Origin of the sequence: Rubritalea tangerina (assembly GCF_042683245.1) — a bacterium.
In the GTDB taxonomy this organism is placed as follows: Bacteria; Verrucomicrobiota; Verrucomicrobiia; order Verrucomicrobiales; family Akkermansiaceae; genus Rubritalea; species Rubritalea tangerina.
Genome location: NZ_JBHUJB010000079.1, coordinates 1 through 57,671, shown reverse-complemented (window position 1 = coordinate 57,671; position 57,671 = coordinate 1). Strand labels below are relative to the sequence as shown.

The window sequence follows — 57,671 nt, the reverse complement described above, 5'->3', positions numbered from 1 at the left end:
AGACTATTGACCATGGGGATGCCGTGTTCGGTTCTATTTTCTTCATGGCCCCCGAGCAGTTCGAGCGGACCCCTCTAGACCGTCGTACTGACATGTATGCCCTTGGTTGCATGTACTACTACTCTCTTGCGGGCACCTACCCTTTCAATGGGGACAGTGCTCCCCAAGTCATGGCAGGTCACCTCCAGAACTCTGTCCAACCACTTCATGAACTACGCCCTGACCTCCCGCATTGGGTATGTGACTGGGTCATGTGGCATATTGCTAGAAACATGGACGACCGCCCAGAGTCCGCGCGAGTCGCCTTAGAAAAGTTTCTCACTGACGAAACTGCTGCAGCCCAACACGGTGGTACCCTACCAGTTCGCACAGGACCTCAACTGGTGATTCCAACCACTTCCCCTCAACCTAATCGCCCTGCTGCAGCTCCTTCTACTACAGTCAACACCCAAACTGCACCTCAGACAATTACTCCTCCTGGTGGCCAGACTCCTGTCACAGCATCTCAGACCATCCGACCAGCATCAGTCATCACTGGTGGAACTGCGATCCAGCCTGCTAGACCAGCTGTCGCCTCCAACCCCACCATTACTCCCGCAAGTGGACCAACAGCTGTCACAGGAGTAACAGCCCCTCAAAACACCACTCCAGACGGTGTAACAGAAGCAGCTCCTGAGGGCGAAGGCCCAACTCTTGCACCAGATCTAGCAGCAGCCAAAAAAGGTCTCAGCAGTAAGCAAAAGCTTATGATCTCTGCTGGCCTAGGTGTTGCCATTATCGTACTAGGTGGAGTCCTTATCGGAAAAAGCTCTACTGGCAGCGAAAACAAGAAGTTCAATGAACTCGTTGAGCAAGTCGCGGATTTAACAGCTCGCGATATTCCAACTACGGAAGATGATATGAAGCTTCTCTTGGATGCACTTGCCGATGACACGCTCACCAACCGTAACGCAGTTTTCCAACGCATGGTTATTGCCAAGGCTGAAGGTGGCTACTCCATTGATAAAATGGTCCTTAGTTACGCGACAGCCCCGGATACCGGCGAAGAAGATCGTAAAAACCTTGCCATCGTTATTGGTAAGAGAGGCGACCAGGGTGCCATCAAGGGCATGCTCAAATGGGCGACAAAGAACCCTAACGATCCAGCAGCTCAAATTGCAATCGACGCCGCGAATAAAACGATCGAAGAAGAAAACTTCACAAGCTTTATACAGATACTTGGAGCTACCAGAAACAATGGTGTCCGTAGTTCCGCTGAAAAAGCTCTGGCCAATGTGATTTCTAAGAGCCGCCGAAAGAGCTCCCTAGCAGAACAACTTGTTGGAGCTTTCGATGCTAGCGTTGATGAAAAGTACCGCTTGGCCATGATTCGCCTTCTCGGTAACACGGGTACTGACCAAGCACGAAAAACGATTTCTGAAAGCTTGGCCTCCTCCAACACCAACGAGCGTATTGCCGCAGCCACTGCATTCGGAGCTTGGCCTACCGATGAGCCATTCGACGACCTACTCAATGCCTTTGAGAATGAAGATACCGTTGCTGCAAAAAATGCTATCTTCAAAAGCGCTATCAATTTGCTCAGTGCAAAACGTAAACACGATCAAGACGAACTCGGAAACCGCTGGCTCACACTTGCTGGCTACTCGACAACCAACTCTCAAAAGAGTAAAATCATCACAGAAGCCGTAAATGCGCGTGCCGACTGGTCGCCTAACGTTCTCAAATTCTTCACGAGTCAAGATCATGACGACCGCATCCAAAGCCTCGCAGAAAAAGGCTTGGATAAACTCAATGGTTAAAAATTTAGTTAACTAACCTTAAGTTTCTAAATTTTTCCATTGTCATCCATCAAAAACTAAGATCTATATAACAGCAACATGAGAAAAATCCTACTTTCCGCAACAGCAATTCTCCTAACCGCGACCTGCACTTACGCAGACATTCAGGCGCCTCCAGGATCCACCTACACATCTAGCCGCAAGCTTGGGCGTGGTCTCTCTAACATCCTATTCGGCATCACCGAAATCCCAGAACAAATCGTTCGCAAAAACGAAGACTACGGCCGCAAAGCTGGTTACACATATGGTCTTGTAGATGGTACGAGCCGCGCATTCCGTCGTATTGGCTATGGCTTCTATGAAGTATTTACCTTCCGTTGCCCAACATTCCACGGCACCTTCAAGCAGCCATACATGCGTTGTGGTGAAGATAACCGTATCGAAATGAACGTACATGACGGCCTCTCTGAGTTCCCACCAGAACTCGGCTTCGAGACCTACTACAAGTACTCCCGTACTCAGAAGTTCTAATTTAGCTTCACAGACTTTATCAAAAAACGCTCATCATTCATTTGATGGGCGTTTTTTCTTTGTAGAATGAGGAATATCTTGGCTCCTCTTTCCTCATAGATGAAATCCTAGTCTTAGTACCTAGCATAAAAATTATCTGATATGGTGACAAATTACCTGTCTGTTTATTTCTAGCTAGACGTGGGATCTATATCACTGCAAATTGCATCTAACCGCCGATGAGATTCGGCCCTTATTCAAAAACAACAAACTCAGATACTCTATGAAGTCTATCATGGTTTCCGCCCTCCTCGGAGGTGCAGCACTGTCACTCCTTAGCTCCTGCGGTCAAAAACAGGAAACAGAAACAACTACAACAAGTAAAAGCGACGCAGTTCTTCGTTTTTCAGCAATTCCTGACGAAGACACTACTGCACAGCAAGCGCGCTTCCAGCCAGTTGCCGACTACTTATCTAAAAAACTCGGCATCAAAGTTGAATTTGTTGCTTCACCTAACTACGGAGCTTCAGTTCAAAAATTTGAAGGTGGCGATATTCAACTCGCATGGTTTGGTGGCGTGACTGGAGTACAAGCCCGCCAAAAAGTCGAAGGTGCTCAGGCACTCGTCTCTGGTGAAGCTGACCTCAAATTTAAGTCATACTTCATCGCTAACACTTCCACGGGATTAACCAGATCTGAGTCATTCCCTGAAGCTATTAAAGACCTCAAATTTACATACGGTTCACAGAACTCTACATCAGGTTGCATCATGCCTACTCATTTCCTCATGGAAGCGTCAGGCAAGACACCCCAGGACTTCTTCTCTAAAGAATTTGGTTTCTCTGGTTCCCACGACAAAACTGCTGAGCTCGTCAATGCTGGCACCTTTGAAGCTGGCGCCCTCAACTTCAAGACCTACGAAAAGGGAATTGCTAGCGGTAAACTCGATAAAGAAAAGTGCATCGTGATTTGGGAGACACCAACTTATGCTGATTACAACATGACGGCTCACCCAATTCTCGAAGAACAATTCGGCGCAGGCTTCCTCAAGAAACTCCAGACAGCTCTCGTAGAATGTGATGACCCTGCAGCTCTCGGTGCTCTCAAGCGTGACAAACTTGTCGCCGTAGACAACGCCACATTTGACGGCATCGCTTCCGTCATGGCCAAGGTAAACTTCAAGAAGTAATTGCTTTAACCAACACCAAGGGCTAATTTGGCTCTTGGTGTTTTTTTATGCTCATGCTCAACCTCTATGATGCAAATCTCAGCTTTGGCAGCACGCATGTCCTGCGTGATCTCAGCCTTGAAATTGCTAGAGGCGAAAAGGTCGCACTCATTGGCCCATCTGGCTCGGGAAAAAGCTCTCTACTTAAAACCATAGCCAGTGAGTACCTATTGGATTCAGGCTCACTCTCTATTCAGCAACAGTCCATCTCGTCACTCTCAAACAAAGCCCTTAAAGAGTTACGCTGCAGCATTGCCTACATCCCTCAAGATCTCGCCTTAGTAGAGAACCTTAAAGTTCACCAAAATGTTCTCCTCGGTAAAGTCGGCAGCCAGAAGCTCCTCCAAACACTTCTCTATCTCTCATTCGCTCCAAAAGCTGAACTACAAAGCGTGCTTGATATTCTCAGTGAGGTCGGCATCCCAGAGAAGATCTTTCACCGCACCGACTCATTGTCCGGCGGACAACAACAACGCGTCGCAATCGCCCGCGCGCTCTACCAAAAAGCGTCACTCATTCTAGCTGATGAGCCAGTATCAGCGGTTGACCCATCCCGCGCTCATTCCTTACTCGAATGCCTCACCAGCCTAGCTGAAAAAAATAAGGTCACCTTGCTCTGTAGCCTCCACAACCTTGACTACGCGAAAACTTTCTTCCCTCGCATCATTGGTATGAGAGAGGGAAATATTATCTTCGATGGAAAATCTGAAGATTTCAGTGAAAAGGACTTCGCACAACTTTACTCACTAGATCATGGCTAAACCTCCTCTGGCCAACGCCCCACTGCTATCGTGGCGGAGATTTAGCTTACTCAGTGCACTCGTACTATTTGTCTATTGCGTCCATAGACTCGGTCTAGATTTTGTCCAATTACCCCCCAGCGCCGATCCCTTAGAAGCGGCAAAGATTTTCTTCTCGGCAGCTCTTGAGCCTGCACTGACCGACCAGAACCCAAGCCTACCAGAAGGCTCAGATCCATTTATTCAAAGAATCTTTGAAGGAATACTCACCACACTTCGCTACGCATTCATTGCCATGTCGATGGCCGTTCCGTTAGGTCTCGTTCTTGGCTTCTTCTCCTCAAAGGCTTGGTGGCCCTTGAAAAGACAATCCAGCGCTTCTCATAGCACCCCCCTTTATCGTGGATTTCTCTCACTCGTACGTCTTTGTGTGAGATTTCTCATCACCTTCATGCGCTCAATCCATGAACTCATTTGGGTGCTCCTCTTTTTGGCCTTCTTGGGTGACTCCCCATTCACTGCTTGTGTCGCACTGGCCCTCCCCTTCACTGGAACTCTAGCCAAAGTCTTTTCAGAGATTATCGATGAAGCTTCAGACGCAAACAGCAAACATATCCTGTTAGCTGGAGGTTCAAACCTTCAGGCGTTCTTTTGCGCCCGCTTACCTCAAGCCCTGCCAGATATTGTGACCTACACAATGTACCGGTTAGAATGTGCGATTCGCTCATCAGCGGTTCTTGGCTTTATCGGCATCGAAACCATAGGCCTCAGTATCCATCAAAGTTATGAGAATACTTACTATAATGAAGTTTGGACAGAGCTCTATCTTCTCATTGGAACCATTGTCATCTTTGACATTCTAGGCTCGCATGTAAGAAAGCGTATTCATCATGCGCCACTGAGCAAACTCTCACCGGCAAACTACACACTCAACGAACTGCGACGCACACGTCCTCGCTGGCTTAGTCTCCCCATCGTATTCGGAGCGCTTTTGATAGGCGTCATTACAGCCTGGAGCTGCGGAGAGCCGCTAGATCAATACCACTCCCACCTGAGCAGACTTGAACGGACTCAAAAATTCCTCAAACAACTCGTACCTGAACCTGTTAGAGACTCAGGTCAATGGTCCGACGCTAGTCCATGGCTTCATGAACTCTGGCAAAATAGCGGATCTTCAGCCTTGAGTAACACTCTCATTATGGCGACAGCCGCACTCCTTCTCGCAGCCATCATGGGTTACTCGCTCGTTCCTTGGGCCAGTAGAAATATTGCCAATATTGCATCCTTTGGGATTCCACCTGTACGAAAAAATAAAGTCATGACTTTTGCCTGGTCGCTTCTTGGCATCGTCATGCGCAGCATCTTCTTAGTTTCACGCTCGCTACCTGAGTACATCCTCGCCTTCTTACTCATTGGCATCCTAGGCGCCCATGCTTGGCCATTGATTTTTGCCCTCGCTATCCACAACTTCGGAATCCTCGGGAGACTTTGGAGTGAAGTCAGTGAAAACCATGATGAAAAGCCAGCTCAGCAAATGGTTGTAAGAGGCGCGTCTCGACTTCAAGCTTACCTTTTCGGAATTCTACCTACTGGCTTCAACCGCCAACTACTTTTTATATTCTATCGCTGGGAAACCTGTGTCAGAGAATCGACGATTCTCGGCATGTTGAGCCTTAGCTCACTCGGCTACTATATCAGCCAAGAAGCTGCCTTTCTCCGCTACGATAGTATGCTCTTCTTTATCTTGCTCGGAACCATCGTGATTTTCTTAAGTGATGTGATCTCCGTCATACTCCGAGCTAAGCTCAAATCTTCATAAAAAAAGCGCTACCATTACGGCAGCGCTGGAAATTCCTTTAAGGGTGAGTAAACCCTCGTTACATGGTCATGCCCCCATCACAGGCAACAACTTGTCCAGTGATGTAACGAGCTTCTGGGCTCGCCAAGAAAAGGGTCAAATTAGCGATGTCTTCAGTCTCACCAAACTCCTTCAATGGGATATTAGTCAAAATGCTTTCACGCACCTTCTCATCAAGCTCACTAGTCATATCTGTCGTGATGAAACCTGGAGCAATCGCATTACAGCATACTTTTCTGCCAGCAAGTTCCTTAGCGAGAGACTTCGTGAAGCCTATCAGGCCAGCTTTTGAGGCAGCGTAGTTTGCTTGGCCTGCATTGCCGATAAGTCCAATCACTGATGCGAGGTTGATGATACGCGGGTCTTGCGCCTTCATCAAGGTACGCTGGAATGCTTTCACCGTATTGAAGGCTCCCTTGAGGTTCGTGTCCAATACTGTGTCCCAATCAGAATCCTTCATGCGCATCAACAAGCCATCTCGCGTGACACCTGCATTATTTACAAGGATGTTAATCCCACCAAAATCCGCTAAAATCTGCTTACCAGCTTCCTGAACTGATTCGAAATCAGCCACATCCAGAGCATAGGCCTTTGCCGACTCAGGAAATTCTGCATTGATCGCCTCAGCCGCCCCTTGACAGCTTCCTTCACTACGGCTGATCACTGCGACTTTTGCTCCTTCTGCAGCAAACGCACGAGCGATCGCTTTACCGATGCCTCGTCCAGCACCGGTCACTACTACTACTTTATCTTGAAAGCGTGCCATGCACTTCTTTCCCATGGATAGACCACTCTGCCAAGTAGAATAAACACTAGTTTACTGCTAGCTTTCCTGCCTCTTTCTCAAGCAAATCGACCTTTTCAGTCAGAATACTAAAAGGGCTTTCCTCGAGATCTAAATTCTCCTCAACGTTTTCATGAATCTCAAGTCGTTGCAGTAATTCCTCGTATTGCACAACCTCGAACGACCCATCTTGATGTTCAAAAATACAACTTAATGTCTCAACCCAGTCGCCACTGTTGAGATAATGAATCTCACCTACCATTTTGTCAGCTGGAGTGTGAATATGCCCACAAATAATCCCATGGCATTTTCTCTGCCTTGCTAGCCCCTGCAGCTTCTCCTCATAATTATCTACGAAACTCACTGCCGACTTCACCTTTGCTTTCACTGCCTTGCTAAGTGAAAAGTATTCCTTCCCTCTCCATTTGCGATAAAAGTTATAGAATCGGTTCACTCGCAGTAAAAAGTCATACCCGACAGCTCCCACTCCCGCTATCCATTTATGATTCGTCGACACACTATCAAAACCATCGCCGTGCACAACCAGGTACCTCCGACCATTCTGCGTGGTGTGTACACAATCTTTAACAATCTGCATCCCTCCTATATCGAATGGTAAAATCCGTTCTAAAAAGTCGTCATGGTTGCCTCTCAAATAGATCAGCTCAGTGGCTTCCTTCTCCATTTTCTTGAGCAGCACCCTCAAAACCTTCGTGTGGGCTTTCTTCCATTTTGCCCCCCTCTTTAGCGCCCACCCATCAATGATATCACCATTAAGATAAATTCTATCACATTTCACGGACTTCAACACCTCGACCACCTCACGCGCCTTGCTGTCTGCAGAACCAAGATGAATATCCGAGAGAAATAAACTACGCAGCTCAATTTTTCGTCTCTTCTGAACCCTTCGCTGAGTAACAGGTTTCAGTTGAATCATCTCCTCTAGATGTTTTTCAAAGGCTGCAGTCACACTCTGCCAATCCTGAGACTTTAATGATTGGCGAGCCTCAAATCGTAACTCTGGATGTGTGATGTACTCCAAGGACAACAATGCCTTTTCCAGATACGCTTCTTCGTCACCAATTTCACAGCTCAAGCCATTATACCTATCTTTCACATGTATGGCCGAGGCCGCATAAGCATAACTGACTGAAACGAGTCCGCTCGCCATCCCCTCTAACAAAACGTTGCCAAAGGTCTCAGTCTCCGATGGGAATAACAAAATGTCAGCACTCGCGTAATGCTGTGCTAACTCCTCCCCCTTACGCACTCCTACAAAGTGAACATTATCGTACTGCCTTGCTAATTCCTCCTTCACTGGACCATCACCCACTACAACAAGCTGAAGAGATGGTGCTTTCTTGCGCATTGCTGCTACCACTGTCATCGCAAAAGCTAGGTTCTTCTCCGCAGCCACTCGCCCAACGAGAATGATGACTGGATCTTGCTCTGCTGCCCCCCAGCTAGCTCTCAGCTCCTCAGAGCGCTTCGACGGACAAAACAAGTTAGTATCAACTCCCCTACCAAGTAAGCGAACATTCGAAAAGCCTTCCTCCTCTAGCATACTAACAGCATCATGAGACGGAGCCATCGTCATATCGGCCTTGGAATGTACGTGCTTCAGATACCCCATTGCAGGCTTCTCCATGTTACCTAACTTATATTTGTTAAGATACTGGTGAAAGTTTGTATGAAATCCAGCGGCTACTGGGATGCTCATTTCCCGTGCTGCCTTGATTGCTGAGACACCAAGTGGGCTCTCGGTTGCTACATAGATTGCGTCAGGACGTTTTCTCTTCCAGCGTTTCCTCAACTTAATTGGGCTGGGCAGGCCAACTCGCACCTCCTTATAACCAGGTAAACTTACTGACTGCTTGGTCGTCTGGCCATCTGATGATTTTTCACCTGTATGAATGACATGCACATAATGGCCACGGTCTTTTAAGCATTGGGTAAGCCGGCCCAGAGTCATTGCCACACCATTGACATCGGGAGGAAAGGTATCAGTTACAAATTCTATACGCATGAGTGCTGATGCAATTTCCTTTTTTATAGAGACTTAGAATCACACACAAAGTGCTCGCTCGTTACTTTTTTGACACCTTTCTGAAGTCCTCAACTCTCTGAGCTCGTTGTCATCAACTTCACTATGCACTTGCAGCACCTTCCCTCATCCTAGTATTCTACATGATAGGCTCATTAGAAATTTGGAATAGTTCTCAGCTCCCGACCCTCCCAGTAAAAACCCTATCCATACAAGCATATGAAAAAAAGCACCCTGATTGTGGCCTTTTCTTGTCTTCCCGCCGCCCTCTACGCTCAAGACTACACCAGCTACAATACACTTGTTCAAAAATACGCATCCCCCAATGGCGTGCAGTATAAAACCTGGAAAGCGAATGCCCGTGACACCGCCGCCCTCAAAAATATTCTCACAGAATGGGCCAGAATTGATGCCAATAAACTTAACAAAAAACAAAAAGCTGCATTTCGTATCAACCTCTACAATGCCGCGATGTTAGATATCGTCCTTGACCGTTATCCACTTAAGTCGGTGACAAAAATTGGTGTCCCATTCTCAGTTTTCAAACGCAAAAGCATCAAGACTCCACAGGGTAACATTAGTCTAGACACTCTTGAGAAAAAACAATTGCTGATAGATTTTCCTGACCCCCGCATCCATTTTGCGGTCAACTGCGCTAGTATATCATGCCCACCACTCAGAAATGAGGCATATACCGCTGAAAAATTAGAAAACCAACTAGCTGATCAGGCACAACTATTTGTGGCTTCTCCTCACGCTGTACAAATCAAAGGGAACTCAGCATATTATTCTCAACTCTTCGATTGGTATAAAAACGACTTCGCAGAATCAAATCCTGCAAAAATTATTAATAAATACGCGTCAAAAAAAATTCCAACCAACCTAAAGATCAGGTGGATCAAGTACGACTGGAACCTTAACGAAGCGTCATAAGCCAATTACCAATGAATCTAATCAAACGATACTATCATTGGCTACATGGCCAGTGGCCTGCTCGTCTTGTCGAGAAGCTCCCCGTGGTTGGAGAACAAGGTAAAACCAATATTCCAGGCATTCGTATTGTTGGTGACTTATCTGGTGTCCCCTTACTGAAGTTCTCCTCCGAAACTGGCTCTCAAGCAATCCATGCCATACTCGCAGAACCAAACTTTCAGCAACAAAGAGACCAACTCAGTAATACATCGACCTATGACGTAGCCATTATTGGTGGTGGAGTCAGCGGTTTCTCAGCTGCAATGGAAGCCCATAAAGCCGGCTTAAAGTATATCCTGCTAGAAACTAGTGACAGCTTTTCAACCATTAAGAACTTCCCCAAAGCTAAACCGATCTTCACTTACCCCACTGAGATGCGCCCATCCGGAGGAATTCAATACGATGATCCCAAAACACATGTTAAGGAAGGGCTGATTGAAAGCCTCATTGAACAGGTAAGCTCACTGGGCATTGAGACAACCCATGGCCATATCGAAAAGATCGAGAAAGCAAAGGATTCCTTCCTCCTACGGGACACCTCGGGTAGCCAGCAATCTTGGCATGCCTTGCGCGTCATCGTCGCCATAGGCCGTTCAGGTGACTTCAGGAAAATGAATATTCCCGGCGAGCAACTTGATAAGGTAAGTAACCGCCTGCATGACCCAAAAGCATTCACTAACAAGAATGTTCTCGTTGTTGGCGGTGGTGATTCCGCAGCTGAAGCCGCTATCGCACTCGCTGAATCAGGTGCCTCAGTGAGCCTCAGCTACAGGAAAGCTGAACTTACAAGGCCTAAGCCAGAAAACACCGAGAAATTGCATGCACTAGCAGCTCAAGGTAAAGTCTCCCTCTACCTGCCTTCTCACCCTATCAGCATTGATGAAACATCCGTAACCATTGACCATAATGGTTCGGAACAATCATTACCTAACGATAATGTTTTCGCCCTCATCGGCAGAAATCCACCACTCACATTTTTTAGAAAGAGTGGACTAGAAATCGCTGGTGAACGCACCACCAAATGGTGGATTACCATCATTCTATCACTCCTCTTCTGTACTTGGCTCTATCACTGGAAAAAAGGCATTCTTCCTGGTTGGGATCCAGCAAGTCTTGTAAACTGGATCTCAGGGCTAAACTCAAGCCTCCAGTCTGCAGCAAGCGACACTAGCAGCTTTCTATACACCCTAAAAACGTCAGCTAGCTCGAGGTCTTTCTACTACAGTCTAGCATACTGCCTCTGTGTAAGCATATTCGGATTCAGACGAATCAAGAGACGCAATACTCCCTATGTGACCCGCCAGACCATCACACTGGCCCTTATTCAATGGATTCCTCTCTTCCTTCTCCCAGAACTTATCCTCCCGTGGATGGGCCGAATCGGTGCATTTGATTCAGGTCTTGGACTTTGGTTTGCTAACACCTTCTTGCCTGGAGAGAGCTACTGGAGAGCTTATGGTTTCATCCTAGCCTGGCCATTAGCTGTCTTCAACTGGTTTACGGATGCTCCAATATGGGGCTGGCTCATTCTTGGGGCGATTCAAACTTTCATCCTTATCCCAATCATAGTGAGACGTTGGGGTAAGGGTGCATATTGTGGTTGGATCTGCTCATGTGGAGCATTGGCCGAAACCATGGGTGATCAGCAAAGGCATAAAATGCCGCATGGTCCTCTAGCTACAAAACTCAATATGATCGGCCAAGTCTTCTTGCTCTTTGCAAGCGTCGTCATGCTATTGCGGATCATTGGATGGATTCTGCCAGATGGAAATTTCTTTGCCTCTGGATTCAAATTTCTTGCGGATGGCGCCCCCCTTCCTGGAAAAGATGGACTTCCCCTTCTAAGCTACAACTACTTTGTCGATCTCATTTTTGCTGGGATCTTAGGTGTTGCTTTCTATTTCCACTATTCTGGTCGCGTTTGGTGCCGCTTCGCGTGCCCTCTTGCCGCTCTCATGCACATCTACGCACGCTTCTCTCAATTCCGAATTTTTGCCGACAAAGACAAATGTATTTCCTGCAATGTCTGTACCTCAGTTTGCCACCAAGGCATCGATATCATGAACTTTGCCAATAAAGGTAAAGCCATGGAGGATCCCGAATGTGTACGTTGCTCAGCCTGCGTCCAACAATGCCCAACTGGCGTCCTCAGTTTCGGAAGAATCAACGAAAAGGGAATTCCGTTCCTAGACTCGCTTCCCGCCTCTCCAGTTCAAATCAAGGAACTTGACGAGAAACGTAAGAAAAATTCATAGAAAATTCGACCTACTGAAAACCAAACTATGGCCATCACGCTCCACTTTTTTCTTATTCTCTACTTACTATGTAGCTTGATCCTCGTCCTCTACGGCTTCCACCACTACTTCATGCTCGCTCTCTTCTTTCGAGCTCAGAAAAAAATTAAACAGCACAACCAAGCCGTTGAGAATCTAACTCTCTCATCTGATTCGCTGCCAGAAGTTCTCACTCAGATTCCACTCTATAACGAATTTAACGTCGCAGAACGAGTGATTCGAGCTGTCGCTGCCATAGACTACCCAAAAAATAAGCACTTCATTCAGGTACTCGATGACTCAACTGATGAGACTTCACAGCTCGTAGCTCACATTGTTGAGGAGCTAAAAAAGCAAGACTATCAGATAGAACACATCAGACGACCTAACAGAGAGGGTTATAAGGCTGGTGCACTTGCCTACGGACTAGAACGTAACAACTCCCTCTTTGTGGCTATTTTTGATTCCGACTTTGTCCCACCTGCTGACTTCTACACCCGCACCCTCCCACACTTTGCAGCTGATAAAGGAATTGGACTCGTCCAAGCCCGCTGGGGATTTCTCAATGAAAATGCGTCAGCATTCACCAAAGCCCAAAGCGTTGGCATTGACGGTCACTTCGTCATCGAGCAAGTCGCTCGCTCATATAACGACTACTTTTTGAATTTCAATGGAACCGCTGGAGTCTGGAAACGTAGCGCTATCAATGACGCAGGGGGGTGGAATGCAGACACCCTCACTGAAGACCTAGACCTATCTTATCGAGCCCAGCTCAAAAACTGGGAAATCCATTACCTACCAGACCTTGTAGTTCCAGCTGAAATCCCGCCCAGCTATGCAGCATTCAGGTCACAACAATTTCGATGGGCAAAAGGCTCCATCCAAACTGCGGTCAAGATGCTGCCACGTGTATGGGAAGCTGAGATTCCATTACGTCAAAAGGTAGAAGCCACATTTCATCTTACCCACTATTGTTTGCACCTCTGTATGCTCCTGCAGGCGATCCTGGGCCTACCTCTGGCTTTGAGTGCGTCAAACCCATTTGGAGATTTCGTAATTAGCTGGTACATCATTCCACTAGCTCTTGCTATGTTAGGACCTAGCCTTCTCTACCTCACAGCAGAAATCTGGGTTCATCAAAAACGTTTCTGGCTCTTCTTCACACGACTCCCAATGCTCCTTCTTATTGGCTTTGGTATATGTTTCTCAAATGCTAGAGCGTGCCTTGAAGGACTTATTGGTGTTAGCTCCCCATTTGTCAGGACCGCTAAAACTGGTGATGGCACCATTAAATACACACATAAAAACAAGTATATGCCAGTCATTGAACTGAGCTTAGCTATCTACGCATTCACGACAGCAATAAGCTATTCCGTCAATGGACTCCCCGGTGCTGCCCCCTTCTTTTTCCTCTACGCCGCAGGATTTCTCTTACTAAGCACCAAGAGCATGCAAGAGATGAATCAAAGTGCAAAAGCATGAAGCTTCCTCGCAACATCGCTTGGTGTTTTTCTATCAGCCTATTGCTGATAGCTGCATGTGTATATGGCCAAGTAACCACAAACTTTGACTCAACGGGTACTGCGAGAATGCTTCTCGCTGCACTAATGGGCTTCCTAGGCTTAGCTTCTGTGTTCCTCTTTCCTAACACACTCTCTCCTAGAAGCCGTCTCGCATGCATACTGATTCCAGCCATTGCCGTCAGGCTATTAGTGTTCCCATCTGCTCCATCTGATGACATCCACCGATATCTTTGGGAAGGAAAACTCCTTCAGCTAAACGCCGACCCCTATGAAGTACTAGCTAATGACCCAATAAGGGCTCCATACAAAGATGAGCATTGGCAGCTCATGAACCATAAAGACCAACCGACTGCTTATCCCCCAGTCGCCCTGTGGACATTTAGCATGATCAACCAATTCGGCTACAGCACGTGGGCCTACAAACTTTTCTTTACGGTTCTGGATCTGGCTCTCATTGCCTGCATTTTGGCTCTCCTCTACGCCATGGGCCGACCTCTGAAGTGGATTGGGTTCTATGCCCTCTCACCTATCAGCTTTCTATCTTACTCGGCGGAAGCTCACTTTGACATACTCATGGTGGCAGCATTTATCCTAGCACTGCTAGCCTACACAAAGAAATGGTGGATCACAGCTGGCATTGCTTTGGCGATGGCGTTCCACTTCAAGCTAGTCATTGCTATCCTATTTCCAATCTTACTCTGGCGTAGCCCATTTCGCATGTGGATCGCTCTTGCCATTGCAGGGCTTATTCCCATTGCTCTGTTAGCCCCCCAATTTACATCAGCAATAGCAGCGACGATACACTTCGGCTCTGTTGGTAGTTTCAATGGTCCAATCTACCAACTATTACAATACGTACTGCCTGACACCCTCATCGATCAGCCGCAACGTCTTATCATCAACTCTCTCACAGCGATTCTGTTCCTAATGTGCTGGAGCTATTTCATGTGGCAATTTTACAAACAAAAACTCTCTGTACTGGATACAGCTGTAGCTGTATTAGGAAGTTTCCTGCTACTGTCTCCAATCATTCACTTCTGGTACTTGTGTTGGATATTGCCATTGGTGGCATTGAAACCTTCAGCACATTGGCTATCACTAAGCATTAGTTTTGCTCTCTACTTTCTGGTTTGGCAGCAGCTTGAGCAAATGGGATCTTGGCAACTTCCCATCGCAGCAAGGTGGCTCTTCTGGCTTCCTTTCTTTATTCTAACCCTGTGGCATCTCATCGGCACCAAGGGCTACGCACACTCGCGTGTCGCAGCACCACAAACGAATTCCCCACCCACATTCGGTCTCGTCATTCCAACCAAGAACCCCGGTCTCGCTCTATCTCGCGCCCTAGAAAGTATCTCCAAGCAAAGCATACCCATACATGAAGTGATTCTATCAGACGCCCAATCAGATTCACTCGCCACTCAAGGTCTCGAGAACTGTAACATTATCCAATCCCCGGCTTCACGTGGTCTGCAAATTAAAAATGGTGTCGAAGCTGCGCGGTCAGAATGGATTATTATTCTCCACGCCGATGCACAACTCCCACACAATGCTCTCAAGGTGCTACGCCGGGCCATCGAACATTCACCCAACCTTGTAGGTGGCTGCCTCGGCCAACGCTTCGACACAACTAGCTGGAAACTTCTCTTTATAGAACTCCTCAATGAGTCACGTGCCCTCCTGGCTTCCACTAGCTTCGGCGACCAAGCACAGTTTCTTCATCGCCAAACTGCACTCTCCAACGGCTGCCTATCAGATCAATCACTCATGGAAGATATCGAACTCAGCGACAGACTCAAACCCTTAGGTGACATTCTCTACCTCGGTTCTGAAGTCAGAGTCTCAGCAGACAAATGGAGAAGACATCCATTCTGGAAGCGTTTTACTCTCATTCTCAAATACTTTGTCCGCTACCGGCTGAGGCTATGGCATGATGCCAATAAAAGAAAGCAACTCGCTGAACAACTCGTACTCGAATACTACAGCGCCACGCACAAATAAATAGCCATGTAAGTCTCCCTACATGGCCAGCTACTTATAAAGTTTCACTCACTATCACTATCGGCGCCTGCGTAATAACAAACTCAGCCCACCAAGTCCTAACAATGAAATGCTAGAAGGCTCTGGAATAGCAGTAAATGCAGCATAAAGGTTAGAAATCTCAGCATTGCTTAACGCCGTGTCGTAAGAAGCCACACCATGCATATCACCTGTGGCCACGTCAGTGGTACCATTCGACCTAGCACCTAACATTCCAAGTCCACCATCCATTCGCCAGTTGGTTTTACCTGTATCAGTTTCGACATACGCACCGTCTAAGAACAAATCAATCGTACCACTATTATTACGGCGAAAAACCACATGCACATCTTGGTTGAATACAGAATCCGCATTGAATGAATAATCAGCAAAACCTTCCCATGTTATTCCAAACTTGCCTGTGTTGTTCCATTGCTCGAGCTTGAATTGATTTTTTTCATTTCCGGGTGACCATCCAGTCACTGTCGCAATCGATAATGATGGGCCCGAATCAGCAAAGTTGATGATAAATTCCACTGTCGATCCATCAACGGGCTTACCGCCTAATGCGTCCAATTCACCAAAGTCATAAGCAATACCTGATGTGCCATCGAAGGTGAAGCCAGCACCACCGTTATTACTGACTGTGACATTGCCAGAAGTAGCTGCTGCTGCAACCATCCAGTCGGTGATCGCTGCTTGACTTGCCCCTATGAGGGCTCCGCTAAGAAGTACGAGTAATGAAGGGAATTTATGCGTCATAGTATGATGGGTAGTTAATCTCAGAAAATACCAAGATTTATCACACTAGATCGCCCCCCTACTCGAGGTCAAACACTAAACGCACATTGCCCCGCAGGAGAACCAACTCCTGCGAGGTGACAAAACAATACAAACAACCGAAATTATTTGCGACGGCGTAAAATCAACGCCACGCCTCCGAGCCCAAGAAGCGCGGAAACTGAAGGTTCAGGAATTGCTACAAGTTGCACATCCACTCCTGATCCGTTCACAGAGAGAGCATAGTTACTTGTTGTCGTATCAATCGCCCCAGAGATACCAAATTGACCATTCGTGATCAGTGTCTCGACATCTGTGACAGACACATTGTCCAAGAACATCACAGCAGTGGAATCGGTGTCAAAATTGACAAATGCGTTCGCTGTCGTCGTGAATGCTCCATTCACATTAAGTTGGGCACCGTCAAACAGGTTCACAAATCCACTGTTCCCTGCGTAGGTACGTAGATCGAGGTTGTTCACATTCAAGGTTGAAGCCGTAAGGTTAATCACACTGTTGTTATTCACAGAGCTTGTGCCATTCATGCTCAAGACTGACCCATTAGAGATGTTCACAGTCTGGTTATCATCAACTTCCCAAGCATTGGCATTCACAAAACCACCGTCAACTGTATGCGTAGCCGCATTGCCACCCACACCTCTCAGACGTAAGTTGTTAGTGCCTTGAAGAGTACTACCATTAGTGACAGAAAAGGAGCCACCTCCTTGGAAGTTAAGCCAAAAACCAGCAGTTTGACCATAGTCTCCTCCATTGAGGATAAGCTGGCTACCACCACTGATGGTCAAGTCGCCTCCTGTACCATTGTGAATGGCACTGCCGGAGCTAACTCTGGCATTATCTGTTCCGTCGAGTACTGGAGCCACTCCACCCGTCCAATTACCGGCGTCTGTGAATGTTCCAGACACCCCAGACCAGTCGATCGTCGCCGCACTTCCCCAAAGGGAACTCAGCAGCGCCACAGCAATTACTGATGTTGTCTTTTTCATACTATTATTTTCCATATGTGTTGGGTTTCTTATCTATTTTCCCGAGCTCATAACCCTACTGAACTCTGAGATTGATGACGCATCTCCCCTACTTCTGGGCACAGTGGTGCCAGAGATGTAAGTTATCATCTTGAAATGGGGTGCCTCATTGCCCTCCAATGAGGCACCTAAGAGATGCGCTCCAAGTGAGCGACTAGCGGCGACGACGAAGCACCAGAGCGATGCCTCCTAGTCCAAGTAGTGCCACTGAAGAAGGTTCTGGCACTGCAACAATCTGAATGCCATTGACGGCAGCAAGTGTGCCACCATTTGTAGCATCGTCGAGACCTTCGATTCCTACAACCAAAGTGTCCAATGATACATTTCGAAAGCGTACGTAGTTACCTGAGCTCAAATTGTTTTCAGCTTCGCCCTGAGTAGCCCAACCGCTCTCAGTATAATCACCAACCATGCTCTCGTTTGTGAGGTAAAGTGTTTCACCATTCACATCAAACTTAGTGACACCTGTATTAGAAAAGCCACGTGCACTGTAAATGATCACATCATAGACTGCCCCTACACCTGCATTCAAACCAGTAAATGTGTAGTTATAGGCACCACTAGCATCGGCAAAGTTAGTCATAAAATTATTACCGATAGTCCCGCTAAAGCCAGAAGCTGAAGAATACCAGCCACCTTGTGCCGCTGACTGTGTAATTCCAACACCTGATGAGGCACCTGTATCATCTAATAGATTAGCAATATCTGTACCTGACTTACCCGTACCGTCTCTGCCTAGGGTATTCCAATATCCAGCTAGTTCAGCACCTGCTGTATTGCCTGCTACAGCAACACCGCCTCCAGGTCCACCATCTGTCATATTAATGCTAATCGTTGCAGCTTGCAGACTAGTGCAAGCTCCAATGCATAACATCGTTAAGGTTGTTTTTTTCATAGTTCGATATGTTAGTATATGGTTTGTCGTGTCTTTAATCCCACGAAGCTTCGTGGCATCAAAATGGCTTCACTCTAGGGAGCGGAAAGGGCATTGTGTTTGAAGAGTGCGCGTGCCTCTCGGTCAGTAATGGCCCCCTCAATAATGAATAATTCGTCGAGAGAAATATCGAGGTAAGGCCCCTCCTCGTAATCACGTCCAGCGGCACCTGATAATGTTGCCCCCAACACCATCGGCGACTTCTCCTTCGTATCAATGTGCACCTGCCCCAATGGGTCTCTATCAATGGGACTGTGGAAAGCCGGCTTGATGTTCGCAACTTGACCATCAACAAAAAGCTTCATCCTCGGCATCTTCTCAGAGTTGCTCTCCCCTGCGTAAACCACCACGATATGGTGCCATTGGTTATCATCGAGCACCAATCCAGGTGCGAAGTACCAAAATCCACCGAAACTCAGATTAAGCATCGGGTATCGCCCAGCAGATGGATCCATGTGTATCGTCCACTTGTTATTCTCTGTGCTATCAGCCGAGCCAGAAGATTGACGCCCCCAGCCAAGAATCATTTTCTGATTGGTTACATCGACTTGCCTCCGCATTGCTGGCAACTTCATCCAAAACGCCACCGTTCTGGGGGCATCTCCTAAAATACCTTCCCAATTCGTCTCCAAGAAGCAGCCGCCATCTAACTGCAATGCACGACCGTGAACTCCTGAACGTAAGTTCGGCTCACGGCGAGAACCTGCAGACGGACCATTCAGCCTATACTCAAGTGCATCCATTCCCACAATTTGATTAGTCTCAACAAGCTCCTCCGCATCATCAAAGGACCAATGCATGTGAGGTAATGAGTCCGGCAATTGCGTGATAAACCGTTCCGGTGCAAGTGCCACATCTTCTAGAGCACCAGAGAACCGTACTCTTTTTGCTTGGCTTTCCTTGAGTGTCACCTGTTGTTCTTCTCCACTTAATGAAGTCACAGCAACCGCACCTTCAAAAACATGCACCTCATCATTATCTCTAGGATGAGCTTGAACCCCAAAGCGTGTACCGAGATCCACAACCTCAAATTCGCGCGTCTTTACAGTGAATCCCACTGCCTGCTTCGGCACATCAAACCAAGCAATCCCAGATTCCATGAAAAGTCTGTCCGAATCCTGTAAGGTAACATCCGCTGGAGCAGTTAAAATAGATCGCACACCTGATGCAAACTGAAGCTCGATGGTTCCTTGGCTTATCTGAAGTCTTGAAAATTGCCTCAGCTCCAAGGATTCAGTGTCCACCTCTCCACCTTCATGAGTCAGGGTATAGAGCGTGCCTGGCGCCGCAGCAAACTGAGTTGGTCCCTCACTATCCCAGCGGATGGCATACATCTTCAACACAATCAATGTACAGAGAATGACCGCTGCGGCCGACATCGCAGCAACCTTGAGTGCTTTGACGCGCTGACGCTTCAGTCGTGACTCAGCCAAACCTTGAATCGGCGCCGCAGGACTCACACCCGAGGATGATCGTGAAAGCCGATACTCCAAACCTTGGTGCATCACCATGTAAGAATAATAAATGCGCCGCGCTTCAGGATTTGCTAACAACTCATCATCCAGATGCTGAAATTCTTCCTCGCTGATTGATCCGTCAATCAATGCCTGGATTCTCTCCTCTAATGGCTTCATGACTCAGCCCTCCCCTCGTTTTGCATTCCACCAAACCCATGCTGAAGCCCCTTCTCAATACACTTGCGCAGCGTCGCACGTACCCTGTGCAGGGTCACATATAAAGAGGACTCACTACGACCGACCGACGCAGCATACCGCGCCAAACCATCAGCACTCATATAACGCTGATTTACTAGCTCACGGTGGCTCTGGCGTAACTTGCCCATACATTGCTCGAGCAAGTGCAAACGCGTGCTCGTATCAGGAATGGCCTCCGCAGTCTCCGTGCCCATCACCTCGATCAACTCATCGCTAAAAACTAACCAATTGCCCCGCTTATGTTTTTTCAAATGCGCGAGGATCTCAAAACGCGCAATCGTGAACGCCCAAGCCCGAAAATTTGTCCCAGGTGTGAATTCACTTTGCTTCGTCCAAATCGTTAAATTTGTTTTCTGCAACACGTCTGCCACGTCCGGACTACCAGGCATTTGGGTAATAATATAGGCCCACAGATCAGCCTGGTGCTCAGTCAATAGACTCACCAGTGGCGCTGCTTGGGGGATGGAGGATTCATTAGACATTAGGCCATTGTACTTAAACACAGCACAAACTCACAAAGCTTAACAAAAAAAGTTTCCCCCTCACCTTTTTCACCAAAAACCCACTCCCATGTGCCCTCCAAACTGAACGCTTTCAGAGCACAGACCCGCCATTCTAATACGTCGACATCAACACGAATTAGGCAGATTCTTCAGTCTCACATGCACAACTCCCCCCACCTATAATCTCATATCATGCTCACACTTGCTGTCTGCGGCTGCGGATCTCGCGCCAGAACATACTCAAAAATTGCCACTCTCATGGCCGACCGCTACCAGGTGGTAGCTGGTGCCGACCCTGTTGCCGAACGTGTCGACGCGCTGCGTAACATCTCTGAAAACCCTGACTTCCGTGGCTTTGATTCTGCCGAGGCTCTGCTTGCTCAACCAAAACTTGCGGACCTCATGGTCATTGGCACCCAAGATAATTACCACTTCGAACCTGCAAAAATTGCTTTAGAGAAAGGCTACCACCTGCTCCTCGAAAAACCCGCCGCGCAAAATGTCGACGAAGTCATCGCTCTCGCCAGACTCGCAAAAAAATATGACCGTAAAATCGTCCTCTGTTTTGTCCTTCGCTACACCCCATTCTACAAAAAAATCCACCAACTGATCCAAGAAGGAGCACTCGGAGATGTCATTTCACTCAATGCCAGTGAAGGTGTAGAACCCTTCCACCAAGCACACTCGTTCGTTCGTGGACATTGGAGTAAATCCGAAGACTCCACCCCCATGATCATTGCCAAATGTAGCCACGACCTCGACATCATTTCCTGGTTAGTCAATTCACCCTGCAAGTCGGTCAATTCCTTTGGTGGCCTCCAACACTTCAACAGCGAGAACGCTCCAGAGGGCGCGGCCTTACGCTGCGGCGATGGGTGCCCGCATGCTCAAACTTGCACCTACTCCACTGAGAGATACTTCACAGACCGCGAGCGTTGGTTACAGATGATTTACCCAGATCCCGAAAACATCGTAGAGTCCGAAGTCCGTGAGTGGTTCAAGACCGCTCCTTGGGGCCGCTGTGTCTACCACTGTGATAACGACGTCGTGGACCACCAAATCGTAAATATGGAATTCGACAATGGCACCACCGCATCCCTCACCATGACCGCCTTTGATTCAGGACGCCACCTCCAACTTTTTGGCACCAAAGCCTCACTGCGTGGCGGTGACACTGTCAAAGCAGAACACGAGTGCGATATCGTACTGCGCCATCACAAATCAGGTGACATCGAAAAAATCACGCTCGATCCACCAGAAGCAGCTGAAGGCTACCAAGGCCACGGTGGCGGTGACTACGGCCTCATGGACCAACTCGATCACATCATTCACGGCTCCGCCGACCAATCTTCACTCATCGAATTTGCGATTGAAGGACACCTCATCGGCTTCAGAGCTGAGGAGTCCAGACTCCAACAAGGAAAAACTCTCGCAGTCCATTAAAGAGCGCTTTCCCCCTACTCTCATGTGCCCGTCATTCACACGCACTCGCACCGGTGTGTGGGCGGGCGACATACCTCCGCCCACCCAACAGCAAAGCTGAAACACCAGCTCTGCTTCCTGCCTAATACCATTGATCGAAACGGAATGGACGAATGATCGGAATGAGCTTGCAGAATATCAAGGCGGAGTGAAGGCGTCCCGCACGCGCGGGACAACTGAATGACAACGATGATATTAGGCAAGATAATCCGATACACTCTGAAATCGCGCAGCGCAAAATCACAAGACTTTACCAAACTCCATTCGTCTATTCCGAGTCGAGAGATGGTATAAGGTGCTGCCCTAGGTGTAGACAGTCACAGGACCAACACCCGTGATTCCCTGCACACTGCGGAGCTTACGCACCGCTTTTTTCACAAGTTCTACCGCCTCGTCCGTCTCCTCTCGACTGGTTAGTATCGAGAAGGAAATGCGCAGGCTGCTCTTGGCACGCTTGGCATCGATCCCCATCGCTGTCTGAACGTGTGACGGCTTCTGCTTGCCAGTCATACATGCCGACCCCGCAGAACACGCCATCCCGTATTCATCCAGCAAAATAAGCAAGCCTGCAGCCTCACAGCCATCAAAGGCCAGATGCGAAGTATTCTTCGTGCGAAATTCAATGGAGCCATTCACATGCACCCCCTCGACTTCCTCCAGCAGCCGCTTCTCAAAATGATCACGTAATGCTCCCACACCTGAATGCCCATCCGTCTCAAGCCGTTCTTGCATCATCGCAGCCGCCTTACCCAAACCGATGATCGAAGCCACATTCTCAGTCCCACTACGACGGCCAGCCTCTTGCCCACCACCAAAAAGAAGCGGCTCAAATCTAACTCCCTTGCGAATATACATCGCCCCCACCCCTTTGGGTGCATGAAACTTATGCCCAGAGAGAGAGAGAAAATCGACCTCTGAAGCATGCACATCCACCGGTGCTTTCCCCACCGCTTGTATGGCATCAGTATGGAATGGCACTCCCTCCTCCCGCGCCAGGCGCGCCGCTTCTTCAATAGGCTGAATCACACCCGTCTCATTGTTCGCCCACATCAAGGTCGCAAATCCAACATCAGCTCTGGCCATGGCATCCGCCCAAGCCGCCAAGTCTAAACGCCCAGATGCGTCCACGCCCACCCGCTCAATCACATACCCCTGCTTCTCCAAATGTTCACAAACCCGCAAAATCGAACTGTGCTCAATCTGACTCGTGACCACCCGCTTACCCACACCCACCGCTTTCGCCAATGAAAACAAAACCGCATTGTTCGACTCCGTGCCACAACCTGTAAAAAAGACCTCGTCAACATCCGCGCCTATCAACTGGGCCACCCGCTCACGCGCCAGCTCAATAGCACGCTTCACCGCCTTGCCCGCACGATACCCACTCGATGGATTATAACATTGCTCACTTAAGTACGGCATCATCTCCGCCAATACCTCCGGGTGCACCTGCGTTGTCGCATTCGAATCAAGGTAGATCATAACCACATCCTATGCAGCGATCTGAAAGAATGCTACCGCGAATTACCTCTATTCTGGCCTATATTTTCCTTAAAGTTTGATTGGATGATCGGGAAATCCACGCTTATCTTGCCGCCAAGCAACACGATAGCCATATGATCACATTGACTCAATCCGCCATTAAGGAACTCAAAAACCTCCTCAGCAAAAAAAATGCAGCTCCCGGAACGGGCCTTAGACTCTCCGTCCAACGCGGTGGATGCGCTGGCATGCAATACGTCATGGAGGTAGACGCAGCCCACGATGGCGACGAGACTGTTGAACAAGATGGCGCCGTCGTCCACGTCTCGCCCGATTCATTTGAATACCTCAAGGGCTGCCACTTGATCTACGAGTACTCACTCTCAGACTCAGGATTTAAGGTCCAAAACCCCAATGCCTCGCGTTCCTGTGGCTGCGGCACCTCCTTCGAAGCCAAAGGTGAAGAGGGAACCTACGACCCTGCAAACGATTGTAAATAATCGCGACCACCATTCGTATCTGTCGCCGTGACGCGTAAAAAAGAAGATGACTCGCTAGTCGCACGTATTCTCAGAAAGAAACCACCACACTTTTGGTGGTTTCTTGTGAATACTGCAGCTTTTTGCCTAGCCGTCTGGAGTTGGGTCTTCTTCCTCGAAGTTTTTGGGAACCCGCACCTCCCCCAAAACTATGCCTTGCTTGAAAAGCTTGGCCGCCACCAAGAAACCAAGGCCTTCGATCCGCTCACTGCCCCCAGTGGAGCCGCCCACGGACCACGCACCCTCTACAAAAAATATTACAACCTCAACACCGAGGACTTCAGCCTGCTCAATCAAGAACTCAAGCGCGTCTACGTAGGGAACTATAAGGACACCACCTACAACACCTACATTCAGGGCCAATACCGCGTCCTTAATACTAGGACACTCAACCAAGACGATTTTATTACCTCAGGCATCGCAATCCAAGCCCAAGCTTTGGTCCAACCCGACGCATTTCATCCCCCCACTCCCTACCTCGTTCTCGTAGAATGGATCCTCCCAAATGCTCCGGCTAGTGCCGCGGACGCCTACCAGTTAGGTGATGTGATTGAGTTCAATAAGAACCCACATTTCCCCTCCATCATCCACGCGCTGCGTGTGCCTCGCCCCGGTGACGAACCCCTTATTGCTCTTACCTGCGTCCCCCTCGCCTACGAAGACAAAATCAAAGCTCCGCGCAGCAAGCCATTTTCTATCACCCCACCTGAAAGGCTGAACCTCAAAGGCACTTTCCCCATTTTTACTCAAAACCAATAACTGCTAGTCCTCCGTGACTATGCACCTACCTACACAACGATGAAACTCATCTCATGGAACGTCAATGGCATCCGCGCTGTCCTCAAAAAAGGCTTCGCTGAATGGTTCGCAGATATCCAACCCGATATCCTCTGCCTCCAAGAAACTAAAGCAAGAGCCGAGCAAGTCGAGCTACCACTCGAATTCGCAGGCTACCACCAATTCTGGAATGCTGCTGAAAAAGCTGGCTATTCAGGCACACTCATCCTCAGCAAAGATAAACCCATCTCTGTCACTAATGGCATTGGCATCGAGGAACACGATACCGAAGGGCGAGTAATCACAGCGGAATATCCGGACTTCTACCTCGTCACAGTTTACACACCCAATGCACAGAACGAACTCAAGCGCCTCGACTACCGCATGCAATGGGATAAAGACTTCCTAGCTTACTGCAAAGACCTCGAATCCACCAAACCAGTCATCTTCTGCGGGGACCTCAATGTCGCGCACCAGGAAATCGACCTCGCACGCCCCAAAGCCAACCGCAAAAGTGCCGGCTTCAGTGACCAAGAACGCGCTGGCTTTGATAACATCGTCGAAGCCGGATTCATCGATACCTTTCGCCACTTCCACCCCGACACCGAAGGTGCCTATTCCTGGTGGAGTTACCGGGCTGGCGCACGCGGCAAGAATGTTGGCTGGAGAATCGATTACTTCTGCACCTCCGCATCCCTCACTCCGCAACTCGCATCAGCAGAAATTCTCTCTGACGTCCTTGGCTCAGACCATTGCCCCGTCACTCTCACCCTGAAGTGACGCCCGCATAGCGTACGCACCTATGCCTGCGCACGCTGCCTCACAGCTTCATAAAGGCAAACTCCAGTGGCCACAGACACATTGAGACAATCAACCTTGCCCGCCATTGGAATACCTATCAATAAATCACAATTCTCTTCAGTAAGTCGACGCAAGCCCGGCCCTTCTGCCCCCATGACAATACCAACCGGGCCTTTGAGGTCCATATCGTAGAGCGTTTGATCGGATTTATCGGAGGTGCCTATCAGCCAAACCCCATGATCTTGCTGAAGTTTCTTCATCGTGCGCGCAAGGTTAGTCACGCGCACAAATGGGACATTTTCGGCCGCGCCCACTGCCACCCTCTGCGCTGTCTCAGTTAAGCCAACGGACTTATCCTTCGGTGCAATCACCAAATCCACTCCCGCTCCATCCGCGGTGCGCAAAATTGCTCCTAAATTGTGTGGGTCCTGAACACAGTCTAAGACCAAGACAAATGGCACTGCGCTTCTTTCTAAGATCCCATCAATTGCATCCTCTCCTTTGACGAGTCCTCCGCCGCCCTTACCTCGCACGTGCTTGTTATCGCGTGCCTCTACTGGCCCTCTTCTCTCCTTTGCTCGTTTGCGCATGCCCCTCCTTACCCCATGCTTCTGATGCGGGCAAGCTCGACTATGCATTGCGCAAGCGCGAGATTGCGCTACCCTCTCGCCATGGCCATCCCTGTCTTTATTAAACTCCTTCCTAAACTTCTCCCAGCTGCAAAGCTCGCCTACGAACACCGCGATAAAGCCGTCACACTCTACAAAAATATCCAAAATTGGCGGAATAAAGAAAAGGCCAACAAACCACTCGTCATCGAAGCCCGTGAAAACCTCACCACCGAGGAACAATTCGATGAACTCCGCACCATGATCTCCCAACGCGATGACATTATCACTGAGCAATCAGACCTCCTCGCCAAGCTCGCGAACGACCTCAGCGAACTCAGCACACTTACCGACCGGCTGCGACGTCGCTCAATGTGGTTGATGCGCGGAATCTACCTCGTCATTATCATTTCTGTCATCCGCTGGCTCATGTGATCCCCGCCTAAGAAAAAATGCCCCAAAGCAGCTCCCATCCCTGCGCCACCCAACACGCGTATTGTGTCATCATCAGCATTTTTTGAGAGTATTTCTAGTGAGATTTTGTATCCATTTAGGTGATTAGAGTAGGCTCTACTCGACAACACCCCAGCTACCACACCAACTATGAATCGCTACCACACCACAATTTCTATGGTGCTCGCTCTGCTGTGCACGACTTCAGCAAAGCCCACAGACCCGATGCAAGAGTCTGCCAAGCACCTCCTCAATGTCACTGAAAACTCCATCTATTCCCCCTCCCCCGCTACCCCTAAAAACCAATGGGAATACGCACGCGTCGCAGCCACCTATCCAAACGACGCGGGGATGTATCCACTCCTTGCTGGTGATGCCCAGATCATAGGTGACAGCCCCCAGTACAGCTACGACCACGACATCATCCAAGGTTGGAATAACCCAAATGACAGCCTCCAATGGCAACTAGGCCCCGCTAAATTTCATGCCACATACGATGTCTACGCCCACTACAAAGGACACGGCAACTTCATCGGCAATACCTTTGCTGTAAAAATCGGCACGAAACAGCTCAGGGCGAAAGTCGAAGATACCTCAGGTAAATTCAAAGGCCTAAAGATCGGCTCCATCAGCCTCAATCGTGGGGACACCCCCACTGTGCAACTGAGTGTTACCAAACTCAATGCCACAGCAGAGCTCTTCGATTTTAAAGCCCTAGAAATTGTTCCTAACAAATCTCAACACCGCTGGTTCGACCCAGCCAGATCCACCTGGCGTACTGACATCCCCAGCTATCTCAGATACGGCGCAAAAACCCCCGACACTGCCCCACCTGCGCACCTCATCAAAGACGGCCCAAAAGGCTACGCTATTGTCACCACCGAGGCCATCACCCAAAATTCAAAGGAACTCGCGCACTTTATCGCTCACAAAAATTCCCTCGGTTACAATGCCTTCACTGTCACCGAAAAAGACTTTGGTGGAGGCAAAGGCATTGATGCTTTCCACAATATCCGCACTTGGCTGCGCAGCAACTATCAAAAACGTGAGATCTTCTACGTCCTCTTCATCGGCAACCCACGCCCCGACTCTGGAGATATTCCTATGGCGGCCATCGAAACCGATGTCACAGAAGTGAAGAAAAAAGTGGCTGCGGGTGAACACGTCCATGCCGGCAGACCATCTGACTTCCTCTACATGGATCTCGATGGCCCAAACGTCGACCTCAACAAAGACAATAAATATGGAGGCAAAGATGACTACCACGCCACCGACGGTATCAATACCGTCTGGGATGTCCTTGTCGGTCGTATCCCCTACTACGGAGAAGATAGCAAGTGGGGTAAATACACAGACCTCGATGCAATCCTACGAAAAACCATCAACTACGAAAATGCGACATACGCTGAACTCCTCGAACGCTACCAATTCGAAGTAGATGGCTTCACCATGAGCGGCCATCTCGTCGAGTGGGGTGGCTTCACCTACTATACCCGCGAACAACTCTACTCAGGCCTGCTTACTCTCGACCACTTCTCCTGGCAAAATAATAGCTTTATGGATCAGTTCGCCACAGGTGTCTTGCGCTCCGGTGGTCACGCAAACCCCACATTCATCGAGTCAGGCGTCACCAGTGGCTGGCTAGCAAACAGAGTTCCTCCGAAAGACACGCTCAATGTCGTCGCCGAATACGGAGGCTGCGATTGCGGCCAACCCGAACACCCAATGAATATGGTCTACATGCACCTGCGCAAAGGTGCCATTACCGCCATTGGTGCCACCCGCTCCATTGCCAGCGTCGGAAGTCATGGTCCACTCGTGCGCCCTAACACATTTTCAAATATCAGGTCTACCTCTCTCGTTCGCGGCCATTCCATTGGCCAAATCCACTGGACGGCACTCGCTAGAAACCGACGCATCCCCAATGGGGGTGCCCACCTCTGGAACCTCTACGGCGACCCCAGCATTGTGCCCTACCCACAAGCACTCTCTCCTAAACGCGCCCTCACTGTATTCCCTTCTCACGACATCCGTCACTACCACCAACAAGGCACTGCACCAGCAGAGTCATTCCACTTCGACTACGACATCCACAACCCTCTAGATTTCGCCCAAAACTACTCTATCACGTGCAAACAAGATTGGGTCTCGATCAAGGAAAGTCGTAGCGGCTCGATTCCAGCAGGCTCTAAACTTACCCTCCACACAGCCTTCAATGCCAGAGCCTACCAACTCCCCGCCGGCACCCATAAAGCTCAATTCGAAACCAAAGTCGGGCCAAACCAGATCACCCGTACCATCGAATTCACCGTCTACTCTCCCACCACAACACGTAATCTCACATTCGCTGAACAAAATGAGGGCCTTCTCATTCCCTCCAAAATGGAAAAAAAACAATACCCACTCTACTCAGGCGAAAGACGCTCAATCTTCCCCAACCTCGTTGACCGGACACTCTGCCTCGAAGTCATGCCCGATGGCCAAATCACGGGCAATACCACCCTCCTCCAAGGCAATGGATTTAAACTTCATGTCAACCCCAGCGACCAAGCACTCCACCTCAGTTGGACACCCCACCCATTTGGAGACTATGCCTGGAACTATCGCTATTATGACATCAACTTAGATGGCTCTAACACACTTAAAATTAACGGCAGAAACCCACTCAAAGCCAAACAATGGAACCAAATCACTCTAGTCAGAGGCTACTCTAACAAACGTCTTGCTCTCTATCTCAATGGAGAACTTGAGGGCCATTGCCCACTCCCTCCAATGCTGTACGACCTCTACCGAGCACACATCCCTGCTGGTATTAACGCCGCTATCGATAATGTCACTGCACACCTAGGAGCATGGCAACCTAACAGCATTGCTTCACATTACAAACAAGGCTTTCCAGTCTCAGCACCAAGCCCAAATAACAAGCAAGTCGGAGCCAGCAGACAAGCCACTCTCACATGGCAAATGCCTGAATCCCATCGCTCGTTCCATGACCCGACTTATTACGTCTACATGAGCCCCAACGTGAAAGATGTCGCCGCAAAGCGCCCAGATAAACGCTTTATTATGGGTAAAACCACTGACACCCAACTAAGCGTCAAAGGAAACCTCAAAGCAAACACCACCTACTTCTGGAAAGTCTATGCAGTTTCTCCTGATAGAAAATCTATCAAAGGTGGAGATATCTGGAGCTTCACCACTGGCTCGAAAATATCCGAACAGTTACTCGCCTCCAACCACTTCAACGCTGGCCATTCTTGGACGCGTGGCAAAATCACCGATAAAGCAATCGCAGAATTCAAAACCAATGGCGACGCCATCGTCCAAGAGATTGATAAAAACAAGCTAAGCGGTGGCTACTACAAGCTGACATTCCACGCTAAAACGCACGAGCGTAAACCAACTAAACCCATCCTTCTTAGCTTCCTCGGAGATGGTAAAGAAATATTCACTCACACCGTCGAACTCAATCACCTTGTCGACGATCAGTTAGAAGACTATTTCTCTTTCGACCAATCAGTAGCGCACTTCAAAAAAATTGAAATGAAAATTGCACTACCTGGCAATGGTGGCCGCTGCCCGTATTGGGTCTTTGCTACTAAAGTCGAACTGCACAACAACATCGACCCTAGCAGCATTCCAAACCGCCGACCTGAGTTTATCGAGAAAGACACCGAACTGCCACCGCTCAAGGTCAAAGACAATTCTTACGCCTATGAGTTTAAGAAAATCATTTCAGATGAGAAACCTGACTCACTCGTCTTCCGCAAGATTGAGGGGCCAAACTGGGTAAGCGTCCAATCCAGTGGTCGTATCTTCTCCTACTACGGTGCACCAGCTGAAGCCATCGGAAAACATAGACTCATCGTTGAAGCCACCGATGACAAAGGGCTATCCACCAGAGCCACCTTCACACTCGTCGTGGAGTAAAAATCCATTCCCCCCACGACATTCTATAGATAAAAAAACGGCTAACACCCTCGTGTTAGCCGTACTCAAAAATCTATTCTTTTATCCTGAACTATTCTTCAGTCTCCTCGACTTCTTCGATTTCTTCTTCGTCATCGAAGTCGTCTTCATCAACTAATTCACCATGATCCATGATGAACTTGCGCTTGCGTTGTTCCTTGGGAAGTGGAGACAGCAGCATGCTAACTGCACGCCCCGCAAGACGTGGCTTTTGGTCCAAGTGAGCCATGCCTGTGAGATCTTCAGCTACACGCTTAAGCACTTCAAAACCTAGTTCTTTGTGTGCATTCTCACGACCACGGAACTGAAGTTGTACCTTCACTTTATTCCCCTCATCCAAGAACTTCTCAATCCGAGAGCACTTGAGATTGTAGTCGTGCTCCTCAGTACGCACGCGGAATTTCACTTCCTTAAGCTTTGTCGTCGTCTTCGGATTATTCTTCTTCAGCTTCGACTGTTCGTACTTGTATTTGCCATAGTCACAAACTTTACAAACGGGTGGATCTGCCTTTGCGGCAATTTCCACAAGATCCATGCCGATGCTTTTGGCTTTTGCTACTGCTTCACGCGCGCTCATCACACCGATGAGTTCTCCGCTTTCAGTAACCACACGCACTTTTGGGGCACGAATGTAGTCGTTTACCCGCGTCATATCACGACGACGGTTCTTATATGGCTTCTTTGGCTTTGCTATTGTTTTATCCTCCTATTGGTATTGGTTTGAGCTCTCGATGCGATCTAAAGTGATCGCTCCAAGATCTCGGTGTGAAGATTCTGAATGAATGTATCCAGTGGCTGAGTGCCGAGATTTTCACGATCTCTGTGGCGAACTGATACAGTGTTAGATTCTGCCTCCTGCGCGCCAATGACCAGCATATAAGGCACTCTGTCTAATCTGGCAAGACGAATCTTGGCCCCTAATTTCTCTGATGCCCGGTCCACGCTAACACGCACTCCGATGTCAGCCAGCTTCTTGGCCGCAGCATCCGCATGCTCAATGAACTTATCCGATAATGGCAATACGCGCACCTGCTCAGGTGCCAGCCAAGTTGGGAATTTCCCTTCAAAGTGCTCGATCAAAAGCCCTACGAAACGCTCGAGTGAACCAAATGGCGCTCTGTGAATCATCACCGGACGATGGCGACCATTGTCCGCTCCCACATAAGTGAGATCGAATCGCTCAGGAAGGTTAAAGTCGAGCTGAACAGTTCCCAACTGCCAATCGCGACCTATCACGTCCTTCACAACAAAGTCGATCTTCGGACCATAGAAGGCTGCTTCCCCAAGCTCCACTGTGTAATCCACACCGAGCTTCTCAACAGCTTTCTTCAAGGAAGCTTCAGCTTCATTCCAAACTTCGCGGCTACCCACGTACTTATCAGAATCTGGGTCGGAGAACGAGAGTCGTACCCGGTAATCTTCCATACCCAGCGTGTTGAGTACCTTCTTCACTAGATCGAGGCAGCTGGCCACCTCATCGTCTACCTGTTCAGGGGTGCAGAAAATGTGCGCATCATCTTGGGTAAAGCCACGCACGCGTGTCATCCCTCCAAGCTCACCTGATTGCTCCCAGCGATAGACCGTTCCAAACTCAGCTAGACGCACCGGAAGGTCGCGATAACTATGCTGGTCACTCGCAAAAATCTTAATGTGATGCGGGCAGTTCATCGGGCGCAACATGAATCCCTCAATCGTACCCTCCGCAAGCCCATTCGTCAGAATCGAACAACTCGCATTCTCATCCGCAAGCTTCTCTAGCGTGTCACGCTCAGGAATCGCAGGAAATTGACTTTCCGCATAGTACGGGAAATGGCCCGAAGTACGGTAAAGATCAAGCTTACCAATGTGTGGTGTAAAGACCTGGCTATACCCCTGACGGTCTAGCTCCTTAGTGATGAAGTCCTGAAGTTCACGGCGAATCAACGCCCCCTTCGGCTTCCATAAAATAAGCCCTTGGCCAACGGCTTCATCAATGTGGAATAAGCCCAACTCCTTACCCAGTCGGCGGTGGTCACGCTTCTTCGCCTCTTCAAGCTTTTCCAAATGGTCTGCCAGCTCAGTCTTATTCTTAAAGCAGGTGCCATACACGCGCTGCAGTGATTCGTTGTCTTTATTACCTTTATAAAAGGCGGAAGCCACACTCATCACCTTGAATGCCTTACAGTTGCCAGTGCGACCAACATGAGGGCCTGCACAAAGGTCCCAAAAATCGTTATTCTTAAACAGAGAGATTTCCTCGTCTTCAGGGATGTCGTTGAGCAAATCAACTTTGAATCTAGAGGCCACATCGCGCTCAGAGACCGCTCCTAGGCGCCCACTCTCAGCAAGCTTCAATGCTTCATCACGGCTCACCACAACCTTCTCAAAAGGGGCATTCTCCTTCACCACCTTCTTCATCTCCGCCTCAATCTTTTCAAAGTCGTCAGGCGTAATCCGGTGGTCCAAAGTAATGTCATAGTAAAAACCATTCTCCACTGGTGGGCCGCCAGCCAGCTGAGCATCTGGCCAAATCCGCGTGATTGCCGTCGCTAATACGTGGGCGCAGGAATGACGTAAACGTTCCAGGTCACTCATTTGGTGACGCTCCTCAAGCGATTTTCTCTCTTTGCTGTCTGACATTGCACTGCTTTGAAAACAGCCAGAGCCAACTTTTGCAACTCATTTCTAGCTGAAATCAAGGCATCTTACAGCATTCCCACCCACCCCTCGCTCCTCAGCTCCTCGCAAGCACATCCCACCCGTCCCAAACCACCCATACTCCCCCCACTAAGCCGCCAATTTGCGTATTAATTCGCCCGTGCAGAAAATTACTATTGCAATCTGAGCCGAAATCCCCTTAATTCCGCGTCCCGCGAGTCTGTCCAAATGGTTGTAGGTCCTCTATGGCTGTGTCTCACAGGCACCGCTAGTACTCGCTAGAGGGTAACCCAACCCACTTACTAGACATCATGTCAGAAGAAACGACAAATACTGAAGAACAAACAGCAGAAGAAAAGAAGGCTATCCTTCTTGACCGCTTCGAATTGCCAAACCGCGTCATCAAAGACGAGGACACCGAGACTGATACCTATGCTCAATTCACTGCCGAGCCATTCGAGCGTGGATTTGGCCACACTATCGGTAACTCACTCCGCCGCGTGCTCCTCTCATCACTCGAGGGCGCAGCTATCACATCTGTACGTATCGCAGGTGTCCAACACGAATTCTCCAGCCTTGCTGGCGTTGTCGAAGATGTTACTGACATCATCCTCAACCTCAAGAAGGTAAAGTTCAAACACCACGACAAAGAACCACGCGTTCTTAAACTCCAAGTTGAGAAAGAAGGCGTTGTCACCGCTGGTGATATCCAAGACGACAACATCTACGAAGTCGTTAATAAAGACCAAATCATCTGTACCCTCGACCGTAAAACCAAGTTCGACTGTGAATTTGAAATCAAGGTCGGCCGTGGCTTCAATACCGGTGACGAAAACAAGCGCCCAGACATGCCTATCGGCGTCATCGCTATCGACTCCATTTTCTCACCTGTGACTCGCGTGAAGTACTCCGTCGGTCAAACACGTGTGGGTCAAATGACTGACTTCGACAAGCTCGTACTCGATGTATGGACTGACGGCCGTGTCTCTCCTCCTGACGCACTCCTTCAGGCATCCGCCATCCTTCGCCACCACCTCGACGCATTCGTTAACTACGACGATGATGCTGTCGAATTCGAATCTGCACAACCAGAGCAGAGCGAAGAAAACGCTGCGCTTAAGAAGCTTCTTAACATGAGCGTCAACGAAATCGAACTCTCTGTCCGTGCGGCAAACTGCCTCAACAACGCGAACATCACTTCCGTTGGCCAGCTCGCCATGAAAACAGAAGCTGAGATGCTCAAATACCGTAACTTCGGTAAGAAATCTCTCAATGAAATTAAGGACAAACTCGTCGAGCTCGGCCTCGGTCTCGGTATGTCCTTTGATCCTTCTCTCCTTACAGGACCTATGCCATCCGTGGCTGCTCCTCGTCTCGGAGTGGAAGAAGAAGCACCGGTGGGTCTCGCTGACCTCATCGCGCAGAACCTTAACGACGAATAACCAAGATGAGAAAACGACGCAAGACCGTAAAATTGCAGCGTGACGCAGCACACCGCCGCTCACTCCTCGCAAACCTTACATGCAGCCTTATTGAGCACGGTAGAATCCGTACCACACTCGCCAAAGCCAAAGCACTCCGCCCAGTTGCTGAGAAAATGGTAACTCTTGGCAAGCGCGGTGACCTCCACGCTCGCCGTCAGGCAGTTGCATTCCTCCAACAAAAAGATGCAGTGAAGAAGCTCTTCGCTGAAATCGCACCAGCTGCTGCGGACCGCCAAGGTGGTTACTGCCGCATCATCAAACTCGGCGCACGCCAGAGCGACTCCGCTCCTATGGCTCTCATCGAGTGGGTTGACGCTCCAGTTGCTGAAGAAGTTGAAGAAACTGCTGAAGCATAAGCGAATCTCAGCCTCGAGCTGATAAGTATTTCTAAGCGCATCTGAGTCATCAGATGCGCTTTTTTGTGCGCTAAAATTCCACTGTCTCCCCCAGCACTCCGAGACTCACCTCACCCTTGTGCACTTCACGCAATGCGTCCCGGAATACCGCTGAGCGCTCTTCCTCTCCGTGCACCAACCACGTCTTGCGCTTGGGTCCACTCATCGCATTGAAGTAATCTAGTAACTCGGAATGGTCGGCATGCCCAGAGAATGAATCCATGATTTCCACACGTGCATTGACTGCATACTCGCCCCCTAAAATGCGCACCTTCTTATGCCCTTCTCGAATCTTCCACCCTAATGTCTGCTGCGCACAATAGCCCACAAACAAGATCGTATTCTTGGGGTTCTCAATCTCGTTCTTCAAATGATGCAACACGCGCCCAGCCTCACACATCCCAGAGGCCGATATGATAATCGCCTGCTCTTTACTCCGATTCAACGCCTTCGAATTGGATACAGAACGTACCAAAGTCAGCCCCTCAAATCCAAAGGGGTCTCGCTTCTCAAATAAGAAGTTGTATATCTCATGGTTAAAACACTCAGGATGTAAACGGAATATCTCTGTAGCATTCACAGCCAATGGACTGTCCACGTAAACGGGGACATTGGGAATACTTCCCTCCTCAAATAATTGATGCAGCACGTACAAAATCTGCTGGGTTCGCTCCACGGCAAAGGCCGGTATAATCACCTTACCCTTACGCTCGAGAGCTCTTCTTAAAATCTCAGCTATTCTCTCGTCTGCCTGCGTCCCAAGCTCATGCTCCCTCCCTCCATAGGTGCTCTCCATCAAAACATAGTCCACGTCCTCCACTGCCACTGGGTCGCGTAAAATGTCATTGTTCCCACGCCCAACATCCCCAGAAAATAAAAAGCGCTTCTTCTCGCCGTCATCTTCATCCTCGATATCTAACACAACTTGGGCGCTTCCTAAAATATGCCCCGCATCAATGAAACGCAGACTCACCCCTGGTGCAATCAACATTGGCCTGTCATATCCCACATTCACAAATTGCCTTAAACAACGCTCCGCATCCATCTCATCATACAACGGTTCGAGCGGCTCTTCACCAGACTTCACACGCTTCTTGTTCAACCACTCGATATCATGCATTTGTATCCGAGCACTATCCGCTAACATAATCTGACATAAGTCACGCGTTGCAAATGTCGCATAGATATTCCCATCAAACCCACTCCTTGTTAGATTCGGAAGGTTGCCACTATGGTCAATGTGCGCGTGCGAGAGAACGACTGCGTCAATCGACTTTGGATCAAAATGTGGAAAGTGCTTATTAATCTCAAATGCTTCATGCCTCCTACCTTGATAGAGGCCACAATCTAATAAAACCCTGTGTCCATTGACATCGAGCAAGTGTTGAGATCCTGTAGTGGTGCCGGCTGCGCCGCAAAATGTGAGTTTCATAAATAATACCTAACTGCCAGCTTAATTTCACCACCCACCCATTGACCAGCAGAAAGACCATCAATTCACTCTAGGCTGCAACAAAATCGCCACCCGATCCATCAAAGAAAAGCATCGCACTTGGCACGCATGTTGTTAGTTTCCATGCGTGAGCACCAAAGAAATCCCAACACTCGTTCAAAACGATATCTGGCTAAAAGACCAAACCGAGGCCGTCCAACAACGTATAGAAAGATTCGAAAAGAAACGCTCAGAAATAGAATCACTCCACGGCTCACTCTACCAATACGCCAATACGCATCTCACCCACGGAATCCACTACCACCAGACTTCAGATACCTGGACCCTCAAAGAATGGGCTCCCAATGCTCAATCACTCGCACTTGTAGGCGACTTCAATAACTGGGATGGAAACTCTCATCTACTCACTCAAGATGCAGATGGTTGCTGGAACCTCGAGATCCCAGGAGATACCCTAAAACACCAAGATAAAGTGAAACTACGTGTTGTCGGTGCCGACAACTCAGTTCGTGATCGCATCCCCGCCACTATCTCTCGTGCCATTCAAGACCCCGACACCCACGACTTCGCAGGACAAATCTGGTTACCTGATACCCCCTATCAATGGCAACACTCATTCGATCCACAATCAATCAATGCTCCCCTTATTTATGAGGCTCACACCGGCATGGCTGGTGAAGAACCACGCCTTCATAGCTACCGAGAATTTGCAGATAATACCATCCCCCGCATTGTCGAACTCGGCTACAACACCATCCAGCTCATGGCCGTCCAAGAGCACCCGTACTATGGTTCATTCGGCTATCACGTCTCTAACTTTTTTGCCACATGCTCACGCTTTGGCACTCCTGAAGACCTAAAGTACCTCGTCGATACTGCTCACAATCATGGCATTGCCATCATCATGGACATCGTGCATTCCCACGCTGTCAAAAACCTCGCTGAAGGTCTCAACGAATTCGACGGCACCGACCACCAATACTTCCACGGTGGAGGGAAAGGAAACCACCCACAATGGGACTCAAAATGCTTTAACTACGGAAAAAATGAAGTCGTACAATTCCTCCTCTCGAATGTACGCTATTGGTTAGAAGAATTCCATTTTGACGGATTCCGCTTCGACGGTGTCACTTCCATGCTCTACGACCACCATGGAAATATCGCTTTCGACCACTACGATAAGTACTTCCAAGAAGGTGTAGATCATGACTGCGTCCTCTACCTCCAACTTGCCACAACACTCGCTGAGTCTATCAGACCCGGTGTCCTCAATGTCGCCGAAGACATGTCTGGAATGCCCGGTCTCTGCCGACCCACAATCGAAGGTGGAGTAGGCTTCACCCACCGCCTCGCCATGGGCCTCCCAGATTACTGGATCAAGTTGCTCAAACATAAGAGCGATGACGATTGGAATATGAACGAAGTCTGGAGCACTCTCAGCAACCGACGACACATGGAAGCAAATATCGCCTACGCAGAGTCGCACGACCAAGCGCTCGTCGGTGATAAAACACTCGCATTTTGGCTGATGGATCAAGAAATGTACTGGCACATGTCAGTCGATGATGACCACCCAGTCATCGATCGTGGCATCGCATTGCATAAATTGATCCGCTTCCTCACCTCCCATGTTGGCGGAGAAGGGTACCTCACATTCATGGGTAATGAATTTGGCCACCCAGAGTGGCTAGATTTCCCGCGTGAAGGTAACAATTGGTCCTACCACTACTGCCGTAGGCAATGGTCACTAGTCGATAACCCTGAACTCAAATACCAATTCCTCAACCAATTTGACGCCGCTCTTATCCACACCCTTAGACAAGATAACCTCTTAGCCTCACCTCCAGCCCAGCAGCTCTGCTGCAATGATGGCGACCACATTATCGCTTTCGAACGTGCGAACCGTATCGGAGTCGTCAATCTCCACCCAACTCAGTCATACACGAACTACCATATCCACGTGCCACAGCCAGGAACCTACAAAATCGTCCTCAATTCCGATGATGCCAAATTTGGCGGGCACCAACGAGTCGACACCTCCATCTCAATCCAAACTACCGATACGGAACACGGCCCAGTCCTCTCACTCTACCTCCCCTGCCGCACAGCACTTTTGTTTGAGAAAGTCTAACCAAGATTTTTGAACTTATAAATGCGCTAGAAGCCAGACCTCTAGCGCCCCCACTCATACCCACCATATTCGCTACTCTACCATCACGCGATAGAATATGCGCTCAGAGCTATTGCGAGTCGCTTCCTGACCTGTCTGCTCCAGCACAGCATTGACGCCACCCACAGAGCCCAACACACAGCTCCCTAGCCTCACAAAGCTTTCCTCCAACTTTATGTATCTATCTACAACTCGCTCGCATTCTGTTGCCTCGCAATGTCATTGAGAGTGATCAACCCTAACAACCTCTGAGAGTTCGTCGCTGAGACTACAGGAACTTGTTGATAGTTATGAGCAATCATTTTGTTGGCAGCGTCACGAATGGAGGTATCCGGCTGCACCGACAGCAAGTCTTGATCAATAATCACCTGATCAATAGTCAATTCAGGCTTTGCCTCTTCCAGTTCATGCCTCGTGACAATTCCTAACAGGTCTCCATGAGCATCCATAATCGGATAGGCATGGTAAACCATCCCACGAGTTCCCAATGACTTGATCCCCTCTTCGACACTCTGCCCCGACTGCAAAGCCGTAACTTCATGGGTCATGATTGCCGACACTGGTAAATTCCGATAATCCTGAGAACCACGGTAGGCTGAAAACTTCTTCAAATTTACACCATCTTGAAGCAACAAAGAATCGTAGAGAGCTACTGGACGCAGCCGCTTAGCAATCGACCAAGCCAACATGTTCCCTGCCATCAGTGGGAGAATCAACGAGTAATTGCCTGTCATCTCAAAGATAATAATCAATGAAGTGAAGGGACAACGAATGACCGCTGAAAACATGGCTCCCATGCCCAATAAAACACATCCACCCACCACCTGGTGAGCACCGGGCCAATGCGGGAAATGCATGTATCCTTCTACTCCCGTCAACACCATCCCAACTAAACCACCTAACATGCCCCCTAAAAATAAGGTGGGCGAAAATAAACCACCTGACCCACCCGAAGCATAGTTTACCACTACCGCAATAAATTTGCAGAGCAATAACACCACCAAGGTCTGCCAAACCAGACTGTCTTCAAATGCTCGCTCAAGGCTGTCATAGCCAATGCTGAATACCGAGTTCTGCGCCTCTCCAAATACCCCGGTCACCTGATAGGCTAAAATTCCTAGCAACCCACAACATAAGCCACCAAGCGCTGGCGCCAACCAACTACAAGCAGACAATCGAGACTTAAATTGTGCCCGTAAATTGAGAACTGAGCTCACAAAAAAGTGTCCTAACAAACCAGCAATCAAACCCATTGGCACCCCGACAATCATCCATGGTGAGGTGATGAACTCCTTGCTGATCACAGCACTCGCCAGAATCGGGTCTTCACCTAACAAACTACGCGACACAGCAGCCGCTATCACCACTGCCACCACAATGCCACCCAGTGCCTTCATCGAAAAATTGTCGAGCAATTCCTCGAACACAAAGGTAATCGCAGAAAGTGGCGCATTGAAAGCTGCAGCGATTCCTGCAGCCATCCCTACCGGCAAGGCAGACTGCACCCTATTTTGATCTTTAAAAATCCACCTACCAAGCCGAGATGAGATGGCTGAGGACAAGTGAACCGTTGGCCCCTCACGCCCAAGGCTATTGCCCAATCCACAATACAATGACCCCAAAACAAACCTCCAAAACCCTGCAGCACTCTGAATCTTACCACCGTGGTTGTAATAAGCTGCTTTTGTCTGAGGAATCCCAGACCCCGCGGCGTCAGGTGCAAAATACTGCACACAGACCCCAATCACCAATCCCCCCAATGTCGGAGCCGCTAACAAAATTCCATAGAATTGCCACCCACCTAAACTCTCAGCCAAATCCCATACAAAATGGAATAAATGGTGAATGCTCAGGTGAAACAAGACGGCTGCAATCCCACAACTCAGACCAATCAGAATGCACAGCAAGAGAAAGCGTTGGCTATCATCCAGCCTCCCTTTCAACCATTCTGCGATAACTCCCTTACTTGGCATGAATTCAGACAGCTGCAGATACCACGTTTCCCTAAATAGCCAAGCCCGATCCCAGTTTTTCCGTTGATCATTCACTTAGAAACCACCACAACCAGTGCAGCACATGCCTGAGCAAAACACTGCCCACTCCCCCAACTTCCTCAAGAAACTCTTTGGCTCTGCACCACAGAATGTGGCCGAGTCCCATAAAGAGCTGCGCTTCACCCGTGCGCGTCAAGCTGCCCAATTCTTCCTCCTTTCGGCTTTCTTCCTCATTCTTGCCATAGGCTCAGCAGTCGCTCTCTTCGCCAGCTGGGGGCCTGATGACCCAGACTATTATCGCACACTCCCATACTGTCTCATCCCCATACTTCCGGCATTGCTTCTGCTACGTCTCGCTCACCATTGCATCCGTCACGCCTACCTCATCCTTACCCCCATGGGCGTAGAGGTATTTCCATTCTTTAAACCCCAACAAAACCTCCAAGTCTTCTTCTGGGCTGAAATCCACGAGGCGACGATCACCCCCAACACACTGACCCTCCACACCGATGCCGAACACACCAGCGGAGCTGTCATCACCCTCAAACCACTCACTCCTCAACAAATCTCCTTGCTTCAGCACGCAATTGAAGCCAGAACCACCAACAACTAAACGATCCATCTCATGCGACCACCATCCATCCAGCTCACCTCAGTAGCCGATGCCTTCAACGAACAAGGTTGGCAACACGAAATCATCGAAGGCCGTGAGGTGCTCACCACCGCTTTTGAAGCCCACCACACCCGTGTGCAGCTATTCGCTCAGGTCTTCACCCAACTCAATTCACTCACTATCGTCGGCGAAACCGCCATGCCCATCGACGAGCTGCGCCAACCCCTCCTCCTAGAATTACTCCACCGCGCCAATAAACAGATGAACCTCGGTGGCCTCGAGTATGACCTCGACCGCCAACGCCTCGTCTTCCGCATCACCAACATCTTCGAACGCGAAAAATTCGACAAAGATATCGTCTCGACCATGGTCCACTGCACCATCGCCGAAGTCGATCGTATCGTCCCATTCTGCAGCATCATTCAACAAACCGCTGAAGACCTTCTCGACGACCTCAACATCGAGCGCCTCCTCCTGCGCCAAGACCTCCTCCCCCCAGTCCCCGGCGACGAAGAAGCCAATATCTAAGCTCTGCCCCCCATACCGAAATTTCACTCAAGCCAACTAATTTAATTAGTTGGCTTCTTTTTTTGCCCCCCTAAACCCTCGCATCACCTCGAATCTAGCAGAGACAGAAATCCAAACGAATCAGTTGGCTCCCCCGCACTCCATAGCGCAAGCCTCTTGAACATCATCGGCTTCCCAGCTCCATCGTTCCGGCATTCAACACTCAACACTCAACACTCAACACTCAACACTCAACACTCAACACTCAACACTCAACACTCAACACTCAACACTCAACACTCAACACTCAACACTCAACACTCAACACTCAACACTCAACACTTAACATTAAACACTCCGCCAGAAGCGCCCCTTCCGTGATTTCTGTGTTTTCCGTAATTCCAAAGTTCCATCGTGCTGCCCCCCCTTGCCACATATCCAATGACAGAGCCGAAGGCTCTATATCTCATCTAGCAAGCATGCGTACGATCCATGCCATGCGTGGTAAAAATCGTTTCAACAAGCCAGCATTCCATCGTGCTACCCCCCTTGCCACATATCCAATGACAGAGCCGAAGGCTCTATGCTTCATCTAGCAAGCATTCGTGTAATGAGTGTTATTCGTGGTAAAAATCGCTTCATCAAGCCAGCGCTCTATCGTTCCGGCATTCAACACTCAACACCTAACATTAAACACTCCGCAAGAAGCGCCCCTTCCGTGATTTCTGTGTTTTCCGTGGTTCCAAAGTTCCATCGTGCTGCCCCCCCTTGCCACATATCCAATGACAGAGCCGAAGGCTCTATATCTCATCTAGCAAGCATTCGTGCGATCCGTACAATTCGTGGTAAAATCGCTTCATCAAGCCAGCGCTCCATCGTTCCGGCATTCAACACTTAACACTCCGCCAGAATCGCCCCTTCCGTCATTTCTGTGTTTTCCGTGGTTCCAAAGTTTCATCATGCTGGACCCCTTGCCCAATAACCAATGGCAGAGCCGAAGGCTCTATGCTTCATCTAGCAAGCATTCGTGTAATGAGTGTTATTCGTGGTAAAAATCGCTTCATCAAGCCAGCCCTCCATCAAGCCGGCCCCTTGACCACTGACTCTTGACCAATGACCAAGCCGCAGGCTTAAAAAAAAGCGCGACCCGTCACCGAGTCGCGCTTTCTAAATGATGCTTGTTCGAACAACCGCTTAGGCAGTCATTTCGTCTGCTGCAGGAGCAAAGCTTGTGAGGTCGATGCCCTTCACCGCTGCCTTGTATTCCTCAATCGTTGGGATACGTCCGAGAATCGCAGCGAGCACTACGAGTGGAGTAGAACCGAGGAGGGACTCACCCTTCTTACGGTCGGAGTCAGCTACCACGCGACCCTGGAAGAGACGTGTGGATGTCGCGAGAACGGTGTCACCCTTCTCAGCTTTCTCTTGGTTACCCATACAGAGGTTACAACCTGGACGCTCAAGGTAGAGGATGTTCTCATACTCAGTACGTGCAGTCGTCTTAGGAGCATTGTCGTCGAACTCGAAGCCGGAGTACTTCTGGAGGATATCCCAGTCGCCTTCTTCCTTAAGTTCATCGATGATGTTGTAAGTTGGTGCAGTCACCACGAGTGGAGCCTGGAACTTCACGTCACCTTGTTGCTCTTCGAGATTCTTGAGCATCTTAGCAACGATCTTGATGTCGCCTTTGTGCACCATGCAGGAACCTACGAAACCGAGGTCAACTGCCTTCTCACCACCATAGAAATCGAGGTCGCGGATCGTGTCGTGCGTGTAACGCTTGGATACGTCTTCGTTGTTCACGTCAGGGTCAGCAATCATTGGCTGAACGATCTTGTCGAGGTCGACAACGAGCTCAGCATAGTAGTTTGCATTGGCATCTGGAGCAAGTGGTGGCTTCTCACCGGAGCGGATCTGCGCAATGCGCTTATCAGCTTTGTCGATGAGGCCCTTGAGAACCTGCTTCTCGTTGTCCATACCCTTGTCGATCATGATCTGGATACGGCTCTTCGCAATCTCGAGAGACTCGATGAGAGTTTCTGGCTGAGAAATACAGATACCAGCTTTCGCCTTCATCTCTGCAGTCCAGTCAGTGAATGTGAATGCCTGGTCAGCAAGAAGAGTCCCGATGTGTACCTCGATGATACGACCTTGGAAAACGTTGTCGCCCTTGAACTTTTCGAGCATCTGAAGCTGAGTGGCGTGCACCACATCACGGAAATCCATGTGGTCTTGCATGCTGCCCTTGAAGGTGACCTTCACAGACTCTGGGATCGGCATGGTTGCCTCACCAGTCGCAAGCGCGAGAGCTACAGTACCGGAGTCAGCACCAAATGCCACACCCTTAGACATACGTGTGTGGGAGTCACCACCGATGATGATATCCCAGTCATCCACAGTGAGGTCGTTGAGAACCTTGTGAATCACGTCTGTCATTGCGTGGTACTTGTCTTCTGGGTCACGTGCAGTGATCAATCCAAACTTCTGCATGAAGCTCATCAAGCGTGGAATGTTTGCCTGTGCCTTCTTGTCCCATACGGAAGCAGTGTGACAGCCAGACTGGTACGCTGCATCAACGATTGGAGAAATGACAGTAGCAGCCATCGCCTCAAGCTCCTGAGAAGTCATGAGACCAGTCGTGTCCTGAGAACCAACCACGTTTACCTCGACGCGTACGTCGGAACCAGCGTGGAGTGCTTCCTTGCTAGTCACGCCCACTGCGTTGCGGTTGAAGATCTTCTCAACAGCTGTGAGGCCTTGATCTGGGTTAGAAATTTCCTTAGCTGGCGCGAACACCTGCGGAGCCTCGATACCGAGAGTCTGAGCTGCAAATGTCTGAAGCTTCTTACCGAACACGATCGCGTAAGAGCCACCAGCCTTCATGAATTCCACCTTCTGAGGAGTGAAGGATGCCGCAACGTCGACCAACTCCTGGTCGCCATTGTAGAGCTTCTTGGTCTGAGTGTTGATCACAAGCTCAGTGCCAGTCGCTACGGAGTAGGCCTCTTCGAGAACTGGCTCACCCTCAGCGTCAGTCACCACGTTGCCGTCTGCGTCAGTCTTCTTCACCCAGTTCTTGAGATCGATACCGATACCGCCAGTCACGCCAACAGTCGTGAGGAAAATAGGAGAAATGCCATTCGTACCAGCAACCACTGGTGCGATGTTCACGAATGGTACATACGGGCTTGCCTGATGACCTGCCCAGAGTGCCACGTTGTTGATACCTGACATACGGGATGAACCCACACCCATGGTGCCCTTTTCAGAAATAAGCATCACGCGCTTGTCAGGATGCTCAGCCTGAAGTGCTGAAATCTCATCCTGTGCCTGCGGAGAAATGAAACACTTGCCGTGAAGCTCACGGTCAGAGCGGGAGTGCGCCTCACCACCTGGGGAAAGAAGGTCAGTTGAGATGTCACCTTCACCAGCGATGTAAGTAATCACCTTAATTTCCTCAGGAACCTCTGGGAGCTTGGTGAAGAACTCAGCCTGAGCGTAACTCTCAAGGATGTCCTTAGCCACTGCGTTGCCAGCCTTGTACGCCTCTTCGAGACGCTCTGTGTCAGCCTCGTAAAGGAAGACCTGGGTCTTCAACACCTCAGCTGCCTGAGTCGCGATCGCTTGGTCACCACCAAGTGCTAGGTCCAAAAGAACCTCCACAGATGGTCCACCCTTCATGTGTGAAAGAAGCTCAAATGCGAAATCCACGCTGATTTCTTCTACAGCGGTCTCACCCAGAATGATTTCTTTCAAAAATGCTGCCTTCACGCCAGCAGCACTCGTGGTGCCCGGAAGCGTGTTGTAAATCAAAAAGTTAAGGGACTCTTTGCGGTGTGCATTCTCAAGGTCTTTGATCTGGTCGATGATTTCGCTCAATAACTCACCACCATCGATAGGTTTAGGATGCAATCCTTGACCCTTACGATCCTCGATTTCTTTTAAATAGTCTAAATACAAGCTCATTATTTCGCGGCGAGTGTCCACTTCATCCCTAATAATTCAAGCAATTTTTGCGCCCCCGCTCTCGCCCACCTCCCAGCAAGCAAATGATTGATTTCTCACACCGTTTCGTTAGACTAGATAACTTCCCCTTTTTGATTTCAGAAACCCTCAAACACCATGGCTATCAACACCCTACGCACATTCACTACGGGCTCAGGCACTGAAGCGTCATTCTATTCCCTCCCAGCACTCGCCGATCAAGGCTTCAATAAGATCTCTCGCCTCCCCGTCTCTATCCGCATCGTCCTCGAATCCCTCATGCGCAATTGCGATGGAAAAAAAGTCACCGAAGAGGATGTGCATAACCTCGCTCACTGGAACGCCCAGTCTCCAGGGAAATACGAAGTCCCCTTCACTGTCGGCCGGGTTGTCCTCCAAGATTTCACAGGCGTCCCACTCGTCGTCGACCTTGCCGCCATGCGCAATGCTGCCGCCGAAGCTGGGGCAGATGCCTCAGTCGTCGAGCCTCTCGTCCCAGTCGACCTCGTCATCGACCATTCGGTCCAAGTGGATTTTGCCGGCTCACAAGCGGCCCTCAATCGCAACCTTGAAATCGAATTCATCCGTAACAAAGAACGCTACCAATTTCTTAAATGGGGCCAACAAGCCTTCTCGACCTTCAGCGTCGTCCCACCAGGTATCGGTATCGTCCACCAGGTCAATCTCGAGTACCTCGCTAAAGGCGTGCTCGAAAAGGATGCTGTCTACTTCCCTGACTCCCTCGTCGGGACCGACTCCCACACCACCATGATCAACGGCCTAGGCGTCGTCGGTTGGGGCGTTGGCGGCATCGAAGCTGAGGCTGGCATGCTCGGCCAGCCAGTCACCTTCCTCGTTCCTGAAGTCGTCGGTGTCTATCTCCATGGTTCACTGGCCGAGGGCGTCACTGCCACCGATCTCACCTTGCAGATCACCCAGATGCTGCGCTCCCACGGGGTGGTCGGCAAATTTGTCGAATTCTACGGCCCTGGAGCCAAGTCACTGAGCCTCCCTGACCGAGCCACCGTCGCGAACATGGCACCCGAGTACGGCGCCACCATGGGCTTTTTCCCCATTGACGATGAAACCATCGCCTACCTTCGCGGTACCGGCCGCTCAAACGAAGACTGCACCACCGTCGAAAATTACTACAAGGCCCAGGGGCTCTTCGGCATTCCTGAAAAAGGAGATGTAGACTTCACTGTAACACTTGAGCTCGACATGGCCACCGTCGTCCCCGCCGTCTCCGGGCCTAAACGCCCACAGGACCGCATCGATGTCACAGAGCTTGGTCTCCGATTTAATGAACTCTTCGAGGCTCCCGTCGCGGAGGGAGGTTTCGGCAGAGACCGCAACACTCGTGATCAACGAGTCACCCTCAACATGGCCGCCAGCGCTGGTTTTTCACCCACAGGTGCTGCACTGCTCCGCGAAAGTGGCAGCCAACTCGCTACCGAAGAAAAGGCCACCCAGACCGAACTTGGCCACGGCAGCATCCTCATTGCCGCCATCACCTCCTGCACGAACACCTCGAACCCAAGCGTCATGCTCGCTGCGGGACTCGTGGCAAAAAAAGCCAATGCGCTAGGTCTCAGCATCGCCCCCTACGTCAAAACCTCACTCGGCCCAGGCTCGCGCGTCGTCACCGACTACCTCAATGCCACCTCTCTCCAGTCAGAGCTCGACCAACTCGGCTTCCAGACGGTCGGATACGGCTGTACCACCTGTATCGGCAACTCAGGCCCGCTTGCTCCAGAAATTGAAACTGCCATCTCGGAGGGTGAGCTCGTCTGCGCCTCCGTGCTCTCAGGCAACCGCAACTTTGAAGCACGCGTCCATGGCTCCATCCGCGCCAACTTCCTCATGTCCCCGCCACTCGTGGTGGCCTACGCCATTGCTGGACGCGTCGATCTCGACCTCGCAAACGACCCCGTCGCCGTCGATAAAAGGGGCAATGCCGTCTTTCTCAAAGACATTTGGCCTACCCCCGAAGAACTCAAAACCGTCATCGACTCCGCTCTCATTCCCGAAGTCTTCAATGCCCTCTACGACGACCTCGACAATGCGAACCCGAATTGGGTCAATATCACATCAGCCACTGGACCCACCTTCACCTGGGACGACCACTCAACCTACATCCAAAACCCACCCTTCTTCGACGGCTTCTCTCGCACGCCCGCAACCACTGCCGAGGACATCATCGATGCCCGCCCGCTTGGCATCTTCGCCGACTCCGTCACCACCGACCACATCTCCCCAGCCGGAGCCATCGTCACCACCTCTCCTGCTGGCCAATACCTCCTCGCCAATGGCGTGGAAAAAGCAAAGTTCAACTCCTTCGGCTCCCGCCGAGGCAATGACCGTGTCATGACCCGCGGCACCTTTGCCAATGTCCGCATCAAAAACCTCATGTGCGCCGGAACAGAAGGTGGATACACCCAGTACTTCGGCCCATCCAAAGTCCCCGCTCCAGACAAAGAAATCGCTCCCATCGCCGATGGCAAACCCGCCTTCATCTTCGATGCCGCACAAGCATACAAAGCAGATGGCACCAAGCTTATCGTCATCGGCGGAGAAGACTACGGCATGGGCTCATCACGCGACTGGGCCGCCAAAGGGACCCGTCTGCTCGGCGTCTCCGCTGTCATCACGAAATCCTTCGAGCGCATCCATCGATCCAACCTCATCGGCATGGGGGTCCTCCCACTCAATTTTAAAGACAAAGCCGACTACGACAAAGTAGAGGGCCTCGCCAATGCCACCTTCAGCATCACCGGCCTCGCAGGCCCACTCACCCCCATGCAAGATGCCACCCTCACCGTCACCCCAGCCAATTCCCCCCCCTTCCACATCCCGCTTGTCGTTCGCATCGACACCCCAGCCGAAGTCGACTACTACCTCAGCGGCGGCATCCTCCCCTATGTCCTCAACCAAATCCTCGACGCCTCCCTCTAACCCTCACTCCCCAGCTTCATCAAGCAGAACCTCAGCCGTACTTATCTCAACACACTCCCCCCATTAGTGTAATTCGCGAGATTCGTGGTAAAAACAGCTCCATCATGCTGGCCAACTTTCGAATATTCCTCGTCTTTCGCAATCCCACCAATTTCAGAGCACTGGCATTCAACACTCAACACTCAACACTCAACACTCAACACTCAACATTCCGCCGCAGGCGCCCCCTTCTGTCCATTCTGTGTTTTCCGTGGTTGCCCCAACCCCTCTACCCAAGCAGTTCCATTATGCCGGCCCCATGACTATTAACTAATGGACCCATGACAGAGCCGCAGACTCCCTCATCGGCTACGCCGGCGGCATACAAAACAAATCCTCCTCCTCCACGAAGAGCAGCAGTGAAGCCTCGGTTTGCAAAAAAGTTGAGGCTTTGAACATCAGCGAGTCCAATATCTCAAATATAATTCCAACTCCTTGCGGCACTCAAAACGTAATTCAGAGTCTTTACCCTTAACGAAGCTATCAACGAACCCCTCCAGATTGTCATACAGAAAGAACACTCCGTGACGACTTTCATAGAGATAAACAACGCTATCTAGACCATATTTATCTCTAATGCGAAACAACTCAACACTTTGCTCAGGCCGATAGATTGCAGTCGAATCTATGAACTCTAGACTCTTTCGCCCATGCACATGTTGAAGCTCCATCAGTCTACTCTTCAGTCGTCTATAAATCTCCAATTGATATTCAGCATCTAACTCTGATTCACATTCAATTAGCTCAAGAAGTGACACGTCTTCTTCCCCTACACGATTCAGAGCTCTACTCCATTCTTCCACTCGTTCGCTCAGGAGTTCATTCAACAATTCAAGCTCCTCTAATTGCAATTCTAGCTGCACAGCTTTTTTAGACATCCTGCAAGTCTATCCTCTCTCCCAAATACGTCCACGGACTATAAGCCTCATTTGTTCTATTTTGGAACAAATGAAGCTGACATTTATGTTCTAAATTAGAACATGAATAGTGCGTCGAAAAACCTTTGCGGTTCCAACATCGCAAGGTTGAGGGGTCAGCAAACTCCCGAACTAACTCAAGAAGCCTTAGCCGCGAAAGTTCAACGCCAAGGCGTAGAACTCGACCGTGTTGCTATTGCCAAAATTGAAACTCAAAAACGACGCGTCTCAGACTTCGAAGTCGTTGCCATTGCCAAAGCTTTGAAGGTTTCCCCTCTAACTCTATTAGGCTGTGAATAGGTTCTATTACTCTGCCTCTGTTAAGGAATTCCTATCAAATTCTGAGGAGACCATTTTAGGAGAGTTATCTTCGTCAAATACTTTCGAACTAACACTGGAGCAAAAAGCTGCATGGCAACATCAGATTGCAGATCTTCATACATGTTTAGCCACCGTAACACAGGGTCATATCCTTTTTGAATATACAATTCCCAGAATGGGTAAACGCTGCGATTGTGTCCTCATTATCAACAGCCACATCATCATCTTAGAGTTTAAATGTGGTTCTTCTAAGTATACCAATCAGGATAAGATTCAGACTATCGATTACGCCCTGGATCTGAAGAACTTCCATGGTGGCAGCCATGACGCGCGCCTTATTCCGGTGCTCGTTGCTACAGAAGCAAGTAACTCTGATGAAATGCTTCTCAACTATTCAGAAGACCATATTGCAGATTGCCTCTGTATCAATTCCGGTGGGATTAAAGAGCTTGTAGAAGCCGTATGTGCTGAGCCTAGCCCGCCTAATATTATCCACCCTTCAACCTGGATAAATGCGAATTACAAGCCTACACCTACTATCATAGAGGCTGCTAAAGTCCTCTACCGTGAGCATCAAGTTGATGATATTTCACGGAATGACGCTGAAGCTACAAACTTAGCGGCAACTGCCAGTTTCATTGATAAAGTCATCGCCGAGTCAAAAGAACATAAACAGAAAGCCATCTGTTTTGTAACCGGTGTCCCGGGAGCTGGTAAAACTCTCGCAGGTCTTAATTTAGCGACCTCACGACAGCAGCACCACGCGAATGAACATGCTGTATTTCTATCAGGAAACGGACCACTTGTAGAGGTGCTTCAAACAGCACTCGCTCAAGATAAAAAGACCAGAACAGGCGAACCCTTGTCGACAGCTCGGCGAGAAACATCTGCATTTATTCAAAATATTCACCATTTCAGAGATGACCATCTAACCACGCCTGACGCCCCTATTGAGAAAGTAGTTATCTTCGATGAAGCCCAACGAGCTTGGACAAAAGAGAAAGCTGCCAAATTTATGAAGGTAAAAAAAGGCGTTGAACACTTTGACAAATCAGAACCTAAGTTTTTGTTAGATGTAATGGATCGCCATGAGGATTGGTGTGTAGTAGTTGCCTTGATTGGAGGCGGTCAGGAAATCAATGATGGCGAGGCTGGCCTCCCCGAGTGGCTTAGAGCTGTTGCTGATCTCAAATCAGATTGGAAGACTCACTATTCGCCGGAGCTTGATACTCCCGAATACACTCATTCGAAGTCACTGAGAACACTTCTTCCTAAGAACTCTGAACCCAACAATCTATTACACCTATCTGTCTCGATGAGGTCATTCAGAGCCGAGAGCCTCTCACTATTCATCAATAGAGTTATTTCTAACGATCCTAAAAGTGCACAATCTCTCATAACTCAATTACAGGGCAAGTATCCGATTTACCTAACAAGGGATATCAAGGCGGCTAAGAAATGGGTAACACAGATGAAACGCGGTAGTGAACGTATCGGACTAGTCGCCTCAGCAGGAGCGAAACGTCTTGTGCCACATGGCGTTCAAATGAAGGTTTCTGTGGAACCTGAAAAATGGTTCCTAGGAGCCGACCACGACATACGTTCTAGCAATTTCCTGGAATTGGCCGCGAGTCAGTTTGATATCCAAGGCCTAGAAATTGACTGGGCTGTTGTCTGCTGGGATGGCGATCTGCGCCATGCCAGTAAAGAATGGGAGCATCAAAAGTTTAAAGGTAGTAATTGGCAGCGTGTGAACAAACCCGAAGAAAAACTCTATCTCAGAAACGCCTATCGCGTTTTACTAACACGAGCCCGCCAAGGAATGGTTATTTTCGTTCCTGAAGGCAGTGAGACAGATTTAACCAGGGACCCCAATTTCTATAATGGCACATACAAGTACCTTAAGTCATGTGGCCTCCGTGACCTCAATTTATAATTAATGATAATGTATCCGCCCACACTCTCTGCATTCGATATTTCCGAGATTATCATTACCGCCTTGAGCAAATACTGGTGGGCAATACTCGTCATCCTCCTTCTAAAGATTTGGCGCCTCCCGAGCCTCAAAGGCTGGTTCGGCGAGAAAGCCGTCGACCGAGCCCTCAAGCGCTTACCCACTGACAGCTACACAATCTACCACGACATCTACCTTCCCCGCCCTGATGGCAAGGGCACGACACAGATCGACCACCTCGCTGTCTCACGCTTCGGCATATTCGTGATTGAAACCAAAAACTACCAGGGCTGGATTTTTGGCAGCGAAAGACAGCGCAACTGGACGCAAAGCATCTACAAGAAGAAGTACAAATTCCAAAATCCGCTGCATCAAAACAAGCTCCACATCAACGCGCTCGCAGCCCTGCTCGAACTCAACACCAACAAGTTCCACAACCTGATCTACTTCGTGGGCGAGTGCACCCTCAAAACCGAGCTCCCGCCCAATGTCATGACGAGCGGCATTCTCAAATACATCCACAGCCAACACTCCCCCCTCCTCTCCGAACAAGAGCTCTCCCACTCACTCCGCACCCTCAACTCTCACATCCAGTCCTACGACAAACGCCAAGTAGCCAAACAACACAAGATGTCGCTCCGCTCCAATGTTGAGTGCTAAATGTTAAGTGTTGAATTCCACCGCTACTTAAACCAGTAGAGCCCTCCCCCCATTCATCAATCCAGCATTCGCGGAACTCGTTTAATCATGCTGGCCCCATGACCATTGACTACTGACCAATGACAGAGCCGCAGGCTCCCCATTCGTGAGATTAGTGCAATTTGTGGTAAAAATAGTTTCATCGTTATAGCCAACTTTCGAATTTTCCGCGTCTTCCGTGGTTCCCCGTTTCATCAGCCCAAGCTGCTTCATCATGCTGGATAACTTTCGATTTTTCCGCATCTTTCGCGGTTCCTCGTTTCATCTAGCCCAGAATTCAACACTCAACACTCAACACTCAACACTCAACACTCAACACTCAACACTCAACACTCAACACTCAACACTCAACACTCAACACTCAACACTCAACACTCAACACTCACCATTCAGCATTCAACATTCCGCCGCAGGCGCCCCCCTTCTGTGTTTTTCCGTGGTGCCCCCCACTCCCTCTACCCAAGCTGCTACAACATTCTGGCCTCTTGACCATTGGCTAATGACTCATGACGGAGCCGCAGGCCCCCCAGTTTCATCAAGCAGAACCTCAGCCGTACTTATCTCAACACACTCACCCCATTAGTGTAATTCGCGAGATTCGTGGTAAAAACCACTCCATCATGCTGGCCAACTTTCAAATATTCCTCGTCTTTCGAGGTTCCTCGTTTCATCTAGCCCAGAATTCAACACTCAACACTCAACACTCAACACTCAACATTCCGCCGCAGGCGCCCCCCCTTCTGTGTCTTTCCGTGGTTCCCCCACTCCCACTACCCACACTGCTACAACATTCTGGCCCCATGACCATTGACCCATGACGGAGCCGCAGGCTTCCCTCTTTCATCATGCTGGCCCTCTTGACCATTGACTCTTTACCCATGACTGTGCATGGAATGCATCCGTGAGCGCGAAACAAAATATTCTTGGGGTCACGCGAGACGACCTTACTGACTTCTTCACCCAGCACGGGGGCTCTGCCTTTCATGCCAAAGAAGTTATGGAAGCGGTCTATCGCAATGAGCAACGGGACTTCTCCAAGATCACCGCCATCACCGAGCGCTATCGCGCCCTCCTCGAAGAACATTTTACCATCGCCCTACCCAAAATCGTCAAAGTTCAAGGCTCAGAGGACACCACCCGCAAGTACCTCTTCCAGCTTGAAGACGGCCGCTATATCGAATCAGTCTTGATCCCAGCCACCCCACTCGAGGATGGCACACGCTCCGAGCGCATGACTGTCTGCGTCTCCTCACAGGTCGGCTGCGCCTACGGCTGTAAGTTCTGCGCCTCTGGCCTCGACGGCCTCACGCGTAACCTCACAAGCGCCGAAATCATCAGCCAACTCGTTGCCATCCGCGAACACTCAGGCAGGCACATCACCAATGTCGTCTTCATGGGAATGGGTGAACCTCTCGCAAATTTCAAGAACCTCAATCCAGCACTCGATATCATCACTGGCCACTGGGGACTCCACCTCGCTCCTCGCTCGGTCACTGTCTCCACCTCCGGGCTCGTACCAATGATCCGCAAGCTCGCCGAGCGTGAAAACCAAGTATCCCTCGCGATCTCTCTCCATGGCGCCACCAATGAAGTGCGCGACAAGATCATGCCAGTAAATGCCAAGTGGGACGTCGACGAGCTCTTCGATGCACTCCACTACTTCGCTAGCACGAATAACCAGCGCATCACCCTCGAGTACATTCTCATCAAGGGTATCAACGACGACCTCGAGCAAGCCAGAATCCTCGCCGAAAAAGCCAAAAAACTCGGTGGCTTCGTCAACCTCATCCCCTACAACACCGTCGAAGGACTCGAATGGGAACGCCCATCCGACGCACACTGCAAACTCTTCCGTGACACCGTCAAAGGCCTCGGCGTCATGACCACCATGCGCCTCGAAAAAGGCCATGACATCGATGCCGCCTGTGGCCAGCTTCGCCTCAAGGAAATGAAAAAGACGGCCGCTGAAGCCTAGACTTAATGCCCTGTGAGGTTAAATCCTTATTTGGACCACGAACAACACGAATTTCCACGAATGATAATGCAAAAAAACTATCTTTGCTTAAGACTGCTACCATGAGATACCAGTCGGCAATTTAGTCTGCTTCTGTGCTTCTATCACCATCCTAGATAAGGCATCATTTCAATAACCCAATGCGTGAATGAGTGAGATTCGTGGTAAACAACTTACTCGATTCACTTTCTAAGCCCATCTTCACAGCCACTCTGGCCGGCCCACAGTTTTGTGATAGACACCAAGTTTTCATTTGCTAATACATCTTAGTATGTCGGAAAGCTTAGAATATTCGCCTCGTCTCGCCGTGCTCATTGACGCAGACAACACACCTGCCAAATCGGTTCCTTTAATATTGGAGGAAATTGCTAAATTAGGAACAGCCAGTGTCCGCAGAGCTTATGGCGACTGGAGCTGTGATTCACTCAAAAACTGGAAAGATCTCTCACTTGATAACTCCATTCAGCCCATGCAGCAGTTTGCCTACACAAAAGGCAAAAATGCATCAGACATTGCCATGATTATTGATGCCCTAGACTTGATGTACACTGAACTTTATGATGGGTTTTGCTTAGTCTCGAGTGACTCCGATTTCACACCTCTGGCTACTCGCATCCGTCAACAATCGTTAACTGTGTACGGGATCGGTCAGAAAAAAACACCGAAACCATTTGTCGAAGCTTGTGATAAGTTCATCTATTCTGAGCTACTTGATAAAAATGATAACTCCGAAATTGAGGTCAAACCAATCACGGATGCAAAGCTCTTCCACTACTTCAAAACTGCCATCGACGCCACGAGCGATGACTCAGGTTGGTCTCCACTTGGGCCTGTCGGGCAGCACATCAATAATCTTGCACCAGATTTTGATTCTCGGAGCTGGGGACATTCCAAACTTTCTGACTTAGCCAAAGCCATTCCCAAAATTGAGACTAATCAAACAGCAAAACATTTTAGAGTACGTATCAAAGCCAGTATGAAAAAAACAGCGAAAAAGTCACCTAAGCAATCCTAGCCCCTCATAGACTTGCCCCCCTGAGCGGTCTGACCGAAGTCCTCTGACTAAAACCAGCGATGTGGATCGTATACCTGCTTTATGCCAAGTCTACTCACGCTGTGCCTTCTCGCCCTTATGGGCACGCAGCTCTATTGCCATGCAGACCAGGAAACTGCTGACTCGAAACTAGCGAACAAACGCTACGTCTACTACCGCGACTTCGGAGCCAAAGGCGATGGTAAAACCGACGACTTCCAGGCCATTGTCAAAGCACACGCATTCGCTAACAAACATCAACGCAAGGTCGTCGCAGGCAAAGGTCTGACTTTCTATCTCGGTGGTTCTGATACTTCTGCCATCATCCGTACTGACACCGACCTTCGTGGCGCCCACTTCATCATCGATGACACAGCCGTTGAAAACCGTCGCTCAAACATCTTCATCGTTCCCGCTACTAGCTCAGCCATAGTATTGAAAAACCTCAAATCACTCAAAAAAGGCCAAGCGAAAATCGCCCCACCCACCAATCAACCATGTCTCGTCGAAGTCACTAACGCCCACACCAAACATTACATCCGCTCCGGCGCCAACCAGAACTCAGGTGCCTCACAGACCGATGTCTTCCTCGTCGATCAATACGGAAAAGTCGACAAGCACACTCCCATTCTCTGGAACTTCGATTCAGTCACTCAGGCCAAAGCCTATCCCATCGATACCCAAACACTCACCATTCTAGGCGGCACATTCACCACCATAGCCAACCACGCCAAGTCCAAATACACCTACTATAGTCGCGGCATCTCGATCCAACGCTCCAATGTCGTCATCGATGGCATCAGCCATAGGATCAAGAATGAAGGCCATCAAGGCGCCCCCTACCACGGGTTTCTCAACATCACGCGCTGTGCCAAAGTGAAGGTCAAAAACGCCAAGTTCTCAGGCCATAAAACCTACCGCACTATCGGCTCAGCTGGACGTCCAGTCAGCATGGGGACCTACGACCTCCTCATCAGTAAATCAATCAATGTCTCCTTCTCCCATTGTAGCCAAATCAACGACATCCACGACCGTAGCCTCTGGGGAATCATGGCTTCTAACTATTGTAAGAACCTTCTCTACGACCACTGCACCCTCTCACGCTTTGATGCCCACAAAGGTGTGTTCAATGCCTACATCAAAAACTCCACCCTCGGCCATGCAGGTATCACTGTCATCGGTCATGGTACGCTACTGATAGAAAACACATCGATCATGAGCAGGCAGAGCTTTGTCAACTTCCGCAGTGACTACGGGAGCACCTGGGATGGTGAATGTGTCATCCGCCACTGCAAGTTTCAACCAATTGCCACCAAAAATGTCGCTATCTTTTCTGGCTCAAACTCTGGGCAACACGATTTCGGATACCCATGCTCCATGCCCAAACGCATCACCATCGAATCACTCCATATCCACGACCCAAAGTCCTCCAAAAATCCCCCTACCCTCTTCTCAAACTTCAACCCACACTATAAAAATCCAAACTACCGCGAGAAGTTTCCTTATGCCAAAACCAAACGCGTCACACTCAAGGACGTAACAACCACAAGCGGGAAAAAGCTCCGAGTCAGTAACAACCCATCCCTGTTTCGCAATGTCCAAGTCATCTGGGATCCCCCCCACTAGTGTGCTGTCAGCGAAGTCCTGTGCAAAATGATTCGATTTTTTCAAAGATCTGATCAGCCGA

Annotated in this window: 42 protein-coding genes (1 of these 42 running past the window's edge); 27 read left to right on the top strand and 15 right to left on the bottom strand. The window is 49.5% G+C overall.

The features are described from left to right. The 5 genes from ACFSW8_RS16005 to ACFSW8_RS15985 all read left to right on the top strand — a co-directional run. Positions 1-1,799, top strand: partial view of a protein kinase domain-containing protein gene (locus tag ACFSW8_RS16005; RefSeq protein ID WP_377090724.1) — the 3' portion only. The gene continues 499 nt to the left of window position 1, outside the view; 1,799 of the gene's 2,298 nt are visible here — the last part of the coding sequence; its start codon lies beyond the left edge, outside the window; the stop codon is at positions 1,797-1,799. Between the two features lie 78 nt (positions 1,800-1,877). After that, the gene (locus ACFSW8_RS16000; RefSeq protein ID WP_377090725.1) at positions 1,878-2,309 is read left to right on the top strand and encodes an exosortase system-associated protein, TIGR04073 family; all 432 of its coding nucleotides are present in this window, start codon (positions 1,878-1,880) and stop codon (positions 2,307-2,309) included. A 262-nt stretch (positions 2,310-2,571) separates the two neighbouring features. Continuing rightward, on the top strand, positions 2,572-3,477 hold the full coding sequence (locus ACFSW8_RS15995) for a putative selenate ABC transporter substrate-binding protein (protein ID WP_377178753.1): 906 nt from the start codon (positions 2,572-2,574) through the stop codon (positions 3,475-3,477). Positions 3,478-3,530: 53 nt separating this feature from the next. Continuing rightward, positions 3,531-4,277 (top strand): phosphonate ABC transporter ATP-binding protein, encoded by a 747-nt coding sequence (locus ACFSW8_RS15990; protein ID WP_377090727.1) that lies wholly within the window; start codon positions 3,531-3,533, stop codon positions 4,275-4,277. Beyond that, a complete protein-coding gene (locus tag ACFSW8_RS15985; RefSeq protein ID WP_377090728.1) occupies positions 4,270-6,075 on the top strand; it encodes a PhnE/PtxC family ABC transporter permease in 1,806 nt (601 codons plus the stop codon). Before ACFSW8_RS15990 ends, ACFSW8_RS15985 begins: the two co-directional genes overlap by 8 nt. Positions 6,076-6,133: 58 nt before the next feature. Here ACFSW8_RS15985 and fabG read toward each other — a convergent pair whose 3' ends face one another. Together fabG and ACFSW8_RS15975 are read right to left on the bottom strand one after the other, a co-directional pair. Further along, positions 6,134-6,880: a 3-oxoacyl-[acyl-carrier-protein] reductase gene (gene fabG / locus ACFSW8_RS15980; protein ID WP_377178751.1), complete on the bottom strand. Its 747-nt coding sequence runs from the start codon at positions 6,878-6,880 to the stop codon at positions 6,134-6,136. A gap of 46 nt (positions 6,881-6,926) precedes the next feature. Beyond that, on the bottom strand, positions 6,927-8,924 hold the full coding sequence (locus ACFSW8_RS15975) for a glycosyltransferase (protein WP_377090730.1): 1,998 nt from the start codon (positions 8,922-8,924) through the stop codon (positions 6,927-6,929). A gap of 237 nt (positions 8,925-9,161) precedes the next feature. Here ACFSW8_RS15975 and ACFSW8_RS15970 point away from each other — a divergent pair, with 237 nt between their 5' ends. The 4 genes from ACFSW8_RS15970 to ACFSW8_RS15955 are packed head-to-tail and all read left to right on the top strand — an operon-like array spanning position 9,162 to position 15,708. Beyond that, complete coding sequence (locus ACFSW8_RS15970) at positions 9,162-9,875, top strand: DUF547 domain-containing protein (protein WP_377178749.1); 714 nt, start codon at positions 9,162-9,164, stop codon at positions 9,873-9,875. An 11-nt stretch (positions 9,876-9,886) separates the two neighbouring features. Further along, entirely contained in the window at positions 9,887-12,169 is a 2,283-nt protein-coding gene (locus tag ACFSW8_RS15965) for an NAD(P)-binding domain-containing protein (protein ID WP_377090732.1), read from the top strand. Between the two features lie 27 nt (positions 12,170-12,196). Then, positions 12,197-13,669 carry a glycosyltransferase gene (locus ACFSW8_RS15960; RefSeq protein WP_377090733.1) on the top strand — a complete coding sequence of 491 codons (1,473 nt, stop codon included), beginning with the start codon at positions 12,197-12,199 and terminating at the stop codon, positions 13,667-13,669. Continuing rightward, positions 13,666-15,708 carry an MptA/MptB family glycosyltransferase gene (locus tag ACFSW8_RS15955; RefSeq protein WP_377090734.1) on the top strand — a complete coding sequence of 681 codons (2,043 nt, stop codon included), beginning with the start codon at positions 13,666-13,668 and terminating at the stop codon, positions 15,706-15,708. The genes ACFSW8_RS15960 and ACFSW8_RS15955 overlap by 4 nt, the downstream gene beginning before the upstream one ends. Before the next feature lie 57 nt (positions 15,709-15,765). Here ACFSW8_RS15955 and ACFSW8_RS15950 read toward each other — a convergent pair whose 3' ends face one another. From ACFSW8_RS15950 to ACFSW8_RS15930, 5 genes are all read right to left on the bottom strand, one after another. Further along, positions 15,766-16,488: a LamG-like jellyroll fold domain-containing protein gene (locus tag ACFSW8_RS15950; RefSeq protein WP_377090736.1), complete on the bottom strand. Its 723-nt coding sequence runs from the start codon at positions 16,486-16,488 to the stop codon at positions 15,766-15,768. Positions 16,489-16,631: 143 nt separating this feature from the next. Continuing rightward, on the bottom strand, positions 16,632-17,513 hold the full coding sequence (locus tag ACFSW8_RS15945; RefSeq protein ID WP_377090737.1) for a PEP-CTERM sorting domain-containing protein: 882 nt from the start codon (positions 17,511-17,513) through the stop codon (positions 16,632-16,634). 193 nt (positions 17,514-17,706) lie between these two features. Further along, positions 17,707-18,447, bottom strand: coding sequence for a PEP-CTERM sorting domain-containing protein (locus ACFSW8_RS15940; RefSeq protein WP_377178747.1), 741 nt, complete (start codon positions 18,445-18,447; stop codon positions 17,707-17,709). A 74-nt stretch (positions 18,448-18,521) separates the two neighbouring features. Continuing rightward, positions 18,522-20,120, bottom strand: coding sequence for a LamG-like jellyroll fold domain-containing protein (locus ACFSW8_RS15935; RefSeq protein ID WP_377090739.1), 1,599 nt, complete (start codon positions 20,118-20,120; stop codon positions 18,522-18,524). Continuing rightward, on the bottom strand, positions 20,117-20,683 hold the full coding sequence (locus ACFSW8_RS15930; RefSeq protein ID WP_377178746.1) for a sigma-70 family RNA polymerase sigma factor: 567 nt from the start codon (positions 20,681-20,683) through the stop codon (positions 20,117-20,119). The genes ACFSW8_RS15935 and ACFSW8_RS15930 overlap by 4 nt, the downstream gene beginning before the upstream one ends. A 213-nt stretch (positions 20,684-20,896) precedes the next feature. Here ACFSW8_RS15930 and ACFSW8_RS15925 point away from each other — a divergent pair, with 213 nt between their 5' ends. Beyond that, the gene (locus ACFSW8_RS15925) at positions 20,897-22,147 is read left to right on the top strand and encodes a Gfo/Idh/MocA family protein (protein ID WP_377090741.1); all 1,251 of its coding nucleotides are present in this window, start codon (positions 20,897-20,899) and stop codon (positions 22,145-22,147) included. A 342-nt stretch (positions 22,148-22,489) separates the two neighbouring features. Here the strand turns inward: ACFSW8_RS15925 and ACFSW8_RS15920 are convergent, their stop codons facing one another. Further along, entirely contained in the window at positions 22,490-23,668 is a 1,179-nt protein-coding gene (locus ACFSW8_RS15920; RefSeq protein WP_377090743.1) for a cysteine desulfurase family protein, read from the bottom strand. Between the two features lie 134 nt (positions 23,669-23,802). Between ACFSW8_RS15920 and ACFSW8_RS15915 the strand changes: the two genes are divergently transcribed. Genes ACFSW8_RS15915 through ACFSW8_RS15905 form a run of 3 tightly spaced genes read left to right on the top strand, consistent with a single transcriptional unit; the run spans position 23,803 to position 25,764 of the window. Beyond that, positions 23,803-24,168, top strand: a complete 366-nt coding sequence (locus ACFSW8_RS15915; protein ID WP_377178745.1) for a HesB/IscA family protein — start codon at positions 23,803-23,805, stop codon at positions 24,166-24,168. Between the two features lie 27 nt (positions 24,169-24,195). Continuing rightward, positions 24,196-24,966 (top strand): hypothetical protein, encoded by a 771-nt coding sequence (locus ACFSW8_RS15910; protein ID WP_377090746.1) that lies wholly within the window; start codon positions 24,196-24,198, stop codon positions 24,964-24,966. A gap of 39 nt (positions 24,967-25,005) precedes the next feature. After that, on the top strand, positions 25,006-25,764 hold the full coding sequence (locus tag ACFSW8_RS15905; protein WP_377090747.1) for an exodeoxyribonuclease III: 759 nt from the start codon (positions 25,006-25,008) through the stop codon (positions 25,762-25,764). 20 nt (positions 25,765-25,784) lie between these two features. Here the strand turns inward: ACFSW8_RS15905 and rlmB are convergent, their stop codons facing one another. Further along, entirely contained in the window at positions 25,785-26,375 is a 591-nt protein-coding gene (rlmB, locus tag ACFSW8_RS15900; RefSeq protein WP_377090748.1) for a 23S rRNA (guanosine(2251)-2'-O)-methyltransferase RlmB, read from the bottom strand. Positions 26,376-26,456: 81 nt separating this feature from the next. Between rlmB and ACFSW8_RS15895 the strand changes: the two genes are divergently transcribed. Both ACFSW8_RS15895 and ACFSW8_RS15890 read left to right on the top strand, forming a co-directional pair. Beyond that, positions 26,457-26,828: a hypothetical protein gene (locus tag ACFSW8_RS15895; RefSeq protein ID WP_377178744.1), complete on the top strand. Its 372-nt coding sequence runs from the start codon at positions 26,457-26,459 to the stop codon at positions 26,826-26,828. Positions 26,829-26,996: 168 nt separating this feature from the next. After that, the gene (locus ACFSW8_RS15890) at positions 26,997-30,776 is read left to right on the top strand and encodes a hypothetical protein (RefSeq protein WP_377090750.1); all 3,780 of its coding nucleotides are present in this window, start codon (positions 26,997-26,999) and stop codon (positions 30,774-30,776) included. A gap of 91 nt (positions 30,777-30,867) precedes the next feature. Here the strand turns inward: ACFSW8_RS15890 and infC are convergent, their stop codons facing one another. Further along, the gene (infC, locus tag ACFSW8_RS15885) at positions 30,868-31,467 is read right to left on the bottom strand and encodes a translation initiation factor IF-3 (RefSeq protein WP_377090752.1); all 600 of its coding nucleotides are present in this window, start codon (positions 31,465-31,467) and stop codon (positions 30,868-30,870) included. Positions 31,468-31,553: 86 nt separating this feature from the next. After that, positions 31,554-33,434 carry a threonine--tRNA ligase gene (gene thrS, locus ACFSW8_RS15880; RefSeq protein WP_377090753.1) on the bottom strand — a complete coding sequence of 627 codons (1,881 nt, stop codon included), beginning with the start codon at positions 33,432-33,434 and terminating at the stop codon, positions 31,554-31,556. Between the two features lie 329 nt (positions 33,435-33,763). Here thrS and ACFSW8_RS15875 point away from each other — a divergent pair, with 329 nt between their 5' ends. Both ACFSW8_RS15875 and rplQ read left to right on the top strand, forming a co-directional pair. Continuing rightward, positions 33,764-34,894 carry a DNA-directed RNA polymerase subunit alpha gene (locus tag ACFSW8_RS15875; protein ID WP_377090755.1) on the top strand — a complete coding sequence of 377 codons (1,131 nt, stop codon included), beginning with the start codon at positions 33,764-33,766 and terminating at the stop codon, positions 34,892-34,894. 5 nt (positions 34,895-34,899) lie between these two features. Next, positions 34,900-35,292: a 50S ribosomal protein L17 gene (gene rplQ, locus ACFSW8_RS15870; protein ID WP_377090756.1), complete on the top strand. Its 393-nt coding sequence runs from the start codon at positions 34,900-34,902 to the stop codon at positions 35,290-35,292. Positions 35,293-35,362: 70 nt separating this feature from the next. On the opposite strand, the gene ACFSW8_RS15865 is transcribed toward rplQ, so the two are convergent. Next, positions 35,363-36,763, bottom strand: a complete 1,401-nt coding sequence (locus ACFSW8_RS15865; protein WP_377090757.1) for an MBL fold metallo-hydrolase RNA specificity domain-containing protein — start codon at positions 36,761-36,763, stop codon at positions 35,363-35,365. A gap of 148 nt (positions 36,764-36,911) precedes the next feature. On the opposite strand from ACFSW8_RS15865, the gene ACFSW8_RS15860 reads away from it, so the two are divergent. Further along, entirely contained in the window at positions 36,912-38,915 is a 2,004-nt protein-coding gene (locus ACFSW8_RS15860; RefSeq protein WP_377090758.1) for an alpha amylase C-terminal domain-containing protein, read from the top strand. Positions 38,916-39,139: 224 nt separating this feature from the next. On the opposite strand, the gene ACFSW8_RS15855 is transcribed toward ACFSW8_RS15860, so the two are convergent. After that, on the bottom strand, positions 39,140-40,927 hold the full coding sequence (locus ACFSW8_RS15855) for a chloride channel protein (RefSeq protein WP_377090760.1): 1,788 nt from the start codon (positions 40,925-40,927) through the stop codon (positions 39,140-39,142). 103 nt (positions 40,928-41,030) lie between these two features. Between ACFSW8_RS15855 and ACFSW8_RS15850 the strand changes: the two genes are divergently transcribed. Together ACFSW8_RS15850 and ACFSW8_RS15845 are read left to right on the top strand one after the other, a co-directional pair. Beyond that, the gene (locus ACFSW8_RS15850; RefSeq protein ID WP_377090761.1) at positions 41,031-41,561 is read left to right on the top strand and encodes a hypothetical protein; all 531 of its coding nucleotides are present in this window, start codon (positions 41,031-41,033) and stop codon (positions 41,559-41,561) included. A 12-nt stretch (positions 41,562-41,573) separates the two neighbouring features. Next, positions 41,574-42,089: a YbjN domain-containing protein gene (locus ACFSW8_RS15845; RefSeq protein ID WP_377090762.1), complete on the top strand. Its 516-nt coding sequence runs from the start codon at positions 41,574-41,576 to the stop codon at positions 42,087-42,089. 1,173 nt (positions 42,090-43,262) lie between these two features. Here ACFSW8_RS15845 and ACFSW8_RS15840 read toward each other — a convergent pair. Beyond that, positions 43,263-46,034 (bottom strand): bifunctional aconitate hydratase 2/2-methylisocitrate dehydratase, encoded by a 2,772-nt coding sequence (locus tag ACFSW8_RS15840; protein WP_377091577.1) that lies wholly within the window; start codon positions 46,032-46,034, stop codon positions 43,263-43,265. A gap of 156 nt (positions 46,035-46,190) precedes the next feature. Between ACFSW8_RS15840 and acnA the strand changes: the two genes are divergently transcribed. Continuing rightward, on the top strand, positions 46,191-49,007 hold the full coding sequence (gene acnA / locus ACFSW8_RS15835) for an aconitate hydratase AcnA (protein WP_377090766.1): 2,817 nt from the start codon (positions 46,191-46,193) through the stop codon (positions 49,005-49,007). Positions 49,008-49,444: 437 nt separating this feature from the next. Here the strand turns inward: acnA and ACFSW8_RS15830 are convergent, their stop codons facing one another. Then, on the bottom strand, positions 49,445-49,924 hold the full coding sequence (locus tag ACFSW8_RS15830; protein WP_377178742.1) for a hypothetical protein: 480 nt from the start codon (positions 49,922-49,924) through the stop codon (positions 49,445-49,447). Positions 49,925-50,026: 102 nt separating this feature from the next. Between ACFSW8_RS15830 and ACFSW8_RS15825 the strand changes: the two genes are divergently transcribed. From ACFSW8_RS15825 to ACFSW8_RS15800, 6 genes are all read left to right on the top strand, one after another. Further along, the gene (locus ACFSW8_RS15825; protein ID WP_377090771.1) at positions 50,027-50,263 is read left to right on the top strand and encodes a helix-turn-helix domain-containing protein; all 237 of its coding nucleotides are present in this window, start codon (positions 50,027-50,029) and stop codon (positions 50,261-50,263) included. Further along, entirely contained in the window at positions 50,256-52,220 is a 1,965-nt protein-coding gene (locus tag ACFSW8_RS15820) for a DUF2075 domain-containing protein (RefSeq protein WP_377178740.1), read from the top strand. Before ACFSW8_RS15825 ends, ACFSW8_RS15820 begins: the two co-directional genes overlap by 8 nt. Positions 52,221-52,229: 9 nt before the next feature. Beyond that, positions 52,230-52,898 carry a nuclease-related domain-containing protein gene (locus ACFSW8_RS15815; protein WP_377090773.1) on the top strand — a complete coding sequence of 223 codons (669 nt, stop codon included), beginning with the start codon at positions 52,230-52,232 and terminating at the stop codon, positions 52,896-52,898. A 940-nt stretch (positions 52,899-53,838) separates the two neighbouring features. Next, positions 53,839-54,912, top strand: a complete 1,074-nt coding sequence (gene rlmN / locus ACFSW8_RS15810; protein WP_377090777.1) for a dual-specificity RNA methyltransferase RlmN — start codon at positions 53,839-53,841, stop codon at positions 54,910-54,912. Positions 54,913-55,222: 310 nt separating this feature from the next. Further along, complete coding sequence (locus tag ACFSW8_RS15805; RefSeq protein WP_377090779.1) at positions 55,223-55,966, top strand: NYN domain-containing protein; 744 nt, start codon at positions 55,223-55,225, stop codon at positions 55,964-55,966. Positions 55,967-56,047: 81 nt separating this feature from the next. Beyond that, positions 56,048-57,610 carry a hypothetical protein gene (locus tag ACFSW8_RS15800; RefSeq protein WP_377090780.1) on the top strand — a complete coding sequence of 521 codons (1,563 nt, stop codon included), beginning with the start codon at positions 56,048-56,050 and terminating at the stop codon, positions 57,608-57,610. Positions 57,611-57,671: the final 61 nt, after the last annotated feature.

Excerpts from the sequence above, each read along its gene's own strand:
- ACFSW8_RS16000 (WP_377090725.1), top strand. The coding sequence starts at position 1,878 with ATGAGAAAAATCCTACTTTCCGCAACAGCAATTCTCCTAACCGCGACC.
- ACFSW8_RS15995 (WP_377178753.1), top strand. The coding sequence starts at position 2,572 with ATGAAGTCTATCATGGTTTCCGCCCTCCTCGGAGGTGCAGCACTGTCA.
- ACFSW8_RS15990 (WP_377090727.1), top strand. The coding sequence starts at position 3,531 with ATGCTCAACCTCTATGATGCAAATCTCAGCTTTGGCAGCACGCATGTC.
- ACFSW8_RS15985 (WP_377090728.1), top strand. The coding sequence starts at position 4,270 with ATGGCTAAACCTCCTCTGGCCAACGCCCCACTGCTATCGTGGCGGAGA.
- fabG (WP_377178751.1), bottom strand. The coding sequence starts at position 6,880 with ATGGCACGCTTTCAAGATAAAGTAGTAGTAGTGACCGGTGCTGGACGA.
- ACFSW8_RS15975 (WP_377090730.1), bottom strand. The coding sequence starts at position 8,924 with ATGCGTATAGAATTTGTAACTGATACCTTTCCTCCCGATGTCAATGGT.
- ACFSW8_RS15970 (WP_377178749.1), top strand. The coding sequence starts at position 9,162 with ATGAAAAAAAGCACCCTGATTGTGGCCTTTTCTTGTCTTCCCGCCGCC.
- ACFSW8_RS15965 (WP_377090732.1), top strand. The coding sequence starts at position 9,887 with ATGAATCTAATCAAACGATACTATCATTGGCTACATGGCCAGTGGCCT.
- ACFSW8_RS15960 (WP_377090733.1), top strand. The coding sequence starts at position 12,197 with ATGGCCATCACGCTCCACTTTTTTCTTATTCTCTACTTACTATGTAGC.
- ACFSW8_RS15955 (WP_377090734.1), top strand. The coding sequence starts at position 13,666 with ATGAAGCTTCCTCGCAACATCGCTTGGTGTTTTTCTATCAGCCTATTG.
- ACFSW8_RS15950 (WP_377090736.1), bottom strand. The coding sequence starts at position 16,488 with ATGACGCATAAATTCCCTTCATTACTCGTACTTCTTAGCGGAGCCCTC.
- ACFSW8_RS15945 (WP_377090737.1), bottom strand. The coding sequence starts at position 17,513 with ATGAAAAAGACAACATCAGTAATTGCTGTGGCGCTGCTGAGTTCCCTT.
- ACFSW8_RS15940 (WP_377178747.1), bottom strand. The coding sequence starts at position 18,447 with ATGAAAAAAACAACCTTAACGATGTTATGCATTGGAGCTTGCACTAGT.
- ACFSW8_RS15935 (WP_377090739.1), bottom strand. The coding sequence starts at position 20,120 with ATGAAGCCATTAGAGGAGAGAATCCAGGCATTGATTGACGGATCAATC.
- ACFSW8_RS15930 (WP_377178746.1), bottom strand. The coding sequence starts at position 20,683 with ATGTCTAATGAATCCTCCATCCCCCAAGCAGCGCCACTGGTGAGTCTA.
- ACFSW8_RS15925 (WP_377090741.1), top strand. The coding sequence starts at position 20,897 with ATGCTCACACTTGCTGTCTGCGGCTGCGGATCTCGCGCCAGAACATAC.
- ACFSW8_RS15920 (WP_377090743.1), bottom strand. The coding sequence starts at position 23,668 with ATGATCTACCTTGATTCGAATGCGACAACGCAGGTGCACCCGGAGGTA.
- ACFSW8_RS15915 (WP_377178745.1), top strand. The coding sequence starts at position 23,803 with ATGATCACATTGACTCAATCCGCCATTAAGGAACTCAAAAACCTCCTC.
- ACFSW8_RS15905 (WP_377090747.1), top strand. The coding sequence starts at position 25,006 with ATGAAACTCATCTCATGGAACGTCAATGGCATCCGCGCTGTCCTCAAA.
- rlmB (WP_377090748.1), bottom strand. The coding sequence starts at position 26,375 with ATGCGCAAACGAGCAAAGGAGAGAAGAGGGCCAGTAGAGGCACGCGAT.
- ACFSW8_RS15895 (WP_377178744.1), top strand. The coding sequence starts at position 26,457 with ATGGCCATCCCTGTCTTTATTAAACTCCTTCCTAAACTTCTCCCAGCT.
- ACFSW8_RS15890 (WP_377090750.1), top strand. The coding sequence starts at position 26,997 with ATGAATCGCTACCACACCACAATTTCTATGGTGCTCGCTCTGCTGTGC.
- infC (WP_377090752.1), bottom strand. The coding sequence starts at position 31,467 with ATGACGCGGGTAAACGACTACATTCGTGCCCCAAAAGTGCGTGTGGTT.
- thrS (WP_377090753.1), bottom strand. The coding sequence starts at position 33,434 with ATGTCAGACAGCAAAGAGAGAAAATCGCTTGAGGAGCGTCACCAAATG.
- ACFSW8_RS15875 (WP_377090755.1), top strand. The coding sequence starts at position 33,764 with ATGTCAGAAGAAACGACAAATACTGAAGAACAAACAGCAGAAGAAAAG.
- rplQ (WP_377090756.1), top strand. The coding sequence starts at position 34,900 with ATGAGAAAACGACGCAAGACCGTAAAATTGCAGCGTGACGCAGCACAC.
- ACFSW8_RS15865 (WP_377090757.1), bottom strand. The coding sequence starts at position 36,763 with ATGAAACTCACATTTTGCGGCGCAGCCGGCACCACTACAGGATCTCAA.
- ACFSW8_RS15855 (WP_377090760.1), bottom strand. The coding sequence starts at position 40,927 with ATGCCAAGTAAGGGAGTTATCGCAGAATGGTTGAAAGGGAGGCTGGAT.
- ACFSW8_RS15850 (WP_377090761.1), top strand. The coding sequence starts at position 41,031 with ATGCCTGAGCAAAACACTGCCCACTCCCCCAACTTCCTCAAGAAACTC.
- ACFSW8_RS15845 (WP_377090762.1), top strand. The coding sequence starts at position 41,574 with ATGCGACCACCATCCATCCAGCTCACCTCAGTAGCCGATGCCTTCAAC.
- ACFSW8_RS15840 (WP_377091577.1), bottom strand. The coding sequence starts at position 46,034 with ATGAGCTTGTATTTAGACTATTTAAAAGAAATCGAGGATCGTAAGGGT.
- acnA (WP_377090766.1), top strand. The coding sequence starts at position 46,191 with ATGGCTATCAACACCCTACGCACATTCACTACGGGCTCAGGCACTGAA.
- ACFSW8_RS15830 (WP_377178742.1), bottom strand. The coding sequence starts at position 49,924 with ATGTCTAAAAAAGCTGTGCAGCTAGAATTGCAATTAGAGGAGCTTGAA.
- ACFSW8_RS15825 (WP_377090771.1), top strand. The coding sequence starts at position 50,027 with ATGAATAGTGCGTCGAAAAACCTTTGCGGTTCCAACATCGCAAGGTTG.
- ACFSW8_RS15815 (WP_377090773.1), top strand. The coding sequence starts at position 52,230 with ATGTATCCGCCCACACTCTCTGCATTCGATATTTCCGAGATTATCATT.
- ACFSW8_RS15805 (WP_377090779.1), top strand. The coding sequence starts at position 55,223 with ATGTCGGAAAGCTTAGAATATTCGCCTCGTCTCGCCGTGCTCATTGAC.
- ACFSW8_RS15800 (WP_377090780.1), top strand. The coding sequence starts at position 56,048 with ATGCCAAGTCTACTCACGCTGTGCCTTCTCGCCCTTATGGGCACGCAG.